Genomic DNA, 55,001 nt, shown 5'->3' on the forward strand with positions numbered 1-55,001 from the left:
CCGCTCCCACGGACGTGCCTCCTGTCCGAAGCACTGAACTCCAACGTACATCTTTTATGACCTGAATAGCCCCCTTCGGGCGTATCGTCACCAAGCGTGACGATACGGTCGCCGTGATCGACTGCCGCTCGGACTCCCGGCGAGGGCGCTCCTGCCGATCGCTCCACCTGCCGCCCGAGGCCTGGACCTGATGCGGGTGAGTCGTTCGCTCCTGTCCGCGGCCCGGAGGACCTCGCTCGGCTCCGGCTGGTCTCCCGCACCGGGCCGGTCTCCGGCAGCCGGGGCGTCGCACGCCTGTGCGGAGCCGCCGGTGCGCCGGCGGCCCGGCTTCCCTCAACACGTGGGCCGAGGCGGCCGGTTCAGGTCACTCCTCGGCCGACCGACGGGACAGGCGTTTCCCCGTTGACGGCCGGGGCACCCGGGGCTCCGGCGATCACCCGTCCGTGATGCCCCGCGAATCCAGAAGGAGACACATGCTCTTCCTCGTCGCCGCGCTGCTCCTCCTCGGCGTTGTGGTCGGTGCCGCAGCCCATCTGCCGTTGCCGGTCACGCTGGTGGCCGCCGTGGCCATCGGCTGTTGGCTGCTCTTCTACGGGCTGCGCAGGCACCGGATCGGCACGTCGCAGGACACGGCCTCCTACCGGGGCGGGGAGGCGCGATGAGCCAGTCCACCCAGGAAGCGACGCGAACCCGGTCCCGGCGCGACCCGTACAGCCTCGCCGTGGCGTCCTTCGTCCTCGGCCTGGTCGGCCTGCTGGTCTTCAACATCGTGCTCGGCCCGACCGCCGTCGTCCTCGGCCTGGTCGCCCTGCACCGCGGCACACTGCATCGCCACCGGGCCTACCTGGGGATCCTGCTCGGGGTCGCCGACCTGGTCGTACTCGCCGCCGTCACGGCGGCCGACAACAGCGTCGCCTGGCACATCTGAGGCGGGCGCCCTGCCCGGCGTGGTCCGCGGACCACGCCTCAGGGGGCGTCACCCGCCCAGTCGAAGAACATCGGGTCCCCGGGACGCGGGTCGTACAAGGCCCGCGCTCCCGGGCCGAACTGGCCCAGCTCCGTCTCCAGCGCCACGCCGGCGGATATCTCCTCCGGCGTGCGGCCGGTGATGTCGAGCAGCAGACCGTCCAGCGGTCCGCCCACCAGCTCGGCATAGTCCCGGCCGCGCTGCGGGCCCTGACGGGGGTCGTCGTGGTCCGCGCCGTAGACCCGGCCGCGCAGCAGCTGTTCGTCGTCCTTGTCCATGCCCTCCACCATCGCAGCCGCCACTGACATCGCGAGTCGTGCCGGTGTCGACACACCTCGTCCCCGCCGCCGTCCGACGGCACGCGCGGCACGTCCGGACGCCGCTCTCCGCAGGGGACATGGCCCCTCGGGGTGCCCACCCCCGCTGCTCCGATCGGGTGAAGCGCGGGCGCCCGGTTCGAGGGCTCTTTCCGGGCGACCGCGGGGTCCGGATTCACCCGCCGCGCGTCTGTCCGCGGGTCCCGTCGGCGCTTCGGCCGCGCAGTGCGGCGAGCCGGCGCCCGGCGGGGCCGAGGCTGCGGCCGCGGTCCAGCAGCCCCTCCCAGGGTTTGGTGCGTGCCTGCTCGACGGCGTCGGCGATGGTCCAGTGGCGGGCGTCGAGGTCCGGATCGTCGAGTTGGCTCCAGGAGATGGGGACGGCCACGGGGGCGCCGGGCTTCGGACGGACGGTGAAGGGCACCACGACGGTCTGCGCGTACGCGTTGCGCTGCACGTCGAGATAGAGCCGGTCGCCGCGGTCCTTCTTACGGGCGGCCGTGGTGAGGCGGTCGGGGTGTGCCTCCGCCAGGGTCTCGGCGACGTCCTTGGCGAACGCGCGGACCTCGTCGAAGTCCTGGTGTCCGTCGAGCGGCACGACGACGTGCAGGCCACGCGAGCCCGTGGTCATCGGTGCCGAGGGGAGTTTCAGCGTGTCGAGGAGTTCGCGCACCGCCCGGGCCGCTTCGCGTACGGCGGCGAAGTCGCCCTCCGTCGCCGGGTCGAGGTCGATGACGAGCCTGTCGGGACGTTCGACGTCGCCCGTCTTCGACAGCCAGCGGTGCAGGGTGAGGCAGGCCTGGTCGGCGAGGTAGACGAGGGTCGCGGTGTCCCCGCAGACGGGGTGGAGGACCGTTCCGCCCTCCTTGCGCACCTCGACCCGCTCGATCCAGTCCGGGTAGTGGTCCGGCGTGTTCTTCTGCATGAAGCGGGGCCCGTCGATCCCGTCCGGGTACCGCTCCAGCATCAGGGGGCGGCCCCTCAGGTGGGGCAGCATGAAGGGGGCGACGGCGCGGTAGTACGCGACGAGGTCCCGCTTCGTGTACTCCTTGCCGCTCCCACTCGCCGGGAAGAGCACCTTGTCCGGCCGGTGCAGGTCGAGCGTGCGGCGGCCGACCCGCACGGTGTGGGTGCCGGAGCCGGCCATCGCCACATCCTTCCGTCGTCGTTCGGGCGGCGCGGAAGCCGCCGTACCCGCTCTCCACGCAACACCGCGGGCGGACGTCCTGCCACGGGAAGGGGCGCACGACTCCGCGTTCCGCCCGGCCGACGGCCGGTTTCCGAGCGACCGGTCCGTGGCGGCCGTCCGTGCGCGCGGGTACCCGGCTGCCTCGCCCCGTAACGCGCGCACCGCGGCCCGTGGACCGGGGCCCTCCGGCTTGCCCTTGACCCGCACGTCAGGGTTTAGCGTGCCTCGGCCGGTGGGGCGACGGTCCGCCCGACGTACGCACCGGTTCGCCTCTCGCCCTCGTCCGAACCCGGAGTCGTCCCATGTCCGTTCATGCACCGCCCACCACCCGCGAGATCCACCTTGTCGGCGCGCCCGTGGGGTTGCCGGGCCCGGAACACCTCGCCGTCGTCGAGACGGCGATGCCCACTCCACGGGCGGGCCACGTCATCGTCCGCAACCGGCACTTCCTCGTCTTTCCAGGGTTGCGGACGCTCATCGGGGGCGAGGTCGAGGGGGTCCCGTTGCCGCCCGTCCATGTCGGCGACGCCCTGTTCGGACCCGCCGTCGGGGAGGTCGTCACCGTGGGCGCCGGCAGCGCACTGCGCCCCGGCGACCTGGTCTCTCACCTGCGCGGCTGGCGGGAGCACGCCCTGCTGAGCGACGACGACTGCGTGCCGCTGAGTGACGTGCTGGACGACCCCGTCGCGTTCCTGTCGTCCGGGGCCGCCGCGTACGCGGCGCTCACCCGGCTCGCCGGCGTGCGTCCCGGCGACACCGTCCTCGTCACCGGAGCCGCGGGAGCCGTCGGGAGTCTCGCGGGCCAAGTGGCCCGCCTCCTGGGCGCCGAACGGGTCGTGGGCACGACCCGTTCGGCGCGCAAGGCCGAACGGCTCACGGCCGACCTCGGCTACGACGCGGTCGTGGTCCCGGGCACGGCACCGTTCGCCGAACAGCTCGCCGCCGCGGCACCCGACGGCATCGACGTACTCCTCGACACCGTCGGCGGGGAACAGTTGACCGCGGCCGTCGGCGCGGCACGGCGGGGCGCGCGGTTCGCGTTGGTGGGCGCGCTCTCCGGGCAACTGTCGGCCGACCGCGACGGCACCACCGCGCCCGCGGAGATCGACACGTTCCGTGTCATCACGCTGGGGATCACGCTGCGGGGATGCAGCAGCTCGGATCTCGGCGGAGCGGCCGAGGAGTGGAACACGCGCTTCGGGGACTGGCTGCGCTCCGGTGAGATCGTCTTCCCCCATGTCCGGATCGCGGGCATCGATCGCGCGCCCCGGGCGTTGCAGGAACTGTTCGAGGGGCGGCACACCGGAACCGTCGTCGTGGACGTCACGTAGGCGCTCGGTTCCACGGGACCGTGGACTCCCGCGTCCTCGAAGGTCGTCGACGCGGCACCGGGTGGAAGCGGGGAGCGGATGCGGATCGGGGATGCGGCCGCAGCGGCCGGCACGACGGCACGTGCGCTGAGGTTCTACGAGGAGCGCGGGTTGCTGCCACCACCGCGGCGCACGGCGGCCGGGCAGCGTGAGTACGGTCCCGGCGACGTCGCCCGGGTGAGGGTGATCCGGGACCTGCTCGCCCTCGGCCTGACGGTGGAGGACCTGTGCAGCCTCGCCGACCGCATCCCCCTGCTCGTCGACGACCCGCGCAGACGGTGTTCCGGCAGCACGGACAGTCCCGGAACCAGCGTCGTCCACCGCCGACTGGCCGCGCTGGACGCCGAGATCGACCGCCTCACCAGGCTGCGCACACGCCTGGCCGCTCGGACCGGCCGCACGACCGACCGATCCTGAGGGGCACACCGGACGGCGGCGGCGCAGTGGGTGCCGCCTTCGCGATCGGTCACGACGGCCGGTGTCCAACACTTGGGGACCGCGCCAAGGCCTGCACGATCAGGGCCAGTTGTTGCGGCCGCGTGAAATCCCTCCGCGCGACGTGCTGCGGCTGCTGGTCCGACGCCCTTCGCCGCGATCTCGTCATTGACGGATCGGAGAATCGATTCGTACGATCGCGACCGGCATTGAGCGTCAGCGTCAAGCCCTGGCTCGCTGACCGGCAACCCTCCTCCGCGGTGGGGTGCTCCAGGTGAAAGCCCGGCGTGGTCGCCCGACCCCGCAAGCGCGAACCCCCGGCAGGGGGCGGAGACAGGGAGGCCCGGCGTGCGGAACGACAGCAGCGACCTGAGCGCCTCGATCGCGGCCGCGGCGATGTTCTCCGGGTTCTCGCGCCGCCGCCACATCGACCTGGAGCGCTCCGCCAGCTGCCTGTGTCGCGGCTGACGACACGCTCGACGGGCCGCCGCACGTAGTCGGCTCCTTCCTGGGCTGCGAGCAAAACCCCTGTTCCCCTCGGCCGTGCGAGGTCGGCGTGCGCACACGCACGCGCCGTCGACGCGCCCCTCCCCCGCCCGGCCGGGCCTCGACGCTTCGAGGTGGCCCGGACCCGAGCCACCGAACCGACCTTGTCGTCCGATCGGTGCCGCCCGTCCACGGCTGCGCCGTCCCGCTTCGCCCTGTCCGCACCGGACCGGCGCAGCGACTCTGGAGTAGGAGAACCCTTCCGTGACATCCCATCCGGACACCCGATCCGCCCGATGGACGGCAGCCGCCGCTGTCGTGACGAGCGGCATCCTGCTGAGCGGCTGCTCGTCGAGTGACGGCACCGGTTCGAGCGGCGCCGACGCCCGGGCCAGGTCCGGTGGCACGCTGACCTTCGCGGTGGGGTCCGACGCCGGGTGCGTGGACCCGCAGCAGGTGGGCAGCAACGACAGCATCTACTCCGTGCGCCAGATCGTCGACTCGCTGACCGACCAGGACCCCCGGACCGGCAAGATCGTGCCCTGGCTGGCGAAGAGCTGGGACATCAGTTCCGACACGACGACGTTCACCTTCCACCTGCGCTCGGGCGTGACGTTCAGCGACGGCTCCCGGCTGACCGCCCAGGTGGTCAAGGACAACTTCGACGCCGTACCGAAGCTCGGCGCCCTGGCCACCCTCGCCCAGGGCTATCTGAGCGGGGTGCGGAACACCACCGTGGTCGATCCGAGCACCGTCCGGGTGACCTTCAAGAAGCCCAACGCGCAGTTCCTCCAGGCTACGTCGACCCACTCGCTGGGCATCGAGTCGTCGGCGAGCGTGAAGCTGAGCCCGCAGGAGAAGTGCAGCAAGGGAGTGGCCGGCTCGGGGCCCTTCACGCTGTCGGCCTACGTACAGAACCGCTCGGTCACGTTGAGCAAGCGCGCCAAGTACGCCTGGGGTTCCTCGCTGTGGGCCAAGAAGGGCGAGGCGTACCTGGACAAACTCGTGTTCAAGGTCGTGCCCGAGGCGGGCGTGCGGAGCGGGAGCCTGCAGTCGGGTCAGGTCGACGCGATCGGCAGCGTGGGCAAGGCCGACGAGACGGCACTCAAGGGCGGTGCGGTGAACCTGCAACGCCGGGCCAACCCCGGCGTCGTGTTCAACCTCGGTCTGAACAACTCCCGCCCCCTGCTCAAGGACGCGAAGGTGCGTAAGGCCCTGCAGCTCGCCGTCGACCGGCAGCAGATCGTGGACGCCGTCTTCCCGACGGGAACCGAGCCGGCCACCAGCGTGCTGGCGCACACGACACCGAACTACGCGGACCTCGGACCGGACCTGTCCTTGGACGCGGCGAAGGCCAAGTCGCTGCTGGACGCCGCCGGTTGGAAGACCGGGAGTGACGGCGTCCGGACGAAGGGCGGCACCAAGCTCCGTCTGACCGTCAAGTGGTTCGCCAACGCGGCCACCAACCAGCCGGCGCTGGAGCTGATCCAGCAGCAGCTGAAGGCGGTGGGCGTGGACGTCGTGCTCAAGCAGCTCCAGATCACCCAGTTCGCCCCGACGCTCCAGTCGGGCGACTTCGACGCGGTGTGGGGCAACGTCACACGGGCCGACCCGGACATCCTGCGCAGCTCCTACTCCACCGAGCTGGCCAACTTCTACCACCTGCCCGCGAGCCCGCTGGACACCGCGCTGAACCAGCAGGCGGCGACCGCTGATCCGGACCGGCGCGGCGAACTGGTGAAGACCGCACAGGAGTTGCTCATTCGGAAGGCGTACATCATTCCGGTGGTGGAGCTGGAGACCCAGTTGGGTGTGGCCAAGAAGGTGCACAACCTCGACTTCGACGCCTCCAGCCGCATCCAGCTGCACGACACGTGGATCGGCTAGCGGCCGGCATGCGTCGCTATGTGATCAAACGTATCGCGCAGGCGGTCGGGGTGCTGTGGGCGGCCTACACGGTGTCGTTCCTGGTGCTGGACTACCTGCCCGGCGATCCGGTCTCGGCGATGGCCGGCGCCGGAGCCGACTCGGGGCAGGTCGACCCGGCTCAACTCGCCGCGCTGCGCCACCAGTACGGCTTCGACAAGCCTGTGCCGGTCCAGTACGCCGAAGCGCTCGGCCGCGCGGTGCGCGGGGACTTCGGGGACTCCGTGTCCACGGGCCGCCCGGTCACCTCGTCGCTCGGCGACGCCCTCCCGCAGACCCTGCAGCTGACGGGCGCGGCCCTGCTGCTGGCCGTGGTGCTCGGGGGCGGCGTCGCCCTGCTCGCGACGTACACCACGCGACGCTGGCTGCGGCAGCTCCTGCTGTCGCTGCCCCCGCTGGGTGTGTCCGTCCCGACGTTCTGGGTCGGCCTGCTGCTGGTCGAGGTCTTCTCCTTCCGGGCGAGGCTCTTTCCCGCGTTCGGCAACGACGGGCTGCGCGGGCTGGTGCTGCCCGCCGTGACGCTGGCGATCCCGACCGGCGCACTGGTCGCGCAGGTGCTGGCGAAGAGCCTCCTCACGGCGCTGGACCAGGCCTATGTGGAGACCGCGCGGGCCAAGGGCGCGGGACGGGTGCGGATCCATCTGCGGCACGCGCTGCGCAACGCGTCGCTGCCCGCGCTGACCGTCGTGGGACTGCTGGCCGGGCAGCTGATCGCCGGCTCGGTGGTGGTCGAGACGGTGTTCTCCCGGGACGGCCTGGGGCGGGTGACCGCCGCCGCGGTCGCGGCCCAGGACATCCCACTGGTCCAGGGGGTCGTGGTGTTCGGGGCGCTGATCTTCGTGTCCGCCAACCTGATCGTCGACCTCGTCTATCCCGTGCTGGACCCGCGGATCGTGGTCCATTCGAGGAGGAAGGTGAGTCCCGCATGAGTCAGACCCTTGCCGAGGACGTGGCCTCGGGAGCGGCCACCGGCCTCGCCCGAGCGGTCGATCCCGGCCCGGGGGCGGGTACCGAACCAGGTACGGAAGGTCCCGGTCCCGGCGCCGGACGTCGGCGGCTCCTTCGCTTCCTGGTGCGCCGTCCCGGGCTGCTGGCATCGGCGCTGGTGGTGGTGCTGATCGTCCTCGCGGCCTTCTGGCCCGACCTGTTCACCTCACGGGACCCGCTGCACGGGGTGCCGTCGGAGAACTTCCGCGCCCCCGACGGCGCGCACTGGTTCGGCACCGACGAACTGGGGCGCGACGTCTTCTCCCGTGTCGTGCACGGCGCCCAGCTGTCGTTGAAGGCGACGCTGCTCGCGGTGGCTGTCGCGTTCGTCGTCGGCGGGCTGACCGGGCTCGTCGCCGGGTTCGTGGGCGGCTGGGTCGAGGACGTGCTGATGCGTGTCGTGGACGTCCTGCTGTCGATCCCCTCGCTGTTCCTCTCCCTGGCGCTGGTCACGGCGCTGGGCTACGGGACGGTGAAGGTCGCCGTCGCCGTCGGGATCGCGAGTGTGGCCGGGTTCGCCCGGGTGACCCGGGCCGAGGTGCTCCGGGTCCGGCAGGCGGTGTTCGTCGAGGCGTCACGGTCGTGCGGTGCCCGCTGGTACACGGTGCTGGGCCGGCACGTCCTGCCCAACGCCGTCGGTCCGGTGATCGTGCTGGCGACGCTCGACTTCGGCGCCGCCGTCCTGGCCGTTTCGTCGCTGAGTTTCCTCGGCTACGGAGCACCGCCCCCCGCCCCGGAGTGGGGCACCCTGATCGCCGACGGCCGCAACTACATGGCCAATGCCTGGTGGCTCACCGCTCTGCCTGGTCTGGCGATCGCGGCCACCGGGCTGGCCGCCAACCGCATCGCGAGGGCGCTGGACGGCGAATGGTCCCGGCAGCGATGAAAGCCCTCCGCACGACACGGACCCACGACGCCGAGACGAGCACCGCCGTGACGAACACGCCCCCGCCGAGCGACCCCTCGAAAGACCGCGCGAACGACCGCGCGAAGGACCGACCCGCCGCCGAACCGCAGGACGAGGGCACCCCTCTACTGCGCGTACGGGACCTGTCGGTCTCGTACCGCACCCGCGGAGGCACCGTACGAGCGGTGAGCGGGGTCGACCTCGACGTGTGGCCGGGCCAGGTGACGGCGGTCGTCGGGGAGTCGGGCTCGGGCAAGAGCACGACGGCGCACGCGATCACCCGGCTGCTGGCGGCGAACGGGAGCATCGACGCCGGAACGATCCGCTTCGGCCGCCACGACGACCTCACCGCGCTCTCGGAGCGCGAACTGCGGGCCGTACGCGGCACGAGCATCGGCCTGGTGCCCCAGGATCCGACGGTGTCGCTGAACCCCGTCAAGCGCATCGGGGAGCAGGTCGCCGAGGTGCTGCGCATCCACGGCCTGGCCTCACGGCGCTCCGCCGCGTCCGAGGCGGTCGGCGTTCTGGAGCGCGCCGGAATGCCCGATGCGGCCACCCGCGCCCGGCAGTACCCGCACGAACTGTCCGGCGGGATGCGACAGCGTGCCCTGATCGCCGTCGCCATCGCGGGCAGGCCCCGGCTGATCATCGCCGACGAGCCGACCAGCGCCCTGGACGTGACCGTGCAGCGCGTCATCCTCGACCATCTGGAGCACCTCGCACAGGAGTCGGACACCGCGGTCCTGCTGGTGACGCACGACCTGGGCGTCGCCGCCGACCGGGCCGGGCGGATCGTCGTCATGTCCCAGGGCCGCGTCGTGGAGGCCGGCCGCACCGCCGATGTGCTGGAGAACCCACAAGACCCCTACACCAGGCAGTTGTTGGCCAGTGCGCCGAGCCTGAACACCGCCCGCCCCCGCGTCACGGTCGCCGGGGCCGCCCCGTCCGCGCGCCCTGACGACACACCCCTGCTCGAACTCCGCAACGTCGTCAAGGAGTTCAGGCTGCCCGCCGCCCCCGACGCACCGCGCACCCTGCGCGCGGTCGACGACGTCAGCCTCACACTGCGCCGCGGCCGCACGCTCGCGCTGGTCGGCGAGTCCGGCTCCGGGAAGTCCACCACCGCCCGGCTGGCACTCCGGCTGACCGATCCGACCGACGGGCGGGTCCTGTTCGACGGCGAGGACGTCACCGACGCCCGCGGTTCGCGGGCCAGGCAGCTCCGCAGGCGAGCCCAACTCGTCTACCAGAACCCGTACGCCTCGCTGGATCCCCGGTTCTCCGTCGGCGAAGTGATCACCGAGCCACTGCGGGCCTTCAGGGTGGGGGACGGTGCCTCCCGTCGGGCCCGGGCGCGCGACCTGCTCGACCGGGTCGCCCTCCCCGCCTCGATGCTCGGCCGCCGCCCGGCGGAGCTGTCCGGCGGGCAGCGCCAGCGCGTGGCGATCGCCCGCGCGCTCGCCCTGTCGCCCGACCTGGTCGTGTGCGACGAACCGGTGTCCGCGCTCGACGTGTCCGTCCAGGCCCAGGTCCTCGACCTGCTCGCGGAACTGCAGGCCGACACCTCGGTGGCGTACCTCTTCATCTCGCACGACCTGGCCGTCGTCCGGCAGCTCGCGCACGAGGTCGCGGTGATGCGGTCCGGTCGTATCGTCGAGACCGGTACCACCGAGGAGCTGTTCACCGACCCCCGTCACGACTACACCCGCGAGCTGCTCGCCGCGATCCCCGGCGGCCGGCATTCCCTCCCCGCCGTCTCCGCCGCGCCCTCCGTCGCCCGGCGGACCCCGCCCGGGAGCGACTCCGTCGACCTGATCAAGGAGCACATATGACCGTGCAGGACAGTCCGACAGACCTCCACGCCTTCACCGAGGCCTGGCAGGAGTGGCACAGCCGTCAGGAGGCCCGGCTCGCGGATCCGCACGGCTTTCTGGCGATCACCGGTCTGCACTGGCTCAGTGAGGAGCCGCAGCGCTTCCCCGACGCGCCCGGCGCCTGGCGGACCGGCGCGGACGGGGTGACGGTGGTCCTCGGCGAGGGCGAGGAACTCGTTCTCGGCGACACGACCGTGCGGGGCGAACACCACTTCGGGGTGCTGCCGGAGCGCAGCAGCGTCAACGCCGTCTGGGGCGACGCCGTGATCGAGGTGGCCAAGCGCGGCGGGCACGACATCATCCGTCCACGGCATCCCGACACGCCTCTGCGGGCCGCCTTCACCGGCACGCCCGCCTACGCTCCGCACCCGCGCTGGACCGTGACCGGTCGCTACGAAGCGTTCGACACACCACGTCCGACGACGGTGGGAGCCGCGGTCGAGGGCCTTGAGCACGTCTACGACGCGCCGGGAAGGATCAGCTTCGAGCTGGACGGGCGGGAGTTGGCGCTCACCGCGTTCCCCGGCCACGCGGCCGGCAGCCTGCTCGTCCTGTTCACCGACGCGACCTCGGGTGTCACCACCTACGCCGCGAACCGTGCCCTCGCGCTGGACCCGCCGGCCGAGGACGGCACCGTCACCCTGGACTTCAACCGGGCCACGAACCTGCCCTGCGCGTACACGGACCTGGCCACCTGCCCGCTGCCTCCGGCGGAGAACCGGCTGCCGCTGGCGATAGACGCCGGCGAGAAGATCCCCTACGAGCGCGGGGGGTCATGACCCGCGCCTGACCTCAGGGTGCCGGTGCCGCTCCGACGACGGGGCGGGCGCCGGCGCCCCGCGCGGCGGGCGGGCATCAGGACCCCGCTCGTGTGGCCTCCGCGCGGACGGGCGCGGACCTCAACTCGCCCTGGACCCCGTCAGCGCCACGTCCCGCCCGGCCCGCTCGTGTTCCACCCGGGCCGTCTCCAGGAGCCGTCGCCAGGAGGTGACCGTAGGGCGCCTTCGGAGCAGGGCCCGGCGTTCGCGTTCCGTCATGCCGCCCCACACGCCGTGCTCGATGCGCTGGTCCAGCGCATAGGAGAGGCACTCGGTGAGAACAGGGCAGCCACTGCACAAGGCTTTGGCGCGGTTCTGCGCCGCACCCTCGACGAACAGCTCGTCAGGGTCGGCCTTGCGGCACAGCCCTCGGTCGCTCCAGTCGGTGCTCGCCATCTCGTGATGCCGTCCTCTCCCCTGGCCCCGCGCCTGCGAGTTGCCCCCTTGCCGTGAGCAACAGGCATATGACACTACGCCTTTCGAGGATCGTCACTCTATCTGCAGTCCGTCACCACACCTTCGGGTGATCGAAGCTTGCCTCCGGCACGCGAAAGCGCTAGAGAAGCGCATCCCGGATCAAACAACGCCGGAAGATCGGCAGAGGACGACGCGTCGAGGTGCCGGATTCGATTGATCCCGATCCCGAGCAGCCCGTTTCCGACGGTCTCAGCGGTCGGAACGGAGCTTCTTCTCCGACGTGGCGCGCACGACGGCCACCAGAGCCGCCGTCACGAGCACGGCGGGGATCGCCGGCGCCCCGAGACGGGCCCAGCGGACGGCGAGACCGCCGAGGGCCGCGCCCACGGGGATGAGGGCGACGATCAGGGCGACGTGCCGGTCGAACGTACGGCGCTGCACGACGTCCGCGACCAGTCCGGTGATGGCCCCGGTCATGTACGCCGTCGTCTCGGCACCCCCGGTCACGATCCGGACGCCGCCGTTCTGGCATCCCATGGCCAGCGAACTGGCCGCCAGCAGCGCCGCCCGTTGCGTCGCCCCCGGCTCGCCGCCCACGCCGAGCCAGAAGATCCACACCCCCCACAGCAGCACGCACTCGGCCATGAGGGCGGCCCGCGCTCCCCCGGTCCGGTGACGCCGTCGTCCGAGCCCCACCGCCGCCCTGCTGCCGAGCACCACACCCACCACGTAGGCGACGATCGCCAGCGCCGCGAGACGGGTCGTTCCGGGATGCCCGCCGCCGAGGCCCAGCCCGAGCAGGGCGAGGTTGGCGGTCATGACGCTGGTGAACACCCCGCCGAGCACCAGGAACCCGACCGCGTTGACGCAGCCGGCGGCCGCGGTCAGCAGGTACTGCGCCGTCCGGTCCAGCGCCGGAGCGGAGGGGTGGCCGCGATCGGCGGGCATGGCTCCTCCGTTCGCCGCTGCGTGTGCCGTCGTACGTCGCCGGGGCGGCCCGCGGACGTCCGACAGCGGTGTGGCGGGAGCCGCCGGACCTCCCACGGTATAGCCGCCACCGGAAGGGCGCCCGGTCGGCGGTGCGATCGCACGGCGGCGGTTCCCCGACCGGGCGTCGGCGCCACGTCCTCGCGGAAAGGCCGCGCCCGGTGTGACCTGGCTAGGGTTGGGATCCCCCTCGGCACAGCGGACCCCGCCGGGGCGGGTGTGCGGACGGACACGGTGGGTGCGCCGTCCGGCCGACCGGCCGTTGTCGTGAGAGCGCAGGGAGCGTTGTGAACGAGGTATCGACCGCCCGGCCGGAGCCCGAGGCCGAACGGCACGCCAGTTGGCTGGAGTTGTTCTTCGACCTGGTCGCCGTGGCGGGCGTGGCCCAGATCGCGCACCTGTTGCACGGCGAACCGGATCTGCCGGACCTCGGCATGTACGCCCTGTTGTTCCTGGCGCTGTGGACCGCGTGGATCTGCTTCACCCTCTACGGGAACGTGGCCGGGGAGGGCACCCATGCCCGCACGGTGCTGGCCGCGATGTTCGGGATGGCCGTGATGGCGGCCGCGGTGTCCGGCGTCCACGACGGCGACCACGGTCAGGCCAGGGCCTTCGCCCTCGCCTACGTCCTCATCCGGCTCCTGGCCAACCGGGCGTGGGAGTTCCGTCGCGAGATCCTCGTCGACTGGCCCGCCGCCCAGATGTCGCTCGGCGTGATCCCGTGGATCGTCTCGCTGTGGGCGCACGAACCCGTCCGCTACTGGCTGTGGGCTCTGGGCATCGCCCTCGACCTGTACGTCACCTTCAGCGTCTCCGCGCGGGACATCGTGCAGAGCCGCGAGGCCCACCGGCGTCGGGAGGCACGCCGTTCGCGCGGCAAGGACGCGACGCGCCCCCCGCGCCGCGACGACGGGCCCGTTTCGCTCGCCGCGGCGCAGGCCGACCACCTGAGCGAGCGGCTCGGCCTCTTCGTGATCATCGTCCTCGGCGAAGGGGTGGCGCAGATGATCGACGCCGCCTCCGAAACCGAGTGGACCAGGAAGCTCTACGCCTTCGCCGTCGCCGGGTTCTTCCTCCTGGTCTCCCTGTGGTCGTTGTCCTTCCGGCACGGCTACGCGGGCGTGCCGCACCTGACCGCGCAGTCGCTGCCCGCCCGGGCGGCACTCCCCCTGCACTGCTTCGTGTCCGGCTGTCTCGCCGCCCTGGCGGCCGGCCTGGGCGCCGCGGTCGAGCACCTGCACTCCCTTCCGACCGGCACCCGATGGCTGCTCTGCTCGTCGCTGGCCGGGTACTTCCTGCTCAGCGGGCTCGCCGCGCTGCGGCACGCGGCCCGCGAGCGCCGCTGGCTGCTGACCGTCGCCCTGCCGTGCACCGCGCTGCCCCTGCTGGTAGCCGCCTTCGGGTCCCGGCTGGCGACGGTGACCGTGGTCTGGCTGCTCGTGGCGATCACGATGTGGCCGACGTACTACGAGAGCCGACGGGCGAGGAACGCGCGGGCCGCCGCCGCCTCGACGACTTGAGGAGCGGCCCGAGCACGGGAGGACTCCGGACTCCGGGCCGGTACCTGCCCCGTGCGCCTCTCCCACGACCGGTGCGGAAACGACTTAAATACCGTCACATGACTACCGAACCGCGGAGCTTCACGATCCTGCTGGTCCCCGAGCACCTGGCGGACGGGGGCGGTACGGCCCCCGAAGAGGCCGCGGTGCGCTCCGCGGTCGTCGAGGCGACCGGCGAGATGGGCGAGACGGGCTACCCCCGTTACGCGGGGCAGGGCTTCGTCGCCGACATCGACCCCCGTACACGGGTCGTGGAGGGCGTCCTGGTCGACGGTTCGGAGCTGGACTACGGAATGGCCGCCGTGGTCGCTTCCTGAGCGACCCGGTGGCGGCCCCGACCGACCGGGCACGCGGCCGCCCGACGAACCCCGCCCGGCAGACCGTTCCCGTACCGCTCGACGCATGGCCCGGCGCACCGCGAAACCGCACGCGACTGCGCCCGGCGACCCGTCCCCGGCCGTACCGACCGAGGACATGGCGCCGCCGGACGTCCCAGCACGTCAGCCCCTGCCCACGGGCAGGACTACAGAGGCGACGCAAGGGCATCAGGCCTACGATCGGGGGTACTCCGACTGTGGAGGTTCAAGATGTTCGAGGCAGGTGACATCCGCGAATGGCGTGGCCACGACGTGGTGGATTCCGGTGGCCACAAGATCGGCATGCTGGAGTCGGTCTACGTGGACACGGCGACCGATGATCCGTCCTTCGCCACGGTGACGGTGGGCATGCCCACACGGCGCCGTCTGGTGTTCGTCCCGCTCGACGGCGCAACCGTCGGCCCCGGGTATCTGAAGGTCGTTCACGACAAGAACCTGGTCAAGAAGGCTCCGTCGATCGACACGGACGGCGTACTGCCTGCCGAGGACGAGCCGGGAGTCTTCGCGCACTACGAGCTCGAGTACACACCGGGCGCGAAGGGCGAGCGTCGCCTCGCCCGCCGTTGAACCGCCGAAGCCGCCTGGAGACCCGATGAGCCTGTTCCTCTTCCTGATTCTCGTAGCCGTCGTCCTGGGCATCATCGGCGTGGCCGTCCACGGCCTGTTCTATCTGCTGGTCATCGGATGCGTCGTGCTGCTCGGCGCGCTCGCCTACGGCGCGATGCGCTTCCGCCGCGGCGGCCGCAGGCAGCGCATCGCCCGCTGACCGGCCACCTCGCCCCCGCGTCTCCGTCCGGGCCGCGACCGACTCGTGTCGGCGCGGCCCGAGTTGCGTTCAGCCTCCCAGGTACGGGCTGTACAGCGCGGACAGGAAGCGGGTGACGATCACTTCGCGGGTGGCCGGCGGGAGGGCGTCCAGGAGCCGGTTGACCGGCGCCATGCGGGACGCGCCCTCGCCGCTGAGGTCGACACCCGCGGCGGGCAGGAGCGCGGCGAAGGAGGCGTTGTCCAGTTCGGTCAGGTCCACCTGCCGGAGCAGGTCGACGATGTCGGCGGGAGGCATCGGGGGGCCGAGGGGACGGACGACGTCGACGCAGGCGCGCAGGACGGCGAGGAGGCCGTCGACACCGTCCTCGCTGACGCCGGTCAGCGTCAGGTGCAGGTTGGCGGGGAGGCCGTCGAGACTGAGCTGGGGCTGGAGGAAGTAGCCCCGGGCACGGGTCTCGTCGGCGAGGGCGAACAGGTCGAGCGGAGCCCCGGCGGCCGGGTCGGTGCCGATCGCGACGAGGGTGGCGTCCGGAGTGCCGAGGACGGTGAGGCCGTCGATGGCCTCGACTCCGGCGATCAGCCGGCGGGTCGCGGAGAGGGCGGCGCGGCCGAGTTCGCGGTATCCGTCGGCGCCGAGCGACTGCAGCGTGGCCCAGGCTCCGGCGAGCGGTCCGGCCCCCTTGCTGCTCTGGATGGTGGAGTTGACGACCGTGTAGCCGGGCCAGGTGGCGCAGGCGTAGTAGGCGCCGAGGCGCATCGCCTCGTCGCGGAACAGCAGGACCGAGGCCCCCTTGGGCGCGTAGCCGAACTTGTGCAGGTCGCACGAGAGCGAGGTGACGCCCGGGACGGACAGGTCGAAGGCGGGTATCGCCGCACCGGCCTCCGCGAGCCAGGGCAGCAGCCAGCCGCCGACGCAGGCGTCGACGTGGCAGGGGATGCCGCGGGCGGCGGCGTCGGCGGCGATCTCGGCGACGGGGTCGACGACTCCGTGGGCGTAGGACGGCGCGGAGGCGACGACGAGGACGGTGTTCTCGTTGCACAGGGCGGCGGTCGCGGCGGGGTCGGCGCGATAGGTCGACGGGTCGACCGGTGCGCTGCGTACGGTGACGCGCAGATAGCTGCCGGCCTTGTGGAAGGCGGCGTGGGCGGTGACGGGGACAACGATCTCGGGGGCGAGGATGTCGGGGCGGGCGTCGCGTGCGGCCTTGACGGCCAGCATGATCGACTCGGTGCCGCCGCTGGTGAAGATGCCCGGGGTGGTGTCGTCGCCGCCGAGACGGCAGGCCGTCGCGCCGACCACCTGGCGTTCCAGGGCGACGATGCTCGGGAACGCCGTCGGGTCGAGGCCGTTGACCTCCATCATCGCCACGTAGGCCTGTTCGGCGGTGTCGCGGACCTCGGGGCGCCCGCTGTCGTAGACGTACGCGGTGGTGTGGCCTCCGCGGGTGGGCAGGTCCGCCGCGGTGAGGACGGCGAGTTCGGCGAGGAGCTCGGCGCCGGGTCGGCCCGTCTCGGGCAGGCCGGGGTGGGCGGACCGCGGGGTGGCGGAGGCCTGCTGAGGAGTCGTCATCGGGTGGTTTCCGTTTCTTGCGGGGCGCGACGGCGGCCGTAGGCGCGCAGGGCAGGCAGGGAGAGCAGCATGAGGAGGGCGGGCACCACGCTGAAGCCGAGGAGGATGCCGGTCCGCGCGGTGGCGGCCTGGGCGACCGGGTGGTCCAGGGTGGAGGACACGAAGCCGGTGGCGGCGAGGGCGATCGAGTAGGCGCCGGGTCCGGCGGCCAGGCCGAAGGTCTCTCCGGCCGTCCAGAGTCCGGTGAACGCGCCGGACTGCACCTGGCCCGTCCGGGCGCTGTCGGCGTGCACGGTGTCGGGCAGCAGGGCGAGGGGAAGGACCTGGAGAGCCGCGTAGCAGATGCCGAGCAGCGCGCAGAGGGCGAGCGTCGTGGTGACCGCAGCGGTGCCGCTTCCGCTGCCTGCGGCGGGCAGCAGGGCCGCCGCGCCGAGGGCGTAGCCGCAGGTGGCGACGGTGAGGCAGCGCAGTCGGCCCCAGCGTCCGGCGGCCTTCGCCCACAGGGGGACCGCGACGGCGCTCGGCGCGACCAGGCAGACGAAGAGCACCGAGGTGAGGCCGTAGCCGCCGAGCCGGTAGGTGGCGACGTACGGTGCGGCGGCCAGCATGATGGCGACGGCGGCGGCCTGGAGGACGAACGAGGCCAGGAGTGCGAAGAAGGCGCGGTTTCCCCGCGCGGTGCGGAACGCCGCGACCAGGCCGAGGGGTTCGGGTCCGGGGTGTGAGCGCACCCAGCGGGTACCGAGGGCGGGGACGAGCAGGACGGCCGCGATGACGAGGCCCACGGTCAGCGCCATCACCGCGTACCCGGTCCGGCCGCCGCCTGCGAGGCCGACCAGGAGGGGAGCCGCGCCGCCGGCTATCAGGATCCCCAGGGTCAGGAAGACGATCCGCCACACCATGATCCGGGTGCGGGCCGCCGGGACGGCGGACATCTCGGTGGGCAGGGCGACGTAGGGCACCTGGAAGAGGGCGAAGGCGCTGGCGGCCAGGACGAAGGTGACGGCCACCCAGATCGCCGCGCCGCCGCCGGTCGTCGGCGACAGGAACATCGCGGCGAAGGCCGCGGGAAGGGCGAGCGCGCCGGCGACGAGGAGCCGGGTCCGTCTGCCGGTGCGGACGGCTTCCCGGTCGCTGGCCGCGCCGACGAGGGGGTTGAAGACGGCGTCCCACGCCTTGGGCAGCGCGACGACCAGGCCGGCGACTCCGGCGGGGACGGCGAGTGCGTCGGTCATGAAGTAGAGCAGCAACAGGCCGGGGACGGTGGCGAACAGGCCGGTGCCGACGGAGCCGAGGCCGTAGACGAGGAGCCGTCGGCGGGTGAGTTCGCCGGCGGCGGCCGTCGGGAGCGCGACGGCCGTCATCCGTGCCCCGGGTCGTTCGGTGCCGGCGTGCCGAGGCCCAGATCGCGCAGGACGAGAGCGCGCAGGTGGGCACGGAAGCGCGGGACCTCGGCACGGACGGCGGAGCGGCAGAAGCCGTGCGTGCTCCAGAGCACGGTCCATACCGTCATCTCGACGTCGGCGGGTGCGGCGGACCGGTCCGGCAGTGCGGCCAGGGCCTCGCCGACCGTGTCGCGGACGGAGTCGATGAGGGGGCGCGCGTAGGACGCCTCCAGGTCGGCGAACTCGGCGGCGTCCGCGAGCCAGCGGCGCATCCAGAGGGCGGGGATGTGCGGCTGGTCGAGGCAGAAGTCCAGGTACCGGTCGACGAGTCCGGTGACGGCCGCGGCCGGATCGGTGGGGGCGAGCGTCCGGAAGGTCTGCAGCGCGTCCGCCAGTACCCGTTGTTCGGCGAGGTGGGCGCGCAGCATGACCTCGCGGTACAGGTCCGGCTTTCCGCCGACGTGGTAGGCGACGGTGGCCATGTTCAGGCCGGCTTCCGCGGCGATGCGCCGGGTGCTGGTCCCGTCGTATCCGTGGTCGGCGAAGAGAGCGGTGGCGGCGGCGACGATGCGTTCGCGGCTGGCGTCGGAGGGCGCCGGTGCGGCGGCCGGTGAAGCGGGTGGCGACTCGGGCATGGCGGGGAGACTACGCGGCCGGAACCTCTCAATCAATCGATTGATGGAGACGGATTCGACGACCTCGACGGCGGCCTGTACGGACGACGGTCCCCGCGGGCGGGCTGACCGAGGGGCCGCCCGCCCACCGGGGCCGTCGGGCGTCGGACTCACCGGTCCGGCGCCCGGTCCGAGCCGGGGCCGACCGCGCGGGGTGGGCGGACCGGCCTCGGCTCGTCCGTGTCACCGGGTCTGCGGCGACAGTGGCTTGAGGGCGACCGAACCGTCGTAGACGGACTTCGGGGTGATGACGCCCGTGACGGCCCGGGCGAGGAGGGTGGACGGCTCCTGACCCTGGTACGTGATGTCGGTGTTGATCAGGATGACCAGGGTGGCCTTCTGCGAGGGCAGGTAGACGGTCACGCTCTCGTAGCCGGGGATGGAACCGTTGTGCCCGATCCAGCCGTTGGCGTTGAAGATGCCGAGGCCGTAGCTCAGGCCCGGAAAGCCGGTCGGCAGGGTCTTCAGCCGCTGCGCCTGGGTCTTCGGGCTGAGCAGCTCACCGGTGGCGACGATCTTCGCCCAGCGCCGCAGGTCGTGCAGGTTCGAGATCATCGCACCGGCGGTCCAGCCCCAGCTGGGGTTCCAGTTCGTGGAGTTGGCCACCTCGCCGTTCAGCGTCTGGTTGGTGTAGCCCTGGGCGTGCGGCTTGGGGAACCAGGCGTTGCTCGGGAGCAGCGTGTGGTGCAGGTGGGACGGGTGGAGCACCTGCTTGTCGATGAAGTCGACGGCACTGGTGCGGGCCACCTTCTCGATCACGAGCCCGAGCAGGATCAGGTTGGTGTTGGAGTACTGGAACTGCGTGCCGGGCGCGAAGGTGTTCTTGTGCCTGAAGCCGTAGGCGAGCACCTGGCGCGGGGTGAACGAACGGCTCGGATCGCTGAGCAGGGTGTGGATGAAGTCCGCGTCGGCGGTGTACGGGAACAGGCCGCTGCGCATCTCGGCGAGTTGACGCAGGGAGATGTGGCGGCCGTTCGGAACGCCCCGTACGTATTTGGAGATCGGGTCGTCCAGTCCGAGGCGGTGGTCGTCGACGAGCTTGAGCAGCGCGGTGACCGTGAACGTCTTCGTCTCGCTGCCGATCCGCGAGTAGAAGTCGGTCCTCATCGGCTTGCGCGTGGCGGTGTCGGCGACGCCGGTCGCGCGGACGTAGCAGCCCTTGCCCGGCATCCACACGCCGACGACGACGCCGGGGATGGAGGCCTGCTTGCGGACGTCCGCGATGGCCTTGTCCAGCCGGGCGTTCGTCTTCCGGCCGAGACCGCCCTGCGGGCAGTCGACGCCGTCCGGCCGGTCGACGGCCGCGGTGCGGGGGGCCGCCGCGGCGGGCACCACCGCCATGGGGGCCAGCACCGACGCCGCGAGCACTGCTGCGGCGACGAGTCGGCGGGAGGGGGTACGTCGCATGTCGGGGCACCTCTTCCAGTTCAGGGGTGAGAGCTGTGGGGGCAAGCGTCACCATCGGGCCCGTGGGCAAAGGCTCCGGCCGGTCCGCGTACCGTCGAGTCCACTCGTTCGGCGCCAGGTGGGGCGTCCGGTCGCGGTCTTCCGTCGGCGGGCCCACATTTCGGGACGGCCACAGCTTCTGCCTCTTCGGGCGGCGGGCCGATGACGGCGCGCGCGGAGCGATACTGTTGCCGTGCGTCAAATGTCTTGGCGCCCGGCGGTCCGATCGCCGTCGTCGCGCCCGTGGGACACGGGCGTGAGGGGACAGGGGAACGCCGGATGCAGGATGTCGAATTCGCCGCGGGGCTGCGCCCCGACGGTCTGCCGGCGGCGTTGTCCGATCCGAGGCGGCTCGCCGCGGTGAAGGCGACCGGCCTGCTGGACACCGGTCCCGAGGAGGCCTTCGAGGACCTGGCGCGGCTCGCCGGAGCGGTGACCGGCTGCGGACGCGCCTTCATCACGCTCGTCGACGACCACCGCTCGTTCTGGAAGTCCTGCGTCGGCGTGCCGGCGCAACGCATGGACGAGCGGCAGAGTTCCGTACGGGACAGCTTCTGCCCGTTCCTCGTCGGGCTGGCCGGGGAACCGTTCGTCGTCGAGGACGCGGCGTCGGATCCACGGACCCGCGACCACCCGGCGGTCGTCGCGATGAAGATCGGCGCCTGGGCGGGCTATCCCATCCTCGGGCCGGGCGGGCACGTGCTGGGCAGCCTGTGCGTGATCGACGACAGTCCGCACGTCTGGCGGCCCTCGGAGCTCGGCTCACTCGCGACCATGGCCCGCGCGGTGAGCAACGAGATCAACATGCGCACCTCGCTGGCGACCGTTCAGGACGCCCTCGCCACCGCCGAGGCAGCGCTGGAGCAGTCCACTGCGCTCGCCCGCAGCCTGCAGGACAGCCTGCTGCCCCCGACCCTCCAGCAGGTGCCGGGGCTGGAGGCGGCCGCGTCCTATCTGCCCGCGGCGGGCGGCACGACCGTGATCGGTGACTTCTTCGACCTCTTCCACGCGAAGGGGCCCTGGTGGTGCACGGTGATGGGTGACGTGTGCGGCAAGGGCGTCGAGGCGGCGAAGGTCACCGCCCTCGCCCGTTACACCCTGCGCGCCGAGGCGAGCCAGCACCTGTCGCCGGCCACCGTCTTCGAGCACCTGAACTCGGCGCTCATCGAGCAGCGCAAGGGCGAACGGTTCCTGACCGCCGTGTACGCCACGTTCCGCCTCACGCCGGGCGGTCTCTCCGGCCGGCTCTGCACCGCGGGCCATCCCCCCGCCCTGATCCGCCGTGCGAACGGCCGCGTGCAGGAGATCGGCCGGCACGGCAGCCTGCTCGGTGTCCTGCCCCAAGTCGTCCTGGCCGACGTGCGGTTCCGCCTGGGGCCGGGCGACGCCCTGCTCCTCTACACCGACGGCGCCACCGACGCCCGCGCCCGCCGCACCGCGGCGCCTCGCGAGCGCCCGATGTTCGGGGAGGACGCACTGGCCGCGGCCCTGGCCGAGTGTCACGACCTCGACGCGCAGGGCATCATCACCCGCCTCGGGTCGCTGCTCGCCGAGCACAGCGGCAACTGGGCGAGTGACGACACCGCCCTGCTGGTACTGCGGGTGCCCGAACGGGACTGAGCGTCGGCCTGCGAAAGCCTCCCCTGAGCGTCGGCCCTGCTGCCTCCGGGAAAGCGGGCTGTGCGGAGGGTGGCGGGGCACTTCTCGACAGGTGGGATCTCGGGGCGAGTCGGGAATGAAGGCGCCGTCACCGGGTGTTGACCACCCCCGTCCGACTCTCCTGCCTCCGGGAAGAAGGCCAGGCCCATGACGTACCCGCCGACCACGATGCGTGCCGTCCGGCTCACGGGACCCGGGCCGGTGGACAACCTGCGCCTCACCACCCTGCCGCTTCCTCCCGAGCGGGACGGCTGGGTGCGGATCCGGGTCGAGGCGTTCGGGCTCAACCGCTCGGAGCTGAAGCTGCGGCTGGGCGTGAGTGTGGGGGTCAGCTTTCCGCGCGTACCGGGGATCGAGGCCGTGGGCACCGTCGACTCCGCTCCGGACGGCTGCGGGCTGGTGCCCGGCCAGAAGGTCGTGGCGATGATGGGCGACATGGGGCGCACCTACGACGGAGGCTACGCCGAGTACACGTCGGTGCCGCTGTCCCAGGTCATCCCCGTCGACACCGATCTGCCCTGGGAGGTGCTGGGCGCCCTGCCGGAGATGGTGCAGACCGCGTACGGCTCGCTGACCGTCGGACTGGACCTGCGGCCCGGCCAGTCCGTGCTGATTCGCGGCGGCACCTCCTCCGTCGGCCTGGCGGCCGCCGCGCTGGCCGGCTGGCGGGGCGCCACCGTGCTGTCCACGACCCGGCGCGCCGACCGCCTCGGTCCGCTGAAGGAGCGCGGCATCGACCACCCGATCCTCGACACGGGCGAGGTCGCGCCGTCGGTGCGCGCGCTGTATCCCGGCGGAGTCGACGCGGCTCTCGATCTCGTCGGCACACCGACCCTGCCCGACACGCTGCGCGCGGTGCGCGTGCACGGGACGGCCTGCTTCGGCGGCAGCCTGTCGAACCAGTGGACGGTGCGGGACTTCTCCCCGAACGAGTACCTGCCGAAGGGGGTACGGCTGTCGGGCTACTTCGGTGACGCGGGGGACCTGCCGCGGGAGGTGTTCCAGGAGATCCTCGACGCGGTCGCGGGAGGCCGGCTGGCCTTCCCGGTGGACCGCGTCTACGACGGCCTCGAGCAGGTGGCCCGGGCGCACGACGACATGGAGCACGACCGCGCCACCGGCAAGCTCGTGGTCCGCGTCCGGCACTGAGTGCGGTGTGCCCGCTCAACGGGCCGCGGCGCCGAACCACTTGGGCAGGTGGTCGACCAGGTCCCGCTGGTCCTCCCCCACCCACGCCACATGGCCGTCCGGCCGCAGCAGCACAGCGGGCACGTCCAGTTCCTCGCTTCCGTCGACGATGTGGTCGACGCGGTCCGCCCAACCCTCCACGGAGAGAAGGCCGGTCCGGTCGAGCAGCAGGCCGCGCCCCTCATGGGTGAGCGAGTAGAGGCGCCCGCGCTTCAGTTCCAGGTCCTTCATCCGCCGGCCGAGCAGCGCGTGACCCTCCCCGAAGTCGTAGCGGACGTCGACGGCGGTGATCATCCCGGTCACGTAGCGGTTGACCTCCTCGAAGTCCATCAGCCTGTCGAACAGCGCCCGCAGCGCCGTGGCGCCGGCGTCGGTCCCGAGCAGGGTGATCTGCGCGCGGGTGTTGTCCAGCACCTTGGCGCCCACCGGATGCCGTTCGTCGTGGTAGCTGTCGAGCAGTCCTTCGGGCGCCCAGCCGTCGACGGCGGCGGCCAGCTTCCAGCCGAGGTTGAAGGCGTCCTGGACGCCGAGGTTGAGCCCCTGTCCGCCGGTCGGCGGGTGGATGTGCGCGGCGTCTCCGGCCAGCATGACCCGGCCGACCCGGTAGCGCTCCGCCTGCCGGGTCGCGTCGCCGAACCGGGACAGCCAGACCGGCGAGTGCACGCCGAAGTCGGTGCCCGCGACGGCGCGCAGCCGCTCCTTGAACTCCTCCAGGGTCGGGGCCGTCACGCGGTCGGACACTCCCGCGGCGGGCACGACGACACGGAACGTGCCGTCGCCGTTGGGGATGGTGCCGAACCTCAGCTGGGTCCTGCGGACTTCGGCGACGACGGCGGCGACCGTCGCCGGGTCCTCGGCCATCTCCATGTCACCCAGGAGTGTCTCGACGGTCGCGGGCTCGCCGGGGAAGCCGACGCCGAGGAGCTTGCGCACGATGCTCCGGCCGCCGTCACACCCGGCCAGGTAGCGGGAGCGCAGCCGGGTGCCGTCGGCCAGCTCGACGGTCACGCACTCCGCGTCCTGGCTCAGTCCGACGACTTCACTGCCGCGCCGGATCTCGGCGCCGAGTTCGAGGGCACGTTCCTGGAGCAGCCGCTCGGTGACCGGCTGAAGGGTGGACAGACCGTAGGGGTGGGCGGTGTCCAGCCGCTCCGGCCACGGTTTCGCGATGCCGCCGAAGAGCCCCCCGGCCTGGAACTTCTCGCTGACCGCGAGGAACCGGTCCAGCAGCCCGCGCTGAGCCATCACCTCGACGCTGCGGGCGTGCAGCCCGCGTCCGCGGGACTCCTTGGTCGGTGCGGTCAGCTTCTCGAGCACGACCACCCGTACGCCGTGCAGGCGCAGCTCCGCGGCCAGCATGAGACCGGTCGGCCCGGCACCGACCACGATCACGTCCGTCAACAAGTCCCGCACACCTCCGACATAGCAACGAATCAGCTGTTCGACCGAGGGCGCAGAACGGGGCGCTCCGGGGTCGGTCGAGGATTGTGCCGCAGGTGAGGGGCCTTGCCGCAAGGCCCCCCGTGCGCTATACGTTGAGAGTGGAAAGGGGTGAGCACTCCCCCTTCCCTCCCGGGTGACCACGCCCCCCGCTCGCCCTCCCCCTCGCCACCCACGCCGGGCCTCCGCGCGCCCTCCGTCCGGCATGCCCGAGCACAGGTCGACGGGCCGACGACCCCCGTAAAACGACAGGTTCAGACACCGAGAAAAGGTCGACCAAAAAGAAAAGCAACAAATATTGACGCATTCGACCAGCGCGCGTAACTTCCGACCCAGTCGTCAGGCAGCCCGAACTCGGCTGCCCCGAGGGCGAGTTGTAGCTCCATCCTCCACCTGGGAGCACATATGCGCAGAAAAAGATCTGCCCTCTCGCGTCTCTTCCCCTGGTCGGCGGCCGCGCCGACGTCTCGACTGCGCCGGGCACTGATGTCCGTCGCCGCCGCCACGGGTCTCCTGGTCACCGTGATCGTCGGTCTTCCCGGCGTCGCGCAGGCCGCGGGATCACAACCCTGCGACATCTACGCCGGCGCGGGCACTCCCTGCGTCGCGGCCCACAGCACGACCCGGGCCCTGTTCTCCGCGTACAACGGCCCGCTCTACCAGGTCACCCGCGCGTCCGACGGCGCCACCGCCGACATCGGTCTGCTGTCGGCGGGCGGCTACGCCAACGCCGGTCAGCAGGACGCCTTCTGCGCCTCCACCACGTGCAGCATCTCGAAGGTGTACGACCAGACGTCCCGGCACAACGACCTGTTCCCCGGCCCGGCGGGCACCGCCGGGATGGGCGCGGACCGGGGCGCCGACGCCAGTGAGCTGTCCGTCACGGCGGGCGGCCACAAGGTGTACGGCATCTGGATCTCCCCCGGCGTCGGCTACCGCTCGCACGGCGCCGCGTCCGGCACCGCCGTGAACGGCCAGGCCGAGGGTGCCTACATGGTGGCCAGCGGCACCCATGTCGGGTCCGCGTGCTGCTTCGACTACGGCAACGCGGAGGCGACCCCGGCCGACACCGGCAACGGTCACATGGACGCCGTCTCCATCGCGACCACCTGCTACTTCGCTCCGTGCAGCGGTTCCGGACCCTGGATCGAGGCCGACCTGGAGAACGGCATGTTCCAGGGCGACAACGGCTCCAACACCGCGAACAAGGGCAACAACAGCGCATACGTGACGGCCGTCCTCAAGAACAACGGACAGACGACGTACGCCCTGAAGGGCGGCAACTCCCAGTCGGGCGGCCTGACGACGTGGTGGGACGGGGCCCTGCCGTCACGGGGCGGCTACCGGCCGATGCAGCAGGAGGGCGGCATCATCCTGGGCACGGGCGGTGACAACAGCAACTGGAACATGGGCACGTTCTTCGAGGGCGTCATGGTCTCCGGCTATCCGACCGACGCCGCCGAGAACGCCGTGCAGGCGAACATCGTGTCCGTCGGGTACGCCGGCCAGACCAACGTGCCGAACGGCCCGCAGGGAACCATCACGGGGCCGGGCAACCAGTGCGTCGACGTCGCCGCGGACGACACCGGGGTGAACGGCGCCGCCGTCGCCCTGTGGAACTGTCAGTCGTACGCCGAGGACCAGCACTGGTCGCACTTCGCCAACGGATCCCTCGTGACCATCGGCCGCTGCCTGGACATCGTCGGGAACGGCACCGCCAACGGCACCCAGGTCGAACTCTGGGACTGCAACGGGGTGGGTGGCCAGAAGTGGGTGCAGCGCGCCGACGGCTCGCTGTTCAACCCCCAGTCGGGCCGCTGCCTGGACTCGCCCGACGGCGCCACGGCCAACGGCACCCGGCTGCGGATCTGGGACTGCAACGGGTCCGCCGCCCAGAGGTTCACCGTCAACGCGGGCGCGCCCGTCGTGGGTCCGGGCGCCACCTGCGCCGACGTGGCCGGCGACGACAGCGGTTCCAACGGCACCGCCGTACAACTGTGGGGCTGTCAGTCGTACGCGGTCGACCAGCACTGGTTCCACAGCTCGGACGGCCGGCTGCACACGCTGGGCCGCTGCCTGGACATCGTCGGGAACGGCACCGCCAACGGCACCCAGGTCGAGCTCTGGGACTGCAACGCGGCCGGCGGCCAGGTCTGGCAGCAGCAGACGGACGGATCGCTGCGCAACCCGCAGTCGGGCCGCTGCCTGGACGCGCCCAACGGCACGACGGCGAACGGCACCCGCCTGCAGATCTGGGACTGCAACGGAGCCGCCGCCCAGAAGTTCGCACTGGGCTGACCGGCGCCGGTGCACCTCGGTCCGGCCGGACCTCATCGGTTCCGGCCGGACCGCTGCGTGTCCCCTCACGATGCCCCCGATCCGTCGGCCTGCGCCGCTCGGGTCCAGGAGGCATTCAGCCAGTCGTCCCGAAGCTCGCGGCCGGGTGGATTCCGGTAGCGCCCCGCGCGCCCCGCCTGCGGGAATCCGGCGGATGGGTGTCGGACGTACTCGCCCCTGCCCCCTGGGAGGCGAGTGACACGGAGGGCCGGAGTGGTTCCGGCGGCCTGCGCGGCGTGCTACACACAGCGGGGTCACAGTCCTGTCCGCCAACAGGAAGGTCGCACCATGCCCCAGGACAGCCGTTCCACGACACGACGTCAGGTGATGGCCCGCACAGCGGCGTTGGGCGGCGCCCTCGCCTTCGCCGGGAACCTCACCGAACTGTTCGCCGGCACCGCAGCCGCGCAGCCCCTCGGCCACAAGAGCTACGGACCCCTGATCCCGGACCCTCACGGTCTCCTCGACCTCCCGGCGGGATTCCGCTACCGCGTTCTGTCCCGCGAAGGCGACCCGCTCCGTTCCGGCGAGGGCCTGGTGCCCAGCAACCACGACGGCATGGCCGCCTTCGCCGCACGCTCCCGGACCGGCCGGGACCGCGTCCACCTGGTCCGCAACCACGAGAACCGCGTCACGGCGAAGATCCCCGTCCCGACCGTCGAGGGCCTCACGTACGACCCCATGGGCAAAGGGGGCTGTACGTCCCTGGCCCTGGACGAGCGCGGACACGTCCTCTCCGAGCGGGTCGCCATCGCCGGAACGGCCGTCAACTGCGCCGGCGGCCCCACCCCTTGGGGCACCTGGCTGACCTGTGAGGAGACCGAGGACCAAGCCGGCACGAACGGCTACACCAAGGACCACGGGTTCATCTTCGAGGTCGATCCGACGGACCCGCACCGCACGGGAGCCGTACCGCTCACCGCCATGGGGCGTTTCCAGCACGAGGCCATCGCGGTCGACCCGCGGCGCGGCGTCGTGTACGAGACCGAGGACGCGTTCCTGAAGCCGTTCGGCCTCTTCTACCGTTTTCTGCCCGACAGGCCGCAGGGCGGAATCGGTTCACTGCGCGCGGGAGGCCGCCTGCAGGCGATGCGCGTCCCGGGCGTGGCGGACCTCTCCACGATCCAGGAGACCGGTGCCACCTTCCGTGACATCGAGTGGGTGGACGTACCGGATCCGCTGGCCGCCCGGACACCCATCCGGTTGCAGGACTTCGGCCCCCGAGGCATCACGCACGCGCAGAAGCTGGAGGGCTGCTACTGGGGCGGCAGCTGCGTGTACTTCGTCTCGTCCTTCGCGCACAGTGCGGACGGGTCCGCGGCCGACCACTACGGACAGATCTGGCGCTACGACCCGGCGGCGCGACGGCTCACCCTCGTGATCGTCTTCGGCCCCGATACCGACGTACAGCTGCCCGGCGAGTCACCCGACAACATCTGTCTGGCGCCGAGCGGAGGCCTCATGGTCTGCGAGGACGGCAACGGAGCGCAGCACGTCTTCGGCGTGACCCGGCGCGGGGAGGTGTACGCCATGGCGCGCGGCGCGCAGAACATCGGCACCCCGGAGGCTCCGGAGTGGGGCGAGTTCGCGGGGGTCACGTTCTCCCCGGACGGTCGGACGATGTTCGTGAACTGCTACACGCCCGGGACGACCTTCGCGGTGACGGGCCCCTGGCACGACTGACACACGCTCCGGGGCCTCCCTGGCACCATGTCGTCTCGCGGCCGTGCACGATGCACGGCCGCGAGGTGGGCCGTCCGGGATCCCGGTCAGCCGACCAGTTCCGGGGCGAGCAGCCCCTGGCGGGCGAGCACCACGTTGAGGCCCGCGACGATCAGCACGGCCGCGGCGAGGGCGAGCAGGGCGTGTCCCGTCCCCCAGGACGTCATCAGGGCTCCGAGCACACCGCCCGCGAAGATGCCGACGACGGTCGCGAGGAGGCGGACGCGGATCGTGCCCCGGAGCGGAGTCGACGGAACGGCTCCGGCGAGTCCGTGGATGAGTCGGACCAGGGACATCTGGGCCAGCTGGGTGGGCATTCCGGGGACGGCGGCGCGCAGCGCGGTGTCGGCGCGCAGCCCCATGGCGAAGGCGACGATGGCGATGACCAGGTAGTCCGGGTCTTCGGTGAGGGAGCCGGAACCGTGCCTCCAGAGGGCGGTCAGGCCCGCGAGTCCGAGGAGCACCCCTTCGATGGCGAGGGCCGCCGCGAACCAGTGCCGGCGCCGTGCGACAAGACCGGTGGTGACCAGGGCCCCGGCCGCCGCGCCCAGGACGAAGGCGGCCAGCGCCGAGGCGGTGCGGCCGACCGTCACCTGTCCCTCCCCCGCCACGGCGAAGGCGAGGAACAACACGTTGCCCGTGGCCAGCGCGGTGAAGACATGTCCCATGGTCAGAAAGCTGACCGCGTCGACCGCGCCCGCGAGGACGGTGAGGGTGGTCATCACGACGGTCTGCTGCCGTTCGCGACGGTCGGCCGGGAGCGGTGGTCCGGATTCTTCACGCATGCGGTCAGTCTCGGCACACCGGACCCTCGGCCGGCCGGTGTCGGTGCCGACACGCGACAGGCGTGCCGCCAATGGTGGCCGACCGCGATGTCAGTGGCCCCTCCTAGTCTGATCTTCCCTCGGTCGATCGACCGCTGAACGGTGAGGAGACACAGCGACATGGGTGGCGACTGCTGGACTCGGACGGGCCCCTACCAGCCGGACCTGGCGGCCGCGTTCCGCCGGGCCCAGGAGGAGCAACTGGAGCAGGACGACCACGGATTCCCCGGCCGGACGGTGGAGGAACTGTGGCGCGACCCGGACTGGCACGAGTACGTCTTCACGGGCGGTACGGGCACGGTGCTGGACCAGCCGGGCATGATCGACGCGGCCGACCGCTCCAACGACGGTCCGTACATGCGCCCTCTGACCGACGAGGAGATACGGGCGTTCGCCCCGGACGGGCGCCCCACGGTCGAGGCGTGGAGGGCCGCTCTGGACGACGACCGGCTCTTTCCGGACCGGGCACAGGGCCGATGCACGGTGCTGTACACGGACGGTGAGCCGACGCACATCGCCTATTGGGGAGTGACGGCGGACTGAACCTCGGGGCGGGTGTGACGGCACGTCCGCCCCAAGATCCGGCCTCGGCGTGTCAGACGGGCTGTGCCGCGGTTTCAAGTGCCTCGCGGGCCGCCGCCGTTGCGGCTTCGCGGTCCAGGGGGACGAGTCCGATGCGGGTACGGCGGTCCAGCAGGTCCGCCTCGTCCAGGGCGCCCTCGTGCCGGGCGGCCCAGAGGAGCGCGGCGCGGGTGACGGGGTTGCCGGGGACCACGGGCTCGTTCAGGCGGGGGTCGCGTGCGCCCAGTGCGTGGACGGCGGGAGCCTCGGTGCCGTAGCGGCGGATGAGGTGGCCCGGCGCAGCCAGGGAGCCGAGACGGTGCGGTGCCGCCGCCCCGACGAGGGGCAGCGAGGCGGTCGGCGAGGGGCCGGCGCGCAGGTTACGGGCCGCGACGGCGGTGTCCACGGCGTCCTGCGCCATGCGCCGGTAGGTCGTGAGTTTCCCGCCGACCACGGTGACGACCCCGTCGTCCGAGGTGAGCACGGCGTGGCGGCGCGAGATGTCGGAGGTGCGCGCGGTCTCGCCCGACCGGGTCGGCGCGGTGTCGAGGAGGGGGCGCAGTCCCGCGAAGGCGCCGACGACGTCGGTACGCCTGACCGGGGTGTCCAGGGCGGAGCCGAGGACGTCCAGCAGGAAGCCGATGTCCGACTCGGGGACCTGCGGCACATCCGGCAGGTCGCCGTCGACGGGTTCGTCGGTCAGGCCGACGTACACCCGGCCGTCGTCCTGGGGCAGGACGAGGACGAAGCGGTTGGTCTCGCCGGGGATCGGGATGTGCAGGCCGGCGGGCAGCGGTCCGAACAGGTCGGCGCGCAGGACGAGATGGGTTCCGCGCGAGGGGCGGATGCGGATGCCCTCGACCAGCTCGCCGGCCCAGACGCCGGACGCGTTGATGACGGCGCGAGCCCTGATCTCGCCCTGCTCGCCGGTGAGTTCGTCACGGACACGGGCACCGGTGCCGCCGATCTCCAGGGCCCGCACCCGGGTGAGGACGCGTGCCCCGTGGGCGGCCGCGCTGCGGGCGAGGGCGGTGACGAGGCGGGCGTCGTCGGTGACCCGGCCGTCCCAGGACAGCAGGCCGCCGCGCAGGCCCGCGGGGCGGACGGACGGTGCCAGGTGGCGGGCCTCGACGGCGGAGAGCCGGCGCGGTGCGGGCAGGGTGGCCCGGGCGGTCCGAGCCGCGAGGCGCAGGGTGTCGCCGGCCCGGAACCCGGCCCAGGCCAGGGAGGCCTGGCCGCGTGACACGAGCGGGGTGAGGGGCAGGACGAAGGGCTGGGCACGCACCAGGTGGGGCGCGGTGCGCTCCATCAGCACCCCGCGTTCGACCGCGCTCTCGTGGGCGACGTCGAACTGTGCGGAGGCCAGGTAGCGCAGGCCGCCGTGGATGAGCTTGGAGCTCCAGCGCGAGGTACCGAACGCGAGGTCGTGGGCGTCGACGGCGACGACGCTGAGACCGCGGGCCGCCGCGTCGAGGGCGACACCGGCGCCGGTGGCTCCGAGTCCGACGACCAGCACGTCGACCACGTCGCCGTTGACCGTTTCGGCCAGCTCACGGCGGCGGCGGGCGGCGGAGAGGGATGATCCGGGAGCGGGTCCGGCCGGGCTGCTTGCGGGGCTCATGGCGTGAGGGTCCTCTCCAGAAGGGTGCGCAGTTCGTCGAGGAAGGCGGCGCTGGTCAGCTCGGGGTCGTCCTCGTCCGTCATGGTCCGCAGGGACAGGGTGAAGGACTGGACCACGAGCAGCAGCGCGCGGGCCTGCCGGTCGACCGGGGCGCGTCGCACCGAGCCGTCGGCGTGCCCTTCCTTGAGGGCGTCGGCCAGGAGTCCGAGCAGGGCCTCCTGACTGGCTCCGCGCCGGTCCAGTACGTACGGCAGGAGCAGTTCGGGATCGACGTCGATGATCTTCCGGAAGAGCGGGTGGGCACGGAAGGCCTCGATGCCGGCGACCAGTCCGTCGACGATCAGGGTGCGGGTCCGCCCGTCCGACCGCGGCTCCGGCATGGCGCTCGTCGCCACGTCGATCCACTCACGGGTCATCAGGTCGCCGACCAGGGATCGCACATCGGGCCAGCGGCGGTAGAGCGTCATACGGGAGACGCCCGCGCGGCGGGCCACGTCCGTCAGCGTCGTGCGCCGCACCCCGACGGCCAGCACGCAGTCGCGTACGGCGTCGAGGACAGGGTCGCTGTCCGGCCGGTCCGAGTGGTTGTGACGAATAGGCGCCATGTGTAACAGTGTAACGCCCTGGGCGGCCGTGCGGGAGACGGCGCGAAGCGAACCGACCGATGACGACCGATGAGGACGACGTTCATGGACATGCTGTGGAGTGGCTGGGGCGACCCCGCCAAGGCGGCGCCGCTGCCCGACTCGGTGACCGGCCTGCTGCGGGACCTGCTCGGCGTCAAGCCGCGTGACACCGACACCTCCGTGCTGGCGGAGATCTCCGTCGCCGAGCCCCCGCCGGCCGCCGCCCTGCGCGCACTGGCGGACGCGGTGGACGGCGAGGAACACGTGCTCACCGACACGGAGAGCCGGATCCGGCACACCCGTGGAAAGTCCACGCCGGACCTGCTGAGGATCCGCGAGGGCGACACCGAGGACGCGCCCGGGGCCGTGGTCCTGCCGGGCAGTCACGACGAGGTCCTCGCCGTGCTGCGCGTGTGCGCCGAACACGGCCTCGCCGCCGTTCCGTTCGGCGGCGGCACCTCCGTCGTCGGTGGCCTCGCCCCCGAGCGGAGCGCCTTCGTCGCCGTCGACCTGCGCCGTATGAACGGTCTGGTCGACCTCGACCCCGTCTCCCGGACCGCCACTCTCCAGCCCGGTCTGCGCGCCCCCGACGCGGAAGCGCTGCTGGCCGAACACGGTTTCACCCTCGGCCACTTCCCGCAGTCCTACGAGTGGGCGACCATCGGCGGATTCGCCGCGGCCCGCTCCAGCGGTCAGGCGTCCGCCGGATACGGCCGCTTCGACGAGATGGTCCTCGGCCTGACCGTCGCCACCCCCGAAGGCACCCTGGAGGCGGGCCGCGCACCCCGCTCGGCGGCCGGACCCGACCTGCGTCAGCTGATCCTCGGCTCGGAAGGCGCCTTCGGCGTCATCACCGCCGTGACCGTGCGGGTGAAGCCGCTGCCGCGGAGCCGGATCTACGAGGGATGGCGCTTCGCCTCCTTCGAGGAGGGCGCCACCGCCCTGCGCCGCCTCGCGCAGGACGGACCGCGGCCCACGGTGCTGCGGCTGTCCGACGAGACCGAGACCTTCGTCGGTCTCGCGCAGCCGGACGCGATCGGTTCGGCCGAGGCCCCGGCGGACGCCGGGTGCACGGCGATCGCCGGATACGAGGGGACCGATGCCGACACGGCGTACCGCCGCGAGCAGGCGGCCGAGGTCCTGCGGGCGGCGGGGGGCACCTACCTGGGAGTCGAGCCCGGCGAACGCTGGGCCCACGGCCGCTACTCGGCGCCCTACCTGCGGGACTCCCTGCTCGACGCGGGCGCCTTCGCCGAGACCCTGGAGACCGCGTCCTTCTGGTCACGCGTCCCCGCGCTGTACGCGGCCGTCCGCACCGCGCTGACCGACACCCTCACGGCGGCGGGGACCCCGCCCCTGGTCATGTGCCACATCTCGCACGTGTACGAGAACGGCGCCTCCCTCTACTTCACCGTGGTCTGCGCCCAGGGCGAGGACGCCGTGGCCCACTGGGCACCGGCCAAGGAGGCCGCCAACGAGGCAGTGCTGACCGCGGGCGGCACGATCAGCCACCACCACGGGGTCGGCACCGACCACCGCGACGCGTACGTCCGGGAGGCCGGCCCCCTGGGCATCGAGGCGCTGCGGGCCGTCAAGCGGCGCCTGGACCCCGACGGCGTCTGCAACCCCGGGATCCTGCTGCCGGTGGACTGACCACACACGCTGCGCCCTTGCACCGTTTTGCCGTTGCCCCTTTCCCCGTTCCGTCCCCCTCGTCACCGCCCGGAGGCACACCGATGCGACAGTTCACCGCCGTCGTCAATCCCACTGCGGGCGGCTCCACGGGGGCGGCGGCACTGCTCCAGCTGGCCCGCCTCCTCCGGGAGGCCGGCGCCGGGCTCGACACCGAGTACAGCCGCAGCCTGTCCCACGCCCAGGATCTCGCCCGCGCCGCCGGCGAACGGGGCCGCATCGTGCTCGCCGTCGGCGGCGACGGGATCGCCGGAGGCATAGGGGGCGCGCTCAGCGGGACGGACACCGTCCTCGGGCTGGTGCCGGCGGGGCGCGGCAACGACTTCGCCCGCGCACTTCACCTACCCACCAGCGCAGCAGAGTTGGCAGGCGTACTGCTCGACAACGAGCCGCGCCGCGTGGACACCATCGAGGTGGAGTCGGCGGTGCATGCCCGCACGGTGGTACTGGGCAGCGTGTACGCGGGTGTCGACGCGCTCGCCAACCGGCACGCCAACCAGGCGCGGTTGCTGCGCGGTGCGGCCTCGTACTACGCCGGCGGTCTGCGCGCGGTGACGGCGTGGCGTCCCGCGTCGTACCGGGTCACCGTCGACGGGGTGGAGCACCCGCACCGTGGTTACACGGTCGTCGCGGCGAACTCCGCGTACTACGGCTCGGGGCGTGTCATCGCCCCGGCCGCGCGCGTCGACGACGGCCTGCTGGACGTCGTCATGATCCGCGAAGCGCCGCGGCGCCTGTTCTTCACCCTGATGAACGAGCTGAAGACCGGCGCCCACGTCGGCCGGCCCGAAGTGGTCATCCTGCGGGGCCGGGAGATCCGTATCGAGGCCGACCGACCGGTGCCCTACGGCGCCGACGGGGAGGTCGAGGCGGTCCTCCCCGTCACCGCCCGGGTGCTGCCCGGCGATCTGGCCATGCTGTTCTGACCGGCTCCGCGACACGGAGCCGGTCGGCCGCGCGTCATCCGACGGTGACGGCTCCGGTCGCGCTGCCCGCCAGCCACTGGTCCCAGCTGAGGTTGAAGGAGGCGTAGCCGTTGTCGGCCGGGGCCTTCGCCCGCGGGGATCCCGTGACCGTGATCGGGTCGCCCTGCTTGACCTGGCCGTAGAACCACTTGGCGTCCGAGATCGACAGGTGGACGCAGCCGTGCGAGCCGCGGGCGCTGCCGCTGCCCGGGTTCGGGTCGCCGGTGGAGTAATGGACGTACGTCCCGGACTGGGTGAGGTGGACGTCCCACGGGAGGGTCAGGTCGTAGTAGTCGGGACTGCCCTTCGTGCAGCTGATGCCGACGCTGCACGAGGTCATATGGACCTTCTCCTGCTTGTCGATCACCGCCATCGTGCCGTTCCAGGTGGGGTACTGGGGGCTTCCCGCGTTGATCGACAGGGTCCGCACGGCCTGCCCGTTCTTCGTGACCTTCATGGTGTGGCCGGTGGCGGAGACGTCCGCGCGGACGTCGTCGCCGACCGTGAAGTCGTGCACGTAGGACCGGGTGCCGTAGCGGCCGTTGCCGTTGGCGACACCCTTCAGCTCGGCGTCGATCTTGATCTTCGTGCCGGAGGCCCAGTACGTCTTGGGCCGGAAGTCGGCGCGCCGGTCGCCGAACCAGTGCCAGGCGCCCTCCATCGGCTGGGACGCGGTCACCTTCATGTGCTTCTCGATGCCGACCCGGGCCTTCTGGGCCACCGGGTTCGTGAAGATCACCGAGATCGGCATGGCGACGCCGACGGTGGTCCCGGACTGCGGCGTGATCGTGTCCAGCAGCATCGGTGGGCCCGCGGGCTTCGACGGCGACGGCTTCGCGCTCACCGAGGGTTTCCCGGTCGCGCCCTTCCCGTCGTCGGAACTCGCCTTCGGGGACCCACCGCCACAGGCGCTGGTGCCCGCCAGCACCGCCACCGTGACGAGTGCCATTGTTATTCCGCTGCGTCGCTTCACTTCTACCCCGGCTCGTGGTCGTGCTTGCCTCACTGCTCTGTTGGACCCTGTCCGCCTGCCCACGGTTGCAGTCCGCATGTAAAGCGTGATTCAAAACCGGCCACGCGCGGTCGGCGCCGGGGTTCGTCCGTCGTCCGCACGCTCTCGTCCGTACGACGTGCGGCGCAGGTCGTACGACCAGAAGTCCCGGATCCGGAACCGTGGGCCCGCGGTTCACACGCCGCTGCCCGAAAGAATGAATCGGTTCCGGATTCCAGCGTGTCCGGGCCGCGAAGACCGCACTGTGCATATGCGGCCCGTCGGCATCCCATGCCCGCGGGCCGGGGAGCGGCCGGGTCGGGCCGCGTTCCGGTGCGATGTGGGGGTGGGAGTGGAGCGCGAAGGGCAGCGGCCGGTGCCGTTACCTGGCCGGTTGCGGTATCGGTTCGACCGTACGCTGGCGCGCAGTACGGCCAGGTTGATGGGCTGGCTGGTGGTCTCCTGCCTGGCCGTCGTCATCCCGGTGAGCGCGCTGCTGGTGTGGACGGACCCCGCCGCGCCGCGGTCGCTCGTGGAGCGGCTGGAGGCGGTGTGGCGCACGAGCGCGCAGACCCTGCGCCTGGGGGAGGCGAGCGGCACCCCGCTGCGGATGGCGTTGTCGGCCGTGCTCGGCCTCGTGGCGTTGTTGTGCGTGTCGACGCTGGTCGGTGTGATCACGACGGGCCTCGAGAAACGGCTGACGGAGCTGAGCCGTGGCCGGTCGACGGTGCTGGAACAGGGGCATGCCGTGGTCCTCGGCTGCTCGGACCAGGTGTTCACGGTGGTGGCCGAGTTGCTGGCCGCGCAGAACGCACGGTCCGGACGGCGGCCACAGCCGGTCGTCCTGCTCGCCGACCGGGACAAGACGGAGATGGAGCGGGCGCTGGCGACCCACGTCGGTGCGGCGGCGCGCGGCAGGGTCATCTGCCGCAGCGGACCGGCCAGTGATCCCGCCGTCCTCGCGCTGGTCAGCCCCCAGACGGCCCGTACGGTACTGGTGCTGCCCTCCGGCGAGGCCACCGGCGACGCCGAGGTGCTGCGGATACTGCTGGCGCTGCGCACCGTCCTCGGGGAGGACGCGCAGGGCCCCCCGGTGCTGGCCGCGGTGAGTGACGACCGCTTCCGGGCACCGGCCCGGCTGGCCGCTGGACGGCACGGAACCGTACTGGAGTCCGACACCGTCACCGCGCGCCTGATCGCCCACTGCGTCGGCCGACCGGGCCTCTCCCTCGTCCTGCGCGACCTCCTCGACTTCGCCGGCGACGAGTTCCATCTCGCCGATGCCGAAGCCTTCGAAGGACGCCCCTTCGGCGCGGCCCTCCTGGGCCACGCGAACGCGTGCGTGGTCGGGCTGTTCACGGCGGACGGGCGTACGGTGCTCAATCCCGCGCCCGAGACCGTCGTCGAACCGGGAAGCCGGCTGATCGTCGTCGCACGGGACGAGGACTCCACCCGGAGCGAGGACTGCAGACGGCTCGTGGACCCCTCCGCCCGCGCCGTGCCGGTGGCCCGGGCGGCGGACGCGGCCCGGCTGCTCCTGCTCGGCTGGAACCGCCGTGCGCCCCTGGTCATCGCCCAGTTGCGGGACACCGCGCGCTCCGGTTCGGTGCTCGACGTGGTCACGGAGGGAGCCGTGCCCGGAGCCGAGAGGACCGTGCCGGGCCCGAGCCGGGAGGCCGGACCGCCCGACACGGCGGACGCCGCCCGGCTGGAGGTACGGTTCCGGTCGGCCGCGCTGTCCCGGCCCGAGACCCTGCTCGGGCTCGACCTCGCCCCGTACGACGCGGTGATGGTCCTCGGGCCCGACGCGGACGGCGGACCCGACCGGCCCGACGACTGGACGCTGGTCACGCTGCTCGGCCTCCGGCTGGTGGAACAGCGCACCGGCCGGGACGTGCGGGTGGTCACCGAACTGACAGACGACCGCAACAGGCCGCTGGCGCCGCTCAACCCGGGCTCCGACGTCATCGTCAGCGGTGAACTCACCGGCCTGCTCATGGCGCAGATCGCGCAGAATCCGCATCTGGCCGCCGTGTTCGAGGAGTTGTTCTCGGCGGAGGGCAACACCATCTGCCTGCGTCCGGCGGGGGACTATGTCCGGGTGGGCACCACGGCGAGCTTCGCGACCGTGGTCGCCTCCGCGCGTGACCGGGGCGAGTGTGCCATCGGCTACCGGCGGCGCGACCAGTGGGCGCTCTCCCCCGCCCACGGCGTGTGTCTCAACCCGGACAAGGGGGAACGGCGCGAGTGGGGCGCCGAGGACCAAGTGGTCGTCGTGGCGGTCGAGTTCACGGGCACCCCGACGGCCGACAGCGGTCTGGGGGTGCAGGAGGAGCGGGTCGGGCGACAGCGGACGCCCTGAACGGTCCGTCCAAGACGTACGTGACCGGGGGCCCGCGACACCTTGGAGGTCGCGCGGTTCCCGGTGCTTTCGGGGCGCGCTCGGCCGCACCGGCCGTCCCCGGCCGGCGGGTGAGCATCCGAAGGGGGACGAACGGTGTCCGAGACCGTCACGCGGCCGAGTTCACGCTCCGGACTCAACTCCCCTTGTGCACCGAACAGATGGCACATCCGAGTAGGATGATCGAACACTCGACCTGCCCTGCTCACTGGTGCGATGGGAGCTACCATGACGATCGATCCGCAGCCGTTCCCGCCGATCGACACCAGCAAGGCACACCCCGCGCGGGTCTACGACTGGCTGTTGGGCGGCAAGGACAACTACCCGGTCGACGAGGCCGTGGGAGAGAAGCTGCCGCCCGAGGCCAAGGACGCCGCCCGGCAGAACCGCCAGTTCATGCACCGCGCGTCCGCCTGGCTCGCCCAGCAGGGCATCGACCAGTTCCTGGACATCGGCACGGGCATCCCCACCGAGCCCAACCTGCACCAGATCGTCCAGGGCATCGTGCCGACGGCGAGCGTCGTCTACACGGACAACGACCCGATCGTGCTGCGGCACGCCGAGGCCCTGCTCGTCAGCAAGCCCGAGGGCGCCACCGACTACATCCAGGCCGATGTCCGGCAGCCGCAGGACATCGTCCAGCACGCCCGGCACATACTCGACTTCACGCGCCCGGTCGCGATGTCCCTGATCGCGCTGATGCACTTCATCCCCGATGAGCAGGACGCGCACGGCATAGTCCGCAACCTGATCGCCACGCTCCCGTCGGGAAGCTACCTGGTGCTGTCGCACGCGTCGTCCGACCTGTATCCCGAACTCTCCGCGCAGGTCACGGCCGAGTACGCCAAGGGCGGCATCAAGCTGGGCTTCCGCACCCGGGGAGAGGTGGAGCGCTTCTTCGACGGCCTCGACCTCGTGTCGCCTGGCCTGGTGACCGCCACCGAGTGGAACGCGGCGAACGAGGCCGTGACGCCCGAGGAGAGCGGCATCTACGCGGCGGTCGCCCGCGTTCGCTGAACCCTCCAGGAGATGTCCGGCCGCCCGCCGCACACGCGGGGGCGGCCGGTCACTCCCCGAATCAGGGCGCGTCGTACCAGGAGAACGCGGTGATCCTCCAGCCCTCCGGGGTGCGGACGAACTGGATCGCCTTGGTGCCGACGCCCTCGAAGGGCTCCCCGTCCAGGACGCCGGCCTTCCGGTACTCCCCGAACCGCGCCGCGACGTCTCCGGCGATGTCGGTCCGTTCCGAGGTCTCCCACTCGTGGAACTCGGTCAGCCGCCCCTCGGCCAACAGCCGTTCACGCGGTTCGACGAACTCGTCCACGGTGTAGGCCGTGAAGTCCGGCCCGGTCTTGACGATCACCCCGCCCGGGATGACCAGCCGACGGATCCGGGCCACATCGGCCGCCGTGCCGCCCCGGTTGTCGAAGGCCCCGAAGAACTCGGCGGTCAGCGCGTCTATCTCCTTCTTGGACATGACGGGACAGTACATCCAGTGCGCCGGGCCCCGGGTCCCGTTCCGGCTTCAGTACCCCCGGGGCAGCGTCCGTCTCAAGGTCTCGAACGCCGTGGGGCGGGGTCGGCGCGGCAGGAAGTCGTGGATGCGGCGGGCGCACTCCGAGGGCGTGAGCACACTGGTGTCGACGTCGATGTCGTGCGGTCCGTGCGCGTGCACCTGCGCGTACTGCAGGGCCGCGAGACCCGGCGAACGGTCACCGCGATCGGCTTCACGACGGTTCAGCTCGGGAAGGGGGCAGCGGACCGCGACCAGGACGGTGTCCTCGGGGACGAGCAGGTCCAGGAGGTCGAGCAGACGCCAGCGGCGGCTCAGGGGGTAGTCGACGACCAGGTTGTTGCCGCCTGCCGCCATCCCGGCCACGGCGCGGTGGAATCCCTTGGCCGTACGGTCGATCTCGTCCTGGAGTTCGCTGTCCGGGATCTGCCGGCCGCCGCGCAGGGCGTGGAAGGCGTCCACCGGCATGTGGAACCACGTTCCTTCCAGGCGGTCGAGCAGCGCGCGGGCGATGCTGGTCTTGCCCGAACTGGAGGTGCCGTTGAGGAGGACGACCGTGCCTCCGGCCGCCGTTTCGGGGATACGTGCGTGGAGCGGGTCCGCGATCTCCGGAGCCTCGTCGGTCGCCATGTGTCGCCCTCCCTTTCCGGCGCGGGCCGTCGCACCGCCCGAGCCACCTGAGTCGCCTGAGTCGCCTGAGTCGCCGGCCCAATCGTCTCAACCCGGTCGGCTCGACACCCTCGGCGCCCACCCCACCCGGCTTAGCCTCCTGATCACGTACGGCCCCTACCCTCCCGTACGACGTCGGTGGCGGCGAGGTGTTTCCGCAGGAACGCGACCTCCGCCTCGACGGCCTCCTCGTGCGCCTCCAGGAAGGGTGCGTAGTGGCGGCCTTCGAGGTGCAGCACCTCGGCGTGCGGCGCGTTGCGGGCGGCTTCGAGAGCGGGGCCGGGAAGCGTGCTCCGGTCCTGGTCGCAGACGACCAGCAGCAAGGGGCAGCGGATCCGGGAGGCGTGGAGGCCGGGCCGGTATCCGCCCATCTGGAGCGCGATCCGTGCGGCGACGGTCTGCTCCCAGTCGCCGTAGCGGTGCTCGGGGTCGAGGGCTCGGTCACCGTCCATGGCGTCGGGCGTGGTGAGCGAGGCGACGTCACCGCGCACTCCGGCGGTGGGGATCAGCAGCGGAGGCCTGCCGAGGAGGCCGCCGAGCGCGTCGGCGACGGCGCGGCCGGTGAGGCGCAGGAACGCGAGAGGGGTCATGGCGCGCAGCGCGTTGGGAGCGAGCGCCCGGCCGTCGACGACCGGCGACTGCGCGATCACCGAGGCCAGGCCCGGATGGTCGGCCGCGACGCGCAGGATGTGGCCGCCGCCCAGGGAGAACCCCCAGAGCGAGATGCCGCCGGGGTCGACGTCGGACAGACCGGCCGCGAAGTCGATCGCGGCCTGCCAGTCGGCGCGTTGTTCACCGAAGCGGACGACTTGGCGGGGGGTGCCGCCGCTCTCCCCGAAGTGCCGGTGGTCGAAGGCCAGGACGGCGAAGCCGGCGTCGTTGAACCGTGCGGCGAAGCGGTCCGACGCGGGTTCCTTCGTCACGGCGGTCCCTCCCGCCATGATCACGCAGCCGCCGTTGGTCCCCGGGTAGTGCCAGGCGGCACAGGAGGTGTCGCCGCTGGCGAAGCGTACTTTTTCGCGTTGACCGGATGTGGGCACTGGGGCCTCCGTGGGTGAGTCGGTCCGTCGTTCGCGGGACTCTGCGGGTTCTCGTGTCGGTTCTCGTGCGGTCGTTCGGTCCTCACGCGGACCGCGTTCGGTTCTCGCGCGGGCTGCGATGGGGCTTGTCGCGGACTCGGGTCTCGCGCTTGCCCACGTCTCGTCGGGGACAGGGCGAGGTACGTGACATCCATGCTTGGGGCCAGGTCCCGAGGACGGGCCGCGCGCGGCGCCGGAATGAGCGAAACTTGTCTCCATGGCACCCGTAGCGGCGGATTCCGTACTGAGCACCACCGACCGGCGGCTGGTGGCCGCCCTCCAGTGGGACGGCCGCATCACCGCGGAGCGGGCGGCCAAGGTGCTGGACCTCAGCCCCGCGACGGTGCGGCGGCGACTGCACGCGCTCACCGCGGACGGCACCGTGCGCGTCGTGATCTCGCCTGTCGCGCGACCGCGCGACGGAGGTTCGGCCGGGGCCCTCTTCCTGCGGATCAGGGTGCTGCGGGGAAAGCTCGACACGATCGTGGCCGCGCTCGCGGCACGCGAGGACATCCCCTTCATCGACGTCACCACCACGGGCGACGAGATCTTCGCGGTGGCCCGTACGGAACCGGGGTCGCGCGACCCACTGGTCTTCCGGCAACTGCCCTCCACACAGGCGGTCACGTCCCTGGAGAGCGCCACCATCCTGCACGTCTTCCGGCTCACCTCGGAGTAGCGTCACGACGTCCTGACGCCGGCCGAGCGCGCGGCGCTGAGCCCGGCCGCACCCGACCCCGGGCCGCTCGCCGCCGGGTCGCCGGGTCCGTACGGGGTCGACACCGATCCTCTGGAGCAGTCCCTCCTCGACGCCCTGACGCCCGACGCGCGCCTCTCCGCCGCCGCCCTGGCCGCGCGGACCGGTCACCCGGAGACGACGGTCCGTCGACGGATCGCCCAACTCACCCTGCAGGGACGGCTGGTGACACAGGTCCTGGTCGATCCCCGCCGTATCGACCTGCCCATCGAGGCGAAGCTCCTGCTGCACGTGGCGCCCGACCATCTGGCCGCCGCGGGACAGGCGCTGGCCGATCACCCCGCGGTGCACGGCGCGTTCGCGACCTCCGGTCTCTCGAACCTTCACGCGGCGGCCTACTTCCCGGACCTGGCCGCCCTCTACGCCTTCCTCTCCCGCGACCTGGTCGGTCTGGGGATCACCCACGTCGAGACGGCCCTCGTCGGCCGGGCCGCCAAACGCACGCCTCCGCTGGGTCCCGTACGGCCCTCCCCCGCCGTCACGCGGCGCCGCCGACCGGCTTCCGCCGGGCAGGGCAGGGGCTGAGAACCAGTACGCGGGAGTCGCCCTTCCGGAGGGCGGTGCCGCACCGCGATGGCGTCCATGCGGGTGGCGTACGGCCCGGTGGCGACCCCCCGGGGGCATGAGCCGCGTTGTTCAAGTACCTGTCCACGATCACCCCCGAGAGGACGTCTCGTGCGCCGAACCTTGTTCCTGTCCGTCTGCGCTCTCGTCGCCGCCGCGGCGACCGGATTCTTCACCACCAGCGCCATCCGCAACCGCTGACACCGAGGCACATACCGCCCTCGACGCCATCTCCACAGCCACCGCCACCGGGTGACACCTGGGTGGGACAGCCCGTGGCCGTCCCACCCGGCCCGAACCCCACGGCTCAGGTCACCGCGCTTTCCGGCAGACCCGCCCCCGGCCCTCGGGCAGGCCTTCGGGCCGCGGCACGCCCCCGGTCACCACGAGGGCTGCCCGATCGCGGGTCCGCGCGACATCACTCCCTGCCGCGGCCGTCTTCTCCGGCGGCACCATGTCGGCGGCGCCCGAGAGCACCCGCGTGCACGTCTCAGGTCAGCAGGCGGCCCGTGTGGGAGAGGCGGCGGGCCTCGGACAGGAGCGCGTGGATCTGCGGTCCGACGTGGTCGATGTGCTGGACCGGGGTCTTGAAGGGCAGGCGGACGTCGCGGTGGGTGCGCCGGTATTCGAGACGCAGCGTCAGGCCGTAGCGGTCGACGCCGGCCGGGAGCGCACGCTGCACACCGTCGTCGGGGAGCGGACGGACCAGACGCAGGAGCAGGGGGACGAGTTCGGCGTGCTCGTCGACGAGGTGCGTCAGCATGCCGGCTTCGCTCGTCGCCAGCGGATCGAGTTCCGTCGCCTCCAGTTCGTGGAGGGTCACGTACGAGCGCCCCGAGCCGTCCTCCAGGACTCCCTGCCCGAACTCCATGCACGTGCTCAGGGTGGAGTCGGGGTCGTACGGCTCCGCCAGCAGGCCGGTCAGGGTGACCCGGGCGCGGAGCCGGTCGCGTACGGGCGTGGGCGCGATGTCGGTGAGTTCCAGCCGGACCGGGACCCGTGCGCCTGCCGGGGCGCCGGTGCCCTCGAAGGGCGCGTGCAGGTGGAAGTGGCCCATGGCACCGGACCCGTCGAGCCGTCGGACCTCCGTGTGCCGCCCGTCGCACACCACCGTCATGGAGTGGGCCGCGGCCAGGATCGAGCGGACGCGCTCGACGGCGGTCGGCGCGCTGGCGCGGGCAGGGGTACGACGCATCCGGGCCTCCGGGATGAGCAGGTCACTTAGGCATGCCTAACCTAACCTATCGATGGAGTCGATCCGTCGCCGGGGAACGCCGGGATGCACCACGCAAGGCCTTGGGCCGGACTCCGCGCATGCCGGAGCGAGTGACACCCGCGCGGCATCCGGCCCTGACGGACCGTCAATCGCTCTCGTGGGCTTCCTTGTCCGCCGACTTGCTCATCCGCAGAGCCAGCGGGATGACGAGCCACCACAGGATGTAGAGCGCGGCGACGCCCGCGACGATCCAGGGGACGTAGCCGTCGTCGTGCGTGGCCGTGCGCAGCACCAGCAGGAGCGAGGACACCATCGTGAGCAGCAGCAGGGACAGGCCGAGGAGCGTCATACGGGAGGCCCAGACCACTGCCTGCGGCTTGACGAGGCGGCCGGACACGATCCGGTGGAACGCCACGGGCCCGATCAAGGCCCCTGTGGCGGTGGCTCCGAGGACGATCGTGACCATGTAGAGCGTCTGGTCCTGGTCCGAGAGCTGCCGGTAGGTCGGCTGGAACACCACGGTCAGCAGGAAGCCGAACAGGATCTGCACGCCGGTCTGCGCCACGCGGATTTCCTGCAGCAGGTCTCCCCACTTGCGGTCGGCGCGCTCCTCCGCCGATTCGTCCCGCCCGTCGCCCGGCCTGTCGTCCTGCTTCTCGCTCATCGTTCCCCTCTTCTTGTTGCCCCGCCCGTGCGCGTCTTCCGGTGACCCTGGCCGCTCGGGGCATCCCCGAGCGGCCATGCGCACAGACCTTCGAGTACCCCGAGCGCGCCGCCGCTCACCAGGCCGTTTGGATATGCGTCCCAACGGGCCACGCCCCGGGCCTCGTCCGGCTCAGCGGACGTGATCAGTGCCTCAGAACGCCCGCACCCATGAATCCTCCGCATGTCCGAGATCTCCATGGGTACCCCGAGGCCTTCACGAACCGCCTGCCGAGAGGAACGACGTGCCGAAGAAGAACATATTCGTGATCGGTCTGGACGAGGCGAACCTGCCCACCCTGAGCGAGGTGCCGAACGCGAGGGAGCTGACGTTCCATCCGCTGCTGACCATCGAGGAGTTGCAGGGCGGTGAGGTGTCGGTGGCCGACCTGCTGGCGAAGGCGGAGAAGCTGCTCGACGCGTTCGACGGGACGATCGACGCGATCGTCGGCTACTGGGACTTCCCCGTCAGCACCCTCGTGCCCATGCTCGCCGAGCGGTACGGCACGCGCAGCACCAGCCTGGAATCGGTGGTCAAGTGTGAGCACAAGTACTGGAGCAGGCTCGAACAGGAGAAGGTGACCGACCGGCACCCGCGCTTCGGCCAAGTCGACCTGAGCACCGAGAAGCCGTCCCCTCCGGAGGGCATGAGCTTCCCGATGTGGCTGAAGCCCGCGCTCTCCTACTCGTCGGAACTCGCCTTCGGCGTCGACGACATGACCGAGTTCGAGGAGGCGGTGGCGGACATCCGGGACGGCATGTCGCGAGTCGGCCGCCCCTTCGAGTACGTACTCGACCGCCTCGCGCTGCCGCCGGAGATGGACGGGGTCGGTGGCGAGGTGTGTCTCGCCGAGGAGGAGATGTCGGGCATCCAGGTGGCGGTCGAGGGCTACGTCGACCACGGAGAGGTCACCGTCTACGGCGCGCTGGACTCGATCAACTACCCCGGCTCCTCCTGCTTCCTGCGCCATCAGTACCCCTCGACACTCCCCGAGCCCGCGATCAAGGAACTGCACGACGTCACGCGGCGCGTGATGGAGCAGATCGGCATGGAGGCGGCGACCTTCAGCGTCGAGTACTTCTACGACCCGCACACCGGCCGGATCAGCCTCCTGGAGATCAACCCGCGTCACTCGCAGTCGCACGCCGAACTCTTCCAGTACGTGGACGGCGTGCCCAACCACCACTGCATGGTCAGCCTGGCCCTCGGCCGCGACCCCCGGATGCCCCATCGGGCGGGCCGCTACGCCATGGCCGCGAAGTGGTACCACCGCTGGTTCGCCGACGGCGTCGTCCACAACGTCCCCACCCCGGACGACCTGCGCCGCATCGAGCGTGAGATACCGGGTACGCGCATCGACATCGTGCCCTCGGAAGGCTCGCGTCTGTCGGACCTGCCCGGTCAGGACAGCTACAGCTACGAGCTGGCCCACATCTTCACCGGTGGTGACACCGAGGAGGAACTCCGGGAGAAGTACGACCGGTGCGTGGCCGCTCTCGGAATGACGTTCGACGAGACGGCGCCGGGCGGCCGTGACGAGAAGAACGGCTGACCGTCGGCCGCGGTCACCACGACCGGCCCGACGAGCCCCGGGCACGGCGAGGAAAGGAGCAACACCAGCACATGCGTTTCGTGACCCAACTGCCGTATGCGACCAAGGAAGAGGAGCACGTCGCCATCCCCATGTCCGACGGCGTGGAGCTGTCGGCGCGGATCTGGCGCCCCACCTCCTCGGACAGCGAACCGGTGCCGGCGGTGCTCGAGTACATCCCGTACCGCAAGCGCGACCTCAGCGCCGTACGCGACTCGATCCACCACCCGTACATCGCGGGCCACGGCTACGCCTGCGTCCGCGTGGACATCCGCGGCACGGGCGAGTCCGAGGGGGTGCTGAGGGACGAGTACCTGGAGCGGGAGCAGCAGGACGCCGAGGAGGTGCTCGCCTGGCTGGCCGAACAGCCCTGGTGCGACGGCGGCACCGGCATGATGGGCATCTCGTGGGGCGCCTTCGCCGCGCTCCAGGTCGCGGCTCGGCAGCCGCCGAGCCTGCGCGGCATCGTCATCGCGTCGTTCACCGACGACCGGCACGCGGACGACATGCACTACATGGGCGGTGCCCTGCTCTCGGACAACCTGGCCGAGGCCGGCACGATGTTCGCGTACGGCACCTGTCCGCCCGACCCGGCGATCGTCGGGGACCGCTGGCGCGCGATGTGGCACGAGCGGATGGAGCACACCCGTCCGTGGGTGCTCGAATGGCTGCGCCACCAGCGCCGTGACGACTACTGGCGGCACGCGTCGGTCTGCGAGGACTACGGGGCGGTGCGCTGCCCGGTCCTCGCCTCCAGCGGTTGGGCCGACGGGTACTCGAACGCGGTGACCCGTCTGCTGGGCCATCTGGACGTGCCGCGCAAGGGGCTGATCGGCCCCTGGTCCCACAAGTTCCCCCACCTGGGCGAGCCGGGTCCGGCCATCGGCTACCTCCAGGAGGTCGTCCGCTGGTGGGACCACTGGCTCAAGGGCGTGGACAACGGCGTGATGGACGGCCCGATGCTGCGCACCTGGATGCAGGAGAGCGTGCCGCCGTCCACGTCGTACGAGGAACGGCCCGGTCGCTGGGTCGGCGAGCCCACCTGGCCGTCACCGCACATCCGGGAGGTCACGCACCCGCTCGCGCCCCACCGCATCGGCAGCCCCCTCGAAAGCCGCGAGAACGGCGACAGCCGCGCGAAGGGCGAGTCCGGTGCGGTCGGCGAGCGGGCAGGAGGTGTCGAGCCCGCACCGGTGACCGTGCAGTCCCCGCTCTCGGTGGGCCAGTTCGCGGGCAAATGGGCTTCCTACAACGCGCCGCCCGACCTGCCGTACGACCAGCGCGAGGAGGACGGCGGTTCACTCGTCTTCGACAGCGATCCGCTGACCGAGCGGCTGGAGATCCTCGGATCCCCCACCGTCGAACTCGACCTCACGATCAGCGAACCCGTCGGCATGGTGGCGGCGCGGCTGTCCGACGTGAGTCCCGACGGAAGCGCCACCCGTGTTTCCTACGGCATCCTGAACCTCACCCGGCTCGGCGGCACGGACACGCCCGAGCCCGTCGAGCCCGGGCGCCGCTACCGGGCGAAGGTCCAGCTCAACGGTGTCGGCCAGGCGTTTCCGCCCGGTCACCGGATCCGGCTGTCGCTCTCGACCTCGTACTGGCCCATGGCCTGGCCGCCGCCGAAGCCGGCCCTCCTCAGCGTGTACGCGCACGCCAGCACCCTGAGTCTGCCGGTGCGGCCGACGGACGAACCCGACGAGATGCCGGTCAGTCCGTTCGGCGAACCCGAGGGGGCGCCGCCGATCGCGTCGACCCAGCTGTCACCGCGGGAGGAACGCTGGGAGGTCAAGCGCGATCTCGTCGGCTACGAAGCCGAGTTGGAGATCGTGAAGGACCGCGGCCTGGTCCGTATCGAGGACATCGGTCTCGACGTCGGTCTGCGTGCCGAGGAGCGGTACCGGTCCGTGGCCGAGGACTTCACCTCGGTCAGCGGGGAATCCGCGTGGACCATGAGGTTCCGCCGGGACGAGTGGGACGTCCGCGTGGAGACCCGCACCCGACTCACCTCCGACGCGGGCGAGTTCTTCGTCGACGCGACCCTCGACGGCTACGAGGGTGACAAGCGCGTGTTCTCCCGGACATGGAACGAGCGGGTGCCGAGGGATCTGCTCTAGTCCGGCGGAGCGCCGAGTCCGGCGCCCGGGGTGGCTCGACGGCCGCCCCGGGCCCCGGACCCCGTACGTACGCGCTCGGCCGATGGCGTTGGACCCGCGTCCGGGATCTCCCACCGACGAAGAAGTCCCCCTGCCCACGTGGGCAGGGGGACTTCCGTACGTCCGAGGACGTGGTCACGCCTTCTTGCGGCGGATCACCAGCCAGGCGAGGGTCGCCGCACCGGCCACAGTGATCAGCAGCTTGCGGTTGTCGCGGGCGACGCGCGCGCCCTCGGAGGCCTGGTGGCGGACCGGCTCGGGGGCCTTCTCGTCCCAGACGCGGCCGGCCTTCGCGGCCGTGTCCCGGGCCGTGTCGCGAACCTGTACGGCGGCCTGGGCCGCCTTGTCCTTGACGGGGTCCGGGAGCTTGTCCTGCACCTTGTCCTGGACGGAGTGGGCGGCCAGGACCGCCTTGTCCTTCAGCTCGGCCGCCTTGGCCGCGGCCTGCTCGGCGACCTCCCCGCTCTTCTCCTTGGCCTGGGCGCCCTTCTCCTTGGCCCGGGCCTTCACGTCGGCCTTGTCGGCGAGCGCCTGGACGGTGTCCCCGAGTTCGGCGCGGGTCTGCTCGACCTGCTCGCGCAGTTCCTCGGGAGTGGCGGCGGTCTGCTCGCCGTCGTAGGGCTTGCTCATCGGTGGGCACTCCTCTTGATCTCGGCCACGTCGGCCTTCACGTTCTCGATCGCCTGTTCAGGCTTGGGCGGTGCCGCCCGGTGGACCTGCTTCCTGCCGTTCAGGGCCAGCACCGCGGCGACGACGCCCAGCACCGCCGTGACGATCAGCGCCGCGGCCCACACCGGCAGCGGAACGGCGAGGGCGGCGATCGCCGTGACCACCAGGGCCTCCAGCGTCAGAAAGCCGACCACTCCGGCGCCACCGAACAGGCCGCCGCTCTTGCCGTAGCGCCTGCCCTTCTCCTGCATCTCCGCCTGCGCCAGGCGCAGTTCGCCCCGCACCAGTTCGGTCAGCTGCTGCGAGGCCTGCTGCACCAGCTCACCCACCTGACGCGACCCGGACTCCCGTGTCTGCTCGTCGATCCCCTCGACCTGCGGCCGCGCACTCGACACGGCGATCACCTCCTGCCCGTTTCCTCGGCCATGACCCGAACACCTCGTGGTGTTCCGGCACTCGGTCTGAGAGCGGGTACCCCGATCCGGGCACTTCAGGAGCCCGATCGCCGGTCGTTCACGATCCGCCCGCATTCGTCGCCGCGCGGTCACTCCCGGTCGGCGAAGACGCTGGTGTCGAGGCGGTCGAGGAGGTCGGCCGCGTCGCGGTAGACGGCGCGGGCGCCGGCCTCCTCCAGGTCCGCCCGCGGGATTCCGCCGGACAGGACCGCGACAGGGGTCGCGCCGTCCCGTGCGGCGGCTTTCATGTCCCATACGGTGTCGCCGACGAACACGGCCCGGTCGCTCGGCACTCCGGCCAGTTCCCTCGCCCGGGCGACGGGATCGGGCGCCGGTTTGCCGTCCTCGACGTCGTCCGCGCTGGCCGCCCCGAGGATCACGTCGTCGGCCCCGATCGCCTGCCGCAGCGCCGCGAGTTCCGCGCCGCTCGCCGAGGTCGCGAGGACGATCTCCCAGCCCCGGCCGGCCAGCGCGCGCAGCAGTTCGCGCGCCGAGTCGAGGGCGGGCAGCCGGTCGAAGTACGTGGCGTAGAGAGCGTGGTGGGCGGCGACGAACTGGTCGTCCTGCCCGGTGTCACGGTCCTTTCCGAGCAGGTGCTCGATCAGGTCGCCGCTGCCGAGTCCGACGGCCCGGTGGATCTCGCGCATGGGCACGCGGTGTCCACCCTGCCGGAACGCCTCCCACCACGTCACCACGTGGAGGTGGTTGGTGTCGACGAGCGTCCCGTCGACATCGAAGATCGCGGCGCGTTTCGTGCTCATCGCAGGTGTCCTCGCCCTCTCAGTGATGTGCCGTTCCCGGTTCGTCGCTCACAGGTGCCGCAGGGCGGGCAGCAGTTTCCGCTCGGCCCATTCCAGGTACGGTTCCTGCTGGTCGCCGCCGATCTGGACGAGCGCGACCTCGGTGAACCCCGCCTCGGCGTAGGGCCGTACGGCTTCCACGACCGCCTCGACGTCGTCGCCGCAGGGGATGGACTCGGCCACGTCCTCGGGCCGTACGAACTGGGTGGCGCCCGCGAACGCGGTGGGGCCGGGCAGTTCGGAGTTGACCGGCCAGCCGCCGGCGAACCAGCGGAACTGGTCGTGGGCGCGGGCGACGGCCGCGTCGCGGTCGGTGTCGTAACAGATGGGCAGCTGGCCGACCTTGGGCTTGCCCGCGCCGCCGTGGTTCTCGAACGCGGAGATCAGCTCGGGCCTCGGCTCCGTGGCGATCACCAGGTCCGCGAGGTGACCGGCCAGTTCGCAGGAGCGGTCTCCGGAGACGGCGACTCCGATCGGCGGGGGCGCGTCGGGCAGGTCCCACAGTTTGGCGTTCTCGACGTCGAAGTGGGCGCCGTGGTGGTTGACGTTCCCGCCGGCGAAGAGAGCGCGGATGATCTCCACCGCCTCCTCCAGCATCTCCAGCCGGACATGGGCAGCGGGCCATCCTCCGCCCACCACATGCTCGTTGAGGTTCTCGCCGGAGCCGAGGCCGAGGCGGAAGCGCCCTTCGGAGAGGAGCTGCACGGTGGCGGCCTTCTGCGCGACGACCGCCGGGTGGTAGCGGGTCGTCGGGCACGTCACGTACGTCATCAGCGGAATGCGCTCGGTGGCCTGCGCTGCGGCGCCGAGAACGCTCCACGCGTACGAGGCGTGTCCCTGGGAGTCCAGCCAGGGGAAGTAGTGGTCGGAGATGACGGAGAAGTCGAAGCCGGCGCGCTCGGCGCCGACCACATGGCCGACGAGCTCACGCGGGCCCGCCTGCTCCGTCATCATCGTGTACCCGATCTGCACCATGCCGCTCTCCTCCTCGTGGTGGGGCGCCGCCGGGGCGGGCCGCGTGCCGGTCGCGGGGCGGGCCGGACGTCCGCCCCCGCCCCGTGTCTGCGTCGCGTGGACGGGTCCGCGGGCCCCCGACCTAGCGCTTGGTCCCGAGCCGCAGGTCGACCTCCTTCTCCTGGTCTCCGGAGGCCGAGCCCTGCTCCTGCACGGTGAACGAGCCGCCCAGTGCTTCACAGAGCCGGTCGACGGCGACGTAACCGCCCTGGAGGGTGGCCGCGACGCTGCCCTCCAGAGGGGTGGGGCCGGTGGGGATGCGCTCCTCGGTCGGCTCGAACTCGGCGGTCCACACGGCGTGCTGCTCGCCGGGCCGCTCCTGGAGTGCGTCCTCCGCGGGCCGGTCGGTGGGGAACGCCGTCCGCAGGACGCCGAACACGGTGGCTGCGTCCTCCTTGGACGCTCCGGTGAGGGACACGGTGACCATGAGGGTCACTCTCCTTTCTGCTCGGGTACGGCTCTGCCGAGGCGGGTGAGGTGTGGCGCGTGGGCGGGCCCGCACGCCTGGTCTGCCGTCACTCGTTCGGCGGCGTCACGGCACGGCTCCAGGCCGGGGCCGCCTCTCCCAGCGTCGCCCGCCCGGGCACGGAGTGCGCGTTCACGATGTTCTCGGCGTTCTCGGCGGTCACGGCGTTCTCACTTCCTCGGGAGGGCAGGGGACAGCTGGGCGTCCGGCGCGAGTACCCCGCAGGGGGACGAGCATGTCGTCGGTCACCGGTCGGTCCGGTCCGCCGATCGACGAGAACGCCGCTCACGCCGGACCCGGCGGGCCGGGTACAACCGGCCCGCCGGGCACACCGGCTCACCCGGTGTTTGACTACTGATGCCATGACGAGCGCGTCGAGGGGAGATCGGGTGCCGGCCCCGGACGACGACATACTGCTGCTGGAGGACGTCCTGTCCGAGCCGGGTGTCGGGGCCCGGGACTTCGCGGCCGTGGTCAACCGCTGCGCCGCGGCCCTGGGAGTGCACCAGATCGTGGTGTACCTCGCGGACCTCCAGCAGCGCCATCTGATGCCGCTGACGGAGATCTCGACGCCCCTCGACATCGACGCCTGCCTCGCGGGCTGGGCCTACCGCACCCTCTCCCTGCGCGTCGAGGAGTCCCCGACGGGTGAGGTCATGGTCTGGCTGCCCCTGGTGGACGGCACGGAACGGCTGGGCGTGATGTGCGTGCACTCCGACGCGGTGGACGCGGCGACCCTGCGCCGCAGCCGCTCGATCGCGGCCCTGCTGGCGATGATGGTCACCTCGAAGCGCGCCTACAAGGAGACCTTCGTCCAGCGCACGCGAACGGAGACCATGCAACTGCCCGCCGAGATGCTGCGGGCCTATCTGCCGCCCCGGACCATCGGCAACGCGGACGTCGTGTCGACCGCCGTGCTGGAACCCGCCTACGAGGTGGGGGGCGACGCCTTCGACCACGCCCTGACCGCCACGACCCTGCACGCCGCCATGCTCGACTCGATGGGTCACGACCTCGCCTCGGGGCTGACGAGCGTGGTCACGCTGGCGGCGTGCCGCAACGCCCGCCGCACGGGCGCCGACCTGCCCGAGCTCGTCTCCTGCGTCGACGAGGCCCTCGCCCACTGGCTGCCGGATCAGTTCTGCACGGGCGTGCTCCTCCAGCTCGAACTGACGACCGGCGCGCTCCGGTGGATCAACTGCGGACATCCGCCGCCGCTGCTCATCCGGAACCAGCGCCTGGTGGACGGCGCGTTGGCCGTCGAGGCGGACCCGCCCATGGGTGCGCCCGCGACGTTGCTCGACGCCGCGCGCAGGGTGCACGAGATCTCCCTCGAACCGGGCGACCGGGTGCTGCTGTACACGGACGGGGTGACCGAGGCGCGTATGCAGGACGGTTCACTCTTCGGTCTCGACCGGTTCGCCGACTCGGTCATCCGGGCGACGGCCGGAGGGGAACTGGCTCCCGAGACGCTGCGCCGTCTCATCCACCGGCTCCTCGACTCGGAGCACAGCAAGCTGCGGGACGACGCGACCATCCTGATGGTGGAGTGGAAGCCCGCGCCCGCCTAGCCCAGGACAAAATCGGCCTTCCCGACCATCCACCGATAAAATGATGAAGCCGACTTCACCCCTGGTGTCGGCGACTCCTGTGTGGCGTGCGGTACCGGCGCCACACAGGACTCCCCCACAGAGCCAGCCCCCCGAGCCCCGCGCCGAGACGAACGGCCACGGCGATCGCGTGTAGCCCTCCACGCGTGGGGCACTCGCCCAAAGAGTCGCATTCATACCCTTTTGCACCATCATGCGATCCGGAGATGGCCCATGGGAACACCCGGACACAGCACGCTTCTGACACCGCCCGGTGTCTACGCCCCGCAGGACGACACGGAACTCCTTCTGCGCGCGCTCGCACGGGAGCGCGTCGACCCCTCCACCCAAGTGCTCGACCTGGGCACCGGCAGCGGCGCCCTCGCCCTGCGGGCCGCCGGACTCGGGGCCCGGGTGACCGCCGTCGACATCGCCTGGCGCGCCGTGCTCACGACGCGCCTCAACGCGCTCATCGCCCGCAGGCGGGTCACCGTCCGCCGGGGCGACCTCACCGCCGCCGTGCGCGGCCGGACGTACGACCTGGTGATCAGCAATCCGCCGTACGTACCGTCGCCCGGCGGCCGGCCGCCCCGCCACTCCCCCGCGCGGGCCTGGGACGCCGGACCCGACGGCCGCGCCTTCGTGGACCGCGTCTGCGACGAGGCACCCAGGGCGCTGCGCAGCGGGGGCGTGCTCCTGCTCGTCCATTCGGCCCTCTGCGGGACCCCCGCGACCCTGCGGAGGCTCGCAGACGCAGGGTTCGACGCCTCCGTCACCGACCGCGCCGTCATCCCGTTCGGGCCCGTGCTGAGCACACGCCGGGGGTGGCTCCGCCACCAGGGGCTGCTGACCCGCGACGACAACCGGGAAGAGTTGGTGGTCATCCGTGCCCAGCACGCCTGAGCGGCCGCGCCGCGTCACCGTGGACCGGGAAGGACCGGTCCTCGTCGAGGGGCCGGTCGAGGTGGTCGACGAGGACGGCACGGTCCACACCTCGTGCCGCTTCCGCACGGCGATCTGCACCTGCCGACGCAGCCGTATCCCTCCGTGGTGCGACACCAGCCACCGCCGCCGGCCGAAGCGGGAGACGCCGTGAAGGGCCCCTGGCTCCCGGCCGCGCGCGGCGACCTGTCGGGGCCGCTCCTGTCGACACTGCGCTACGGCACCCCGCTCCCGGCGCCCGACGGGCTGGAGGAGGCCGACCCGTACGGCGACGACCTGCAGCTCACCCTCTACACGCTGTACGAACTCCACTACCGCGGCTTCGACGAGGT

At 71.9% G+C, this 55,001-nt stretch carries 54 protein-coding genes, 1 pseudogene and 1 riboswitch (1 of these 56 only partly in view); of the genes and pseudogenes, 32 read left to right on the plus strand and 23 right to left on the minus strand.

The window, feature by feature from the left end; all coding sequences use genetic code 11:
* Positions 1-473: 473 nt before the first annotated feature.
* Complete coding sequence (locus B0675_RS38985) at positions 474-662, plus strand: hypothetical protein (protein WP_081224500.1); 189 nt, start codon at positions 474-476, stop codon at positions 660-662.
* Complete coding sequence (locus tag B0675_RS38990) at positions 659-928, plus strand: DUF4190 domain-containing protein (protein WP_081224501.1); 270 nt, start codon at positions 659-661, stop codon at positions 926-928. Before B0675_RS38985 ends, B0675_RS38990 begins: the two co-directional genes overlap by 4 nt.
* Before the next feature lie 38 nt (positions 929-966).
* Here the strand turns inward: B0675_RS38990 and B0675_RS38995 are convergent, their stop codons facing one another.
* Both B0675_RS38995 and ligD read right to left on the minus strand, forming a co-directional pair.
* On the minus strand, positions 967-1,245 hold the full coding sequence (locus tag B0675_RS38995; RefSeq protein ID WP_081224502.1) for a hypothetical protein: 279 nt from the start codon (positions 1,243-1,245) through the stop codon (positions 967-969).
* A gap of 214 nt (positions 1,246-1,459) precedes the next feature.
* Positions 1,460-2,428 (minus strand): non-homologous end-joining DNA ligase, encoded by a 969-nt coding sequence (gene ligD, locus B0675_RS39000; RefSeq protein WP_081224503.1) that lies wholly within the window; start codon positions 2,426-2,428, stop codon positions 1,460-1,462.
* 344 nt (positions 2,429-2,772) lie between these two features.
* Here ligD and B0675_RS39005 point away from each other — a divergent pair, with 344 nt between their 5' ends.
* The 8 genes from B0675_RS39005 to B0675_RS39035 all read left to right on the plus strand — a co-directional run bounded on the left by B0675_RS39005 (position 2,773) and on the right by B0675_RS39035 (position 11,234).
* Positions 2,773-3,801 (plus strand): NADP-dependent oxidoreductase, encoded by a 1,029-nt coding sequence (locus B0675_RS39005; protein ID WP_081224504.1) that lies wholly within the window; start codon positions 2,773-2,775, stop codon positions 3,799-3,801.
* A gap of 78 nt (positions 3,802-3,879) precedes the next feature.
* Entirely contained in the window at positions 3,880-4,257 is a 378-nt protein-coding gene (locus tag B0675_RS39010; RefSeq protein WP_081224505.1) for a MerR family transcriptional regulator, read from the plus strand.
* Positions 4,258-4,480: 223 nt separating this feature from the next.
* A riboswitch (SAM riboswitch) is annotated at positions 4,481-4,591 on the plus strand.
* Between the two features lie 32 nt (positions 4,592-4,623).
* On the plus strand, positions 4,624-4,743 hold the full coding sequence (locus B0675_RS42640; protein ID WP_323178221.1) for a putative leader peptide: 120 nt from the start codon (positions 4,624-4,626) through the stop codon (positions 4,741-4,743).
* 282 nt (positions 4,744-5,025) lie between these two features.
* On the plus strand, positions 5,026-6,648 hold the full coding sequence (locus tag B0675_RS39015) for an ABC transporter substrate-binding protein (RefSeq protein WP_081224506.1): 1,623 nt from the start codon (positions 5,026-5,028) through the stop codon (positions 6,646-6,648).
* Positions 6,649-6,656: 8 nt separating this feature from the next.
* Entirely contained in the window at positions 6,657-7,616 is a 960-nt protein-coding gene (locus B0675_RS39020) for an ABC transporter permease (RefSeq protein ID WP_081224507.1), read from the plus strand.
* Positions 7,613-8,560, plus strand: a complete 948-nt coding sequence (locus tag B0675_RS39025; RefSeq protein WP_081224508.1) for an ABC transporter permease — start codon at positions 7,613-7,615, stop codon at positions 8,558-8,560. The genes B0675_RS39020 and B0675_RS39025 overlap by 4 nt, the downstream gene beginning before the upstream one ends.
* Positions 8,542-10,413 carry an ABC transporter ATP-binding protein gene (locus B0675_RS39030; RefSeq protein ID WP_081224509.1) on the plus strand — a complete coding sequence of 624 codons (1,872 nt, stop codon included), beginning with the start codon at positions 8,542-8,544 and terminating at the stop codon, positions 10,411-10,413. Before B0675_RS39025 ends, B0675_RS39030 begins: the two co-directional genes overlap by 19 nt.
* Complete coding sequence (locus B0675_RS39035; RefSeq protein WP_081224510.1) at positions 10,410-11,234, plus strand: DUF1684 domain-containing protein; 825 nt, start codon at positions 10,410-10,412, stop codon at positions 11,232-11,234. Before B0675_RS39030 ends, B0675_RS39035 begins: the two co-directional genes overlap by 4 nt.
* A 120-nt stretch (positions 11,235-11,354) precedes the next feature.
* Here B0675_RS39035 and B0675_RS39040 read toward each other — a convergent pair whose 3' ends face one another.
* On the minus strand, positions 11,355-11,669 hold the full coding sequence (locus B0675_RS39040; protein WP_081224511.1) for a WhiB family transcriptional regulator: 315 nt from the start codon (positions 11,667-11,669) through the stop codon (positions 11,355-11,357).
* A 270-nt stretch (positions 11,670-11,939) separates the two neighbouring features.
* Entirely contained in the window at positions 11,940-12,638 is a 699-nt protein-coding gene (locus tag B0675_RS39045; RefSeq protein ID WP_081224512.1) for a YoaK family protein, read from the minus strand.
* Between the two features lie 326 nt (positions 12,639-12,964).
* Between B0675_RS39045 and B0675_RS39050 the strand changes: the two genes are divergently transcribed.
* The 4 genes from B0675_RS39050 (at position 12,965) to B0675_RS41670 (ending at position 15,379) form a co-directional block, all read left to right on the plus strand.
* Positions 12,965-14,197: a low temperature requirement protein A gene (locus tag B0675_RS39050; protein WP_081224513.1), complete on the plus strand. Its 1,233-nt coding sequence runs from the start codon at positions 12,965-12,967 to the stop codon at positions 14,195-14,197.
* A 98-nt stretch (positions 14,198-14,295) separates the two neighbouring features.
* A complete protein-coding gene (locus B0675_RS39055) occupies positions 14,296-14,553 on the plus strand; it encodes a hypothetical protein (RefSeq protein ID WP_081224514.1) in 258 nt (85 codons plus the stop codon).
* Positions 14,554-14,823: 270 nt separating this feature from the next.
* Complete coding sequence (locus B0675_RS39060; RefSeq protein WP_081224515.1) at positions 14,824-15,180, plus strand: PRC-barrel domain-containing protein; 357 nt, start codon at positions 14,824-14,826, stop codon at positions 15,178-15,180.
* Between the two features lie 25 nt (positions 15,181-15,205).
* Positions 15,206-15,379: a hypothetical protein gene (locus tag B0675_RS41670; RefSeq protein WP_179165562.1), complete on the plus strand. Its 174-nt coding sequence runs from the start codon at positions 15,206-15,208 to the stop codon at positions 15,377-15,379.
* A 69-nt stretch (positions 15,380-15,448) separates the two neighbouring features.
* Here B0675_RS41670 and B0675_RS39065 read toward each other — a convergent pair whose 3' ends face one another.
* From B0675_RS39065 to B0675_RS39080, 4 genes are all read right to left on the minus strand, one after another.
* Positions 15,449-16,951, minus strand: coding sequence for an aspartate aminotransferase family protein (locus B0675_RS39065; RefSeq protein WP_081224516.1), 1,503 nt, complete (start codon positions 16,949-16,951; stop codon positions 15,449-15,451).
* A complete protein-coding gene (locus B0675_RS39070) occupies positions 16,948-18,315 on the minus strand; it encodes an MFS transporter (RefSeq protein ID WP_081224517.1) in 1,368 nt (455 codons plus the stop codon). Before B0675_RS39070 ends, B0675_RS39065 begins: the two co-directional genes overlap by 4 nt.
* Positions 18,312-18,971, minus strand: a complete 660-nt coding sequence (locus B0675_RS39075; RefSeq protein WP_081224518.1) for a TetR/AcrR family transcriptional regulator — start codon at positions 18,969-18,971, stop codon at positions 18,312-18,314. The genes B0675_RS39070 and B0675_RS39075 overlap by 4 nt, the downstream gene beginning before the upstream one ends.
* 222 nt (positions 18,972-19,193) lie before the next feature.
* Positions 19,194-20,417 (minus strand): serine hydrolase domain-containing protein, encoded by a 1,224-nt coding sequence (locus tag B0675_RS39080; RefSeq protein ID WP_081224519.1) that lies wholly within the window; start codon positions 20,415-20,417, stop codon positions 19,194-19,196.
* 318 nt (positions 20,418-20,735) lie between these two features.
* Here B0675_RS39080 and B0675_RS39085 point away from each other — a divergent pair, with 318 nt between their 5' ends.
* Both B0675_RS39085 and B0675_RS39090 read left to right on the plus strand, forming a co-directional pair.
* Positions 20,736-22,076: a GAF domain-containing SpoIIE family protein phosphatase gene (locus B0675_RS39085; protein WP_081224520.1), complete on the plus strand. Its 1,341-nt coding sequence runs from the start codon at positions 20,736-20,738 to the stop codon at positions 22,074-22,076.
* A 186-nt stretch (positions 22,077-22,262) separates the two neighbouring features.
* Complete coding sequence (locus B0675_RS39090; protein ID WP_081224521.1) at positions 22,263-23,264, plus strand: zinc-binding dehydrogenase; 1,002 nt, start codon at positions 22,263-22,265, stop codon at positions 23,262-23,264.
* A 15-nt stretch (positions 23,265-23,279) separates the two neighbouring features.
* Here B0675_RS39090 and rox read toward each other — a convergent pair whose 3' ends face one another.
* Positions 23,280-24,704 (minus strand): rifampin monooxygenase, encoded by a 1,425-nt coding sequence (rox, locus tag B0675_RS39095; RefSeq protein ID WP_081224522.1) that lies wholly within the window; start codon positions 24,702-24,704, stop codon positions 23,280-23,282.
* Between the two features lie 444 nt (positions 24,705-25,148).
* On the opposite strand from rox, the gene B0675_RS39100 reads away from it, so the two are divergent.
* Together B0675_RS39100 and B0675_RS39105 are read left to right on the plus strand one after the other, a co-directional pair.
* Positions 25,149-27,041, plus strand: a complete 1,893-nt coding sequence (locus tag B0675_RS39100) for an arabinofuranosidase catalytic domain-containing protein (protein ID WP_081224523.1) — start codon at positions 25,149-25,151, stop codon at positions 27,039-27,041.
* A 327-nt stretch (positions 27,042-27,368) separates the two neighbouring features.
* A complete protein-coding gene (locus tag B0675_RS39105) occupies positions 27,369-28,763 on the plus strand; it encodes a PhoX family protein (protein ID WP_081224524.1) in 1,395 nt (464 codons plus the stop codon).
* A gap of 86 nt (positions 28,764-28,849) precedes the next feature.
* On the opposite strand, the gene B0675_RS39110 is transcribed toward B0675_RS39105, so the two are convergent.
* Complete coding sequence (locus B0675_RS39110) at positions 28,850-29,587, minus strand: YoaK family protein (RefSeq protein ID WP_143661158.1); 738 nt, start codon at positions 29,585-29,587, stop codon at positions 28,850-28,852.
* Positions 29,588-29,746: 159 nt separating this feature from the next.
* Here B0675_RS39110 and B0675_RS39115 point away from each other — a divergent pair, with 159 nt between their 5' ends.
* Positions 29,747-30,169 (plus strand): hypothetical protein, encoded by a 423-nt coding sequence (locus B0675_RS39115; protein WP_081224526.1) that lies wholly within the window; start codon positions 29,747-29,749, stop codon positions 30,167-30,169.
* 52 nt (positions 30,170-30,221) lie between these two features.
* Here the strand turns inward: B0675_RS39115 and B0675_RS39120 are convergent, their stop codons facing one another.
* Positions 30,222-31,808: a glycerol-3-phosphate dehydrogenase/oxidase gene (locus tag B0675_RS39120; RefSeq protein ID WP_081224527.1), complete on the minus strand. Its 1,587-nt coding sequence runs from the start codon at positions 31,806-31,808 to the stop codon at positions 30,222-30,224.
* Positions 31,805-32,413 carry a TetR/AcrR family transcriptional regulator gene (locus B0675_RS39125; protein WP_081224528.1) on the minus strand — a complete coding sequence of 203 codons (609 nt, stop codon included), beginning with the start codon at positions 32,411-32,413 and terminating at the stop codon, positions 31,805-31,807. The genes B0675_RS39120 and B0675_RS39125 overlap by 4 nt, the downstream gene beginning before the upstream one ends.
* A gap of 84 nt (positions 32,414-32,497) precedes the next feature.
* Here B0675_RS39125 and B0675_RS39130 point away from each other — a divergent pair, with 84 nt between their 5' ends.
* Positions 32,498-34,087: an FAD-binding oxidoreductase gene (locus B0675_RS39130; protein ID WP_081224610.1), complete on the plus strand. Its 1,590-nt coding sequence runs from the start codon at positions 32,498-32,500 to the stop codon at positions 34,085-34,087.
* Positions 34,088-34,170: 83 nt separating this feature from the next.
* Positions 34,171-35,052 carry a diacylglycerol kinase family protein gene (locus B0675_RS39135; protein WP_081224529.1) on the plus strand — a complete coding sequence of 294 codons (882 nt, stop codon included), beginning with the start codon at positions 34,171-34,173 and terminating at the stop codon, positions 35,050-35,052.
* Positions 35,053-35,086: 34 nt separating this feature from the next.
* Here the strand turns inward: B0675_RS39135 and B0675_RS39140 are convergent, their stop codons facing one another.
* Entirely contained in the window at positions 35,087-36,040 is a 954-nt protein-coding gene (locus tag B0675_RS39140; protein WP_107482987.1) for a L,D-transpeptidase, read from the minus strand.
* A gap of 484 nt (positions 36,041-36,524) precedes the next feature.
* Between B0675_RS39140 and B0675_RS39145 the strand changes: the two genes are divergently transcribed.
* Positions 36,525-38,444: an NAD-binding lipoprotein gene (locus tag B0675_RS39145; protein WP_241540185.1), complete on the plus strand. Its 1,920-nt coding sequence runs from the start codon at positions 36,525-36,527 to the stop codon at positions 38,442-38,444.
* 267 nt (positions 38,445-38,711) lie between these two features.
* On the plus strand, positions 38,712-39,500 hold the full coding sequence (locus B0675_RS39150) for an SAM-dependent methyltransferase (protein WP_081224532.1): 789 nt from the start codon (positions 38,712-38,714) through the stop codon (positions 39,498-39,500).
* Between the two features lie 61 nt (positions 39,501-39,561).
* Here the strand turns inward: B0675_RS39150 and B0675_RS39155 are convergent, their stop codons facing one another.
* From B0675_RS39155 to B0675_RS39165, 3 genes are all read right to left on the minus strand, one after another.
* Positions 39,562-39,960, minus strand: coding sequence for a nuclear transport factor 2 family protein (locus B0675_RS39155; protein WP_081224611.1), 399 nt, complete (start codon positions 39,958-39,960; stop codon positions 39,562-39,564).
* A 48-nt stretch (positions 39,961-40,008) separates the two neighbouring features.
* Positions 40,009-40,626, minus strand: coding sequence for an AAA family ATPase (locus B0675_RS39160; RefSeq protein WP_081224533.1), 618 nt, complete (start codon positions 40,624-40,626; stop codon positions 40,009-40,011).
* A gap of 143 nt (positions 40,627-40,769) precedes the next feature.
* Positions 40,770-41,588 carry an alpha/beta fold hydrolase gene (locus tag B0675_RS39165; RefSeq protein ID WP_241540186.1) on the minus strand — a complete coding sequence of 273 codons (819 nt, stop codon included), beginning with the start codon at positions 41,586-41,588 and terminating at the stop codon, positions 40,770-40,772.
* Between the two features lie 373 nt (positions 41,589-41,961).
* Between B0675_RS39165 and B0675_RS42340 the strand changes: the two genes are divergently transcribed.
* The 3 genes and pseudogenes from B0675_RS42340 (at position 41,962) to B0675_RS42350 (ending at position 43,026) form a co-directional block, all read left to right on the plus strand.
* Complete coding sequence (locus B0675_RS42340; RefSeq protein WP_241540187.1) at positions 41,962-42,423, plus strand: Lrp/AsnC family transcriptional regulator; 462 nt, start codon at positions 41,962-41,964, stop codon at positions 42,421-42,423.
* A 111-nt stretch (positions 42,424-42,534) separates the two neighbouring features.
* A pseudogene (locus B0675_RS42510) lies at positions 42,535-42,648 on the plus strand (AsnC family transcriptional regulator); the annotation flags it as partial.
* Between the two features lie 18 nt (positions 42,649-42,666).
* On the plus strand, positions 42,667-43,026 hold the full coding sequence (locus B0675_RS42350) for an Lrp/AsnC ligand binding domain-containing protein (RefSeq protein WP_241540188.1): 360 nt from the start codon (positions 42,667-42,669) through the stop codon (positions 43,024-43,026).
* Positions 43,027-43,555: 529 nt separating this feature from the next.
* Here B0675_RS42350 and B0675_RS39175 read toward each other — a convergent pair.
* Together B0675_RS39175 and B0675_RS39180 are read right to left on the minus strand one after the other, a co-directional pair.
* Positions 43,556-44,260 (minus strand): DUF2470 domain-containing protein, encoded by a 705-nt coding sequence (locus B0675_RS39175; protein ID WP_081224535.1) that lies wholly within the window; start codon positions 44,258-44,260, stop codon positions 43,556-43,558.
* 166 nt (positions 44,261-44,426) lie between these two features.
* Complete coding sequence (locus B0675_RS39180; RefSeq protein WP_081224536.1) at positions 44,427-44,945, minus strand: DUF6328 family protein; 519 nt, start codon at positions 44,943-44,945, stop codon at positions 44,427-44,429.
* Between the two features lie 283 nt (positions 44,946-45,228).
* Between B0675_RS39180 and B0675_RS39185 the strand changes: the two genes are divergently transcribed.
* Both B0675_RS39185 and B0675_RS39190 read left to right on the plus strand, forming a co-directional pair.
* A complete protein-coding gene (locus tag B0675_RS39185; protein ID WP_081224537.1) occupies positions 45,229-46,536 on the plus strand; it encodes an ATP-grasp domain-containing protein in 1,308 nt (435 codons plus the stop codon).
* Positions 46,537-46,607: 71 nt separating this feature from the next.
* Positions 46,608-48,695, plus strand: coding sequence for a CocE/NonD family hydrolase (locus B0675_RS39190; protein WP_081224538.1), 2,088 nt, complete (start codon positions 46,608-46,610; stop codon positions 48,693-48,695).
* 174 nt (positions 48,696-48,869) lie between these two features.
* Here B0675_RS39190 and B0675_RS39195 read toward each other — a convergent pair whose 3' ends face one another.
* The 5 genes from B0675_RS39195 to B0675_RS39215 form a co-directional block, all read right to left on the minus strand.
* Entirely contained in the window at positions 48,870-49,364 is a 495-nt protein-coding gene (locus tag B0675_RS39195) for a DUF3618 domain-containing protein (RefSeq protein WP_081224539.1), read from the minus strand.
* Positions 49,361-49,732 carry a phage holin family protein gene (locus B0675_RS39200; protein ID WP_081224612.1) on the minus strand — a complete coding sequence of 124 codons (372 nt, stop codon included), beginning with the start codon at positions 49,730-49,732 and terminating at the stop codon, positions 49,361-49,363. The genes B0675_RS39195 and B0675_RS39200 overlap by 4 nt, the downstream gene beginning before the upstream one ends.
* Positions 49,733-49,947: 215 nt before the next feature.
* The gene (locus B0675_RS39205; RefSeq protein WP_081224540.1) at positions 49,948-50,619 is read right to left on the minus strand and encodes an HAD family hydrolase; all 672 of its coding nucleotides are present in this window, start codon (positions 50,617-50,619) and stop codon (positions 49,948-49,950) included.
* Between the two features lie 48 nt (positions 50,620-50,667).
* Positions 50,668-51,633, minus strand: a complete 966-nt coding sequence (locus tag B0675_RS39210; RefSeq protein ID WP_081224541.1) for an LLM class F420-dependent oxidoreductase — start codon at positions 51,631-51,633, stop codon at positions 50,668-50,670.
* A 121-nt stretch (positions 51,634-51,754) separates the two neighbouring features.
* Entirely contained in the window at positions 51,755-52,099 is a 345-nt protein-coding gene (locus B0675_RS39215; RefSeq protein ID WP_081224542.1) for a hypothetical protein, read from the minus strand.
* Positions 52,100-52,557: 458 nt separating this feature from the next.
* Between B0675_RS39215 and B0675_RS39220 the strand changes: the two genes are divergently transcribed.
* The 4 genes from B0675_RS39220 to B0675_RS39235 all read left to right on the plus strand — a co-directional run.
* Positions 52,558-53,709, plus strand: coding sequence for a PP2C family protein-serine/threonine phosphatase (locus B0675_RS39220; RefSeq protein ID WP_241540197.1), 1,152 nt, complete (start codon positions 52,558-52,560; stop codon positions 53,707-53,709).
* 252 nt (positions 53,710-53,961) lie between these two features.
* Positions 53,962-54,630 carry a HemK2/MTQ2 family protein methyltransferase gene (locus B0675_RS39225; protein ID WP_081224544.1) on the plus strand — a complete coding sequence of 223 codons (669 nt, stop codon included), beginning with the start codon at positions 53,962-53,964 and terminating at the stop codon, positions 54,628-54,630.
* A complete protein-coding gene (locus tag B0675_RS39230; RefSeq protein WP_081224545.1) occupies positions 54,614-54,823 on the plus strand; it encodes a CDGSH iron-sulfur domain-containing protein in 210 nt (69 codons plus the stop codon). The genes B0675_RS39225 and B0675_RS39230 overlap by 17 nt, the downstream gene beginning before the upstream one ends.
* Positions 54,820-55,001: the 5' end (the start) of an iron-containing redox enzyme family protein gene (locus tag B0675_RS39235; protein WP_081224546.1), read on the plus strand. The gene runs 814 nt beyond the window's last position; the window shows 182 of its 996 coding nt (coding positions 1-182); it begins with the start codon at positions 54,820-54,822; its stop codon lies off the right edge, out of view. Before B0675_RS39230 ends, B0675_RS39235 begins: the two co-directional genes overlap by 4 nt.

The sequence above is a fragment of the Streptomyces sp. M41(2017) genome (assembly GCF_002078175.1).
GTDB lineage: Bacteria > Actinomycetota > Actinomycetes > Streptomycetales > Streptomycetaceae > Streptomyces.

Excerpts from the sequence above, each read along its gene's own strand:
- B0675_RS39130 (WP_081224610.1), top strand. The coding sequence starts at position 32,498 with ATGGACATGCTGTGGAGTGGCTGGGGCGACCCCGCCAAGGCGGCGCCG.
- B0675_RS39085 (WP_081224520.1), top strand. The coding sequence starts at position 20,736 with ATGCAGGATGTCGAATTCGCCGCGGGGCTGCGCCCCGACGGTCTGCCG.
- B0675_RS39035 (WP_081224510.1), top strand. The coding sequence starts at position 10,410 with ATGACCGTGCAGGACAGTCCGACAGACCTCCACGCCTTCACCGAGGCC.
- B0675_RS42340 (WP_241540187.1), top strand. The coding sequence starts at position 41,962 with ATGGCACCCGTAGCGGCGGATTCCGTACTGAGCACCACCGACCGGCGG.
- B0675_RS39025 (WP_081224508.1), top strand. The coding sequence starts at position 7,613 with ATGAGTCAGACCCTTGCCGAGGACGTGGCCTCGGGAGCGGCCACCGGC.
- B0675_RS38995 (WP_081224502.1), bottom strand. The coding sequence starts at position 1,245 with ATGGACAAGGACGACGAACAGCTGCTGCGCGGCCGGGTCTACGGCGCG.
- B0675_RS39195 (WP_081224539.1), bottom strand. The coding sequence starts at position 49,364 with ATGAGCAAGCCCTACGACGGCGAGCAGACCGCCGCCACTCCCGAGGAA.
- B0675_RS39225 (WP_081224544.1), top strand. The coding sequence starts at position 53,962 with ATGGGAACACCCGGACACAGCACGCTTCTGACACCGCCCGGTGTCTAC.
- B0675_RS39145 (WP_241540185.1), top strand. The coding sequence starts at position 36,525 with ATGGGCTGGCTGGTGGTCTCCTGCCTGGCCGTCGTCATCCCGGTGAGC.
- B0675_RS39080 (WP_081224519.1), bottom strand. The coding sequence starts at position 20,417 with ATGCGACGTACCCCCTCCCGCCGACTCGTCGCCGCAGCAGTGCTCGCG.
- B0675_RS39115 (WP_081224526.1), top strand. The coding sequence starts at position 29,747 with ATGGGTGGCGACTGCTGGACTCGGACGGGCCCCTACCAGCCGGACCTG.
- B0675_RS39020 (WP_081224507.1), top strand. The coding sequence starts at position 6,657 with ATGCGTCGCTATGTGATCAAACGTATCGCGCAGGCGGTCGGGGTGCTG.
- B0675_RS39045 (WP_081224512.1), bottom strand. The coding sequence starts at position 12,638 with ATGCCCGCCGATCGCGGCCACCCCTCCGCTCCGGCGCTGGACCGGACG.
- B0675_RS39070 (WP_081224517.1), bottom strand. The coding sequence starts at position 18,315 with ATGACGGCCGTCGCGCTCCCGACGGCCGCCGCCGGCGAACTCACCCGC.
- B0675_RS39210 (WP_081224541.1), bottom strand. The coding sequence starts at position 51,633 with ATGGTGCAGATCGGGTACACGATGATGACGGAGCAGGCGGGCCCGCGT.
- B0675_RS39110 (WP_143661158.1), bottom strand. The coding sequence starts at position 29,587 with ATGCGTGAAGAATCCGGACCACCGCTCCCGGCCGACCGTCGCGAACGG.
- B0675_RS39150 (WP_081224532.1), top strand. The coding sequence starts at position 38,712 with ATGACGATCGATCCGCAGCCGTTCCCGCCGATCGACACCAGCAAGGCA.
- B0675_RS39060 (WP_081224515.1), top strand. The coding sequence starts at position 14,824 with ATGTTCGAGGCAGGTGACATCCGCGAATGGCGTGGCCACGACGTGGTG.
- B0675_RS39205 (WP_081224540.1), bottom strand. The coding sequence starts at position 50,619 with ATGAGCACGAAACGCGCCGCGATCTTCGATGTCGACGGGACGCTCGTC.
- B0675_RS39055 (WP_081224514.1), top strand. The coding sequence starts at position 14,296 with ATGACTACCGAACCGCGGAGCTTCACGATCCTGCTGGTCCCCGAGCAC.
- B0675_RS39105 (WP_081224524.1), top strand. The coding sequence starts at position 27,369 with ATGCCCCAGGACAGCCGTTCCACGACACGACGTCAGGTGATGGCCCGC.
- B0675_RS39030 (WP_081224509.1), top strand. The coding sequence starts at position 8,542 with ATGGTCCCGGCAGCGATGAAAGCCCTCCGCACGACACGGACCCACGAC.
- B0675_RS39090 (WP_081224521.1), top strand. The coding sequence starts at position 22,263 with ATGACGTACCCGCCGACCACGATGCGTGCCGTCCGGCTCACGGGACCC.
- B0675_RS39140 (WP_107482987.1), bottom strand. The coding sequence starts at position 36,040 with ATGGCACTCGTCACGGTGGCGGTGCTGGCGGGCACCAGCGCCTGTGGC.
- B0675_RS38985 (WP_081224500.1), top strand. The coding sequence starts at position 474 with ATGCTCTTCCTCGTCGCCGCGCTGCTCCTCCTCGGCGTTGTGGTCGGT.
- B0675_RS39005 (WP_081224504.1), top strand. The coding sequence starts at position 2,773 with ATGTCCGTTCATGCACCGCCCACCACCCGCGAGATCCACCTTGTCGGC.
- B0675_RS39040 (WP_081224511.1), bottom strand. The coding sequence starts at position 11,669 with ATGGCGAGCACCGACTGGAGCGACCGAGGGCTGTGCCGCAAGGCCGAC.
- B0675_RS39125 (WP_081224528.1), bottom strand. The coding sequence starts at position 32,413 with ATGGCGCCTATTCGTCACAACCACTCGGACCGGCCGGACAGCGACCCT.
- B0675_RS39175 (WP_081224535.1), bottom strand. The coding sequence starts at position 44,260 with ATGCGTCGTACCCCTGCCCGCGCCAGCGCGCCGACCGCCGTCGAGCGC.
- B0675_RS39215 (WP_081224542.1), bottom strand. The coding sequence starts at position 52,099 with ATGGTCACCGTGTCCCTCACCGGAGCGTCCAAGGAGGACGCAGCCACC.
- ligD (WP_081224503.1), bottom strand. The coding sequence starts at position 2,428 with ATGGCCGGCTCCGGCACCCACACCGTGCGGGTCGGCCGCCGCACGCTC.
- B0675_RS38990 (WP_081224501.1), top strand. The coding sequence starts at position 659 with ATGAGCCAGTCCACCCAGGAAGCGACGCGAACCCGGTCCCGGCGCGAC.
- B0675_RS39190 (WP_081224538.1), top strand. The coding sequence starts at position 46,608 with ATGCGTTTCGTGACCCAACTGCCGTATGCGACCAAGGAAGAGGAGCAC.
- B0675_RS39065 (WP_081224516.1), bottom strand. The coding sequence starts at position 16,951 with ATGACGACTCCTCAGCAGGCCTCCGCCACCCCGCGGTCCGCCCACCCC.
- B0675_RS39135 (WP_081224529.1), top strand. The coding sequence starts at position 34,171 with ATGCGACAGTTCACCGCCGTCGTCAATCCCACTGCGGGCGGCTCCACG.
- B0675_RS41670 (WP_179165562.1), top strand. The coding sequence starts at position 15,206 with ATGAGCCTGTTCCTCTTCCTGATTCTCGTAGCCGTCGTCCTGGGCATC.
- B0675_RS39120 (WP_081224527.1), bottom strand. The coding sequence starts at position 31,808 with ATGAGCCCCGCAAGCAGCCCGGCCGGACCCGCTCCCGGATCATCCCTC.
- B0675_RS39075 (WP_081224518.1), bottom strand. The coding sequence starts at position 18,971 with ATGCCCGAGTCGCCACCCGCTTCACCGGCCGCCGCACCGGCGCCCTCC.
- B0675_RS39155 (WP_081224611.1), bottom strand. The coding sequence starts at position 39,960 with ATGTCCAAGAAGGAGATAGACGCGCTGACCGCCGAGTTCTTCGGGGCC.
- B0675_RS39010 (WP_081224505.1), top strand. The coding sequence starts at position 3,880 with ATGCGGATCGGGGATGCGGCCGCAGCGGCCGGCACGACGGCACGTGCG.
- B0675_RS39180 (WP_081224536.1), bottom strand. The coding sequence starts at position 44,945 with ATGAGCGAGAAGCAGGACGACAGGCCGGGCGACGGGCGGGACGAATCG.
- B0675_RS39160 (WP_081224533.1), bottom strand. The coding sequence starts at position 40,626 with ATGGCGACCGACGAGGCTCCGGAGATCGCGGACCCGCTCCACGCACGT.
- B0675_RS39100 (WP_081224523.1), top strand. The coding sequence starts at position 25,149 with ATGCGCAGAAAAAGATCTGCCCTCTCGCGTCTCTTCCCCTGGTCGGCG.